The sequence below is a fragment of the Azospirillum brasilense genome (assembly GCF_003349955.1).
GTDB lineage: Bacteria > Pseudomonadota > Alphaproteobacteria > Azospirillales > Azospirillaceae > Azospirillum > Azospirillum brasilense_B.
Genome location: NZ_QLKQ01000009.1, coordinates 1 through 56,396, shown reverse-complemented (window position 1 = coordinate 56,396; position 56,396 = coordinate 1). Strand labels below are relative to the sequence as shown.

Genomic DNA, 56,396 nt, shown 5'->3' with positions numbered 1-56,396 from the left:
TCCTGGCCGGCGCTGGTCGCGGCGATGCGCAAGCGGCCGATGCGCCGCCCGCTGGACGGCGTCCTGCTGATGGTCGGCGCCGACGAGCTGCGCGCCGCCGCCGAACGCCCCGCCAAGCACCATGGCCCGCGCGACGCGCTGGCCAAGCGGGGCGCCGCCCTGAGGGAGCGCCTGCGGAGCCTGCGCGACGAGCTCGGCGTGGTCGGCCCGGTGCATGTGGTCGTGGTCCGCGCCGAGGCTCTGGACGGCTTCACCGACCTCTGCGCCGCCATGCCGTCGGCCCTGCTGGACGGCGTGCTGGGCTGGACCAACCCCCAGGACTGGGCCAAGCCCTTCGAGCCGCGCCGCATCGACGAGGCGTTCGAGGCCATCGCCGCCGACATCGCCGTTCTGGAGGCCGACGCCTTCGCCGCCGGCACCGCCGGGGTGCGCCTGCCGCTGCTGCCGGCGTCCCTGGACACGCTGCGCCATCCGCTGGCGCTGTTCCTCGACGGTGTTCTGGGCGGCGACGATCAGGCGGAGCCCTTCCCGCTGCGCGGCATCGCCCTGACCGGCGCCTACGCCCCGGCCACCGGCGGGCGCCGCCCGGTCTTCGCGCGCAACCTGCTGCCGGGCCGGGCCTTCGCCGAGGCCGGCTACGGGCGGCCGTCCGACGCCGCCTACCAGCAGGCCCACAAGCGCCGCCGGATGGCCCAGGCCGCGCTCGCCGCCTCGGTCGCCGGCCTGTCGGTCGCCGCGTGGCAGGGCGTGTCCAGCGTGTCCGCCGGCAGCCCGCCGGTCGCCGCCGCCACCGCCGACCTGCGCCGGGCGCTGCTGGCCCGCGACGCCGTCACCGACGGCCCCCTGGCCGGTCGGGTGATCGCCGCCACGGCGGTGATGGAGCGCAGTTCCCTCGCCACGCCGCTGCTGCCGACCTCGCTGGTCAGCGCCTTCGACGAGGACAAGAAGCGGCTCGCCTCCGTCACGCTGCGCCGCGCGGTGCTGCGGCCGATCCGCGACGCCCTGCTGCCCAGCGCCACCATGGCCGACCTGCCGCCGGTCGCCAACCCGCAACGGGTGGAGGACCTTCCGGCCTTCCGCCGGCTCGCCGAGCAGCTCGACCGCATCGGCGGGCGGCGCGACGCGCTGGAGCGCTACGACCGCTTCCGCCGCAACAGCGGTTTCGATGAGCTGAACGCGCTGGCCGAAAGCGTCTACGGCGCCGTCCCCCGGTCGCCGATGACGGCGACGGACGGCTACATCACGCGCATCGCCGCCGGCGCCGACCTGCCCAACCTCGACGCCCGGACCATCGCCGCGGCGGTGCGCGCGGAATCGGTGCAGCTCGCCGCCCCGCTGGCCGAGGAGCTGTACGGCCGCAACCCGCTCCGCCAGCGCGCCGAGGCCCTGGCCGAGCGGCTGCGCGGCCTGCCGGAGACGCCGACCGCCGAGGATGTCGAGGACGTCCGCCGCCTGACCGGCGCCGTCGCCGAGGCGGTTTCCTGGCCCATCGCCGGCGCCCTGCAGGAGCCCGCCCGCGGTCTGCCCGACGCGATCCGGGTGGCGCTCCAGAAGGCCGCCATCGCCGATCTGCCGGGGCGCGACACCACCGACCGCATCACCGAGGCCCTGTCCACCGCCGCGACCGGCGCCCGCGCCGCCGTCCTGGCGCTGGACGCGCCGCGGACCGGCGCCCTGTTCGCGGTGGGTGACGGCGGAGCGCTGGTTCTCAACCCGGCGGTGACCGCGCTGCCGGACGCCCTGGCCGCCGCCCTGCCCGAACCGGCCCCCGACGCTCCCCCCGCCGAAGCCGCCAAGCCGGCCGAGCCGAAGCGCGAGCAAACCAAGACCGCCGAGGCCAAGCCGGCCGAAACCAAGCCGATTGCGCCTGAAGCGGAGCCGGCCAAGCCGGTCGCGGCAGCCCTTCCGCCTCCCCCGCGCCCGGCGCCGGAACCCGCGCCGCCCGCCGTCGTGGAGGCGCCGCCCGTCGTCGCGCATCTGCCACTCCCGCCCAGGATGCCGGTGGAAACGCCGGTTCCGGACGGCGACGTCGCCCTGTCGAAGCTGTCCACCGCCTTCGCGCAGACCCTCGCCGGGCGCTTCCCCTTCGTCGGCGCCGAACAGGCGCGCGGCGCGCCGGACGCCGACCCGCAGGACGTCCGGCGCTTCTACCGGCAGCTCGACGAGCATCGGGCGGCGGTGATGCGGACCGCGACCCCCGAGGTCGCCGCCTTCCTGGAACGGATGGAGGCCGCCCGCCCGGTGTTGGAGGCCATCGCCCGCCCGTCACCGGTCAGCGTCCGCCTCGCCTACGGCGCCAACCGCGCGCAGGAGGTCGGGGCGGAGCACATCATCGACTGGTCGGTGCGCTCCGGCGCCGGCGCGGTGGGGGCGGCGACCAACGGCGGGACGCTCGCCTGGACACCGGGCCAGCCGGTGCTGCTGAGCGCCCGCTGGGCCGCCGGGTCGCCCTTCCGCCCGAAGGGTGCGTCGGCGGGCGGAACCGCCGCGGCGGCCGGCGACACCATCACCCTGGCGGAGCGCGGGCCGTGGGCGCTGCTGCGCCTGCTGAAGAGCCACGCTCCGTCCTCGTCGCGGGACGGGCTGCTCCTGCGCGTCGCCCTGCCCACGCAGACCATCGAGGGGCAGCCGGTGCGCGACACCGTCCTGGTCCTGGCGGCGGTGGTCAGCGCCGGGGCGCGCACCGAGCTTCCGGCGCGCGCCCTCGACCTGCCGAATCGCTTCCCGCAAAGGTAGCAAGCGTCAGCACACAAAGAAAAGCTCATGAAGAACTTTGTTACAATTCGTGGAAAGATGACGCAGCTCCCGACAAAAACACCGACAGTGGTCATAGGCATTTAATGCGTTGTTAAGCACTGAAAATGTATCAAGTCGTTGGGACATATTGGATCGTTGGGCAGCCATTCTCTTCTCAACGACAGTCCCGAGAACCACTGTCTAATTTACCAGCGACAATAGGGGCATTCTTTTACCAATCGCTTAAGTGGCGGTTGATTGGCGATGCTTTGTTTCTTTCGGAATGCCAAATTTGTGACGCATAACGTCTCAAGACGTGTGTCCGAGCTTACCGTTTCCACCTGAAATCAACCTCACCTGTCCCTCGAAAGGTTTCGGATCATGGTAGACCGCAAGAAGCGCGCCCAGGAACTGATCAAGTATCACAGCTATGCCTCGGGTGCCTTCGGACTCATCCCCGTTCCCGGCGCCGACGTCGCCGCGGTCAGCGTGGCCCAGCTCAACCTGATCCATAAGCTCGCCAAGCTCTATGAGATCGAGTTCGCGCAGGAGCGCACCCGCGCGATCATCGGGGCGCTGATGGGCGGCGTCATGCCCGGCGCGCTCAGCTCCAGCGTGCTCGGCTCCGCCGTGAAGGCCGTTCCGTTCATCGGCACCGCCCTGGGCGTCGCCGTCATGCCGGCCCTGTCGCTGGCCGCCACCCAGGCGCTCGGCCGCGTGTTCGCGCAGCACTTCGAGACCGGCGGCACGCTGCTGGACTTCGACGTCGAGGCGATGCGCGAGCATTTCCGCAAGGAGTTCGAGGCCGCCCGCAACGACGCGGCCAAGAGCGAGGCCGGCGAGGCCCCGGCCGCCGCGCCGCAGATGGAAGAGCAGCCGGTCCAGAAGGCCGGCTAAGGGCACGACGCCGGGGCGCCGGGCAAAGAAGGAAGCATCGCCGTGTTCGAGCTGATCTACATCGGTCTCTGCCTGCTGGTCGGGTTTCTGGGGATCGGCCGCCGCGGCGGCTTCCTGCTTTACGCCTTCCTGGCGGTGGTTCTGACACCGCCCGGCGCCCTTCTCGTGATGATCCTGCTGACCACCCGAGCCAAGAAGCGGGCGAAGGCATGACGGCGGCGACGGCGTCCATCCTCCGCCCGGCCCTGCGGCTCCTGCTCCCGGTTCTGCTGGCGCTGCTCGCCGTGACCCTTCCGGCGCGCGCCGAATACTGGACCATCGCGTCGGAAGACCATTTCCCTCCCTACAACTACTCCTTCAACGGCACGCGCACCGGGATCGACACCGAGATCGTCGTCGCCCTGCTGAAGGAGCTGACCATCACCCCGGTCCACCGGCCCTTGTCCTGGACCGAGGTCGTCCGGTCGATGGACGAGAACACCGCCGACGTCGGGTTCCAGTTCATCGCCTCGCCCGCCCGTTTCGCGCAGTACAACATGATCGGCCCGTTCCGCACCGGGACGACCGTCTTCATGGTGCGCAAGGACTCCCCCATCGCCTTCAAGCGGCTGGAGGACCTGACCCCCTACCGCATCGGCGTGGTCGACGGCTTCGCCTACGCGCCGGACTTCGACGCCGCGACCTATCTGGAAAAGGTCCCGTCGAGCAGCAACGTGGTCAACTTCCGCCGCCTGATCCTGGGCCGGGTGGACGTGATCGTCGGCGACCTGCATGTGCTGAACCACATGGCCAAGCAGGACGGGCGCCTGAAGGACGTGCGCGTCCTGCCCAAGCCGCTCGGCCTGATCCCCCGCTACATCGCCATGCCCAAGGCGCGCAAGGAGAAGGCCGAGCGGCTGCAGGCCGCCTTCGTCAAGCTGCGCGACAACGGCACGATCACCCGCATCCTCGACTCCTGGCTGGCGGAGTGAGGCGGAGCGATGAGCAAGAACAAGACAACCAAGCGTGTCGCCCCCAGCCGGCCCGTCTCGGCCCTGCTGCCGCTGATCGGGCTGGCCGACCGTGAGATCCTGACCCGGCTGGTGGTGACCGGCTGCGTCGCCGCCGCCGCCAACCTCATCAGTCTGATGAGCCTCAGCGCCGAACTGAACGGCTGGATGCGCGGCGAGGTGCTGGACACGCCCTTCCTGATCTTCTGTCTGGCGCTGCTGGTCTCCTACAGCTTCAGCAAGCGCTTCGTCGGGCTGGTGCTGACCACCGGCTTCAGCGCGCTGGCCGGGGTGCGGCGGCGCTTCCTGCAGACCGTCACGCTGGGCAACCACGCCGACATCCTCGACATGCAGGCCCGGCGCTCCTTCGATCTGGGCAACCATCATCTGGAGCGCATCGCGGCGCTGCTGCCCAACCTGTCGATCGCCGCCAATATGATGCTGGTGGCGGTCGTGGCCTACCTCTACCTGTGGACGCTGACCACGGTGGGCGCCACGCTGCTGCTGGTGGCCGGCGCGATGATCGGCGGCTGGTACGTGCGCGAGGCGCAGCGCACCCGCGCCCTGCTCGGCCAGGCCAAGGAGTCCGAGGTGCGGATGCTCCAGGGCTTCTCCGAGATCGTCGGCGGCAACGCCGAGATCAAGCTGGGCAAGGCGCGGCGCGACGAGCTGGCCCAGGCGGTCGAGGCCGACGTCGCCCAATGGGAGGACCTGAAGCGGCGCCACGGGCGCAATCTGGGCGAGCTGTTCTCCTGGATCGCCACCATCGTCATCGGCTTCTCCGCGGTCTTCGTCTTCATCTTCCCGCGCATGGGCGCGCTGTCGGCGGCGGAGCTGCCGCTGGTGACCTCGGTCATCCTGTTCCTCGCCCGGCCGCTGTCGAAGTTCCTCAACGCCGTGCCCGACTACATCGCGGCGGAGGATGCGGCGAACCAGCTCACCACCCTGCTCGCCGCCATGCCGGCGGCGGAATACGCGCCGTCGAAGCTGGCCCGCGCGCCGCGCCGCTTCTCCGCCATCGAGCTGCGCGGCGTGCGCTTCGCCTACCGCGCCGGGCTGCGGCCCGAGCCCTTCGTGATCGGTCCCATCGACATGACCATCCCGGCGGGCAGCGTCGTCGGCATCGTCGGCGCCAACGGGTCGGGCAAGTCCACCCTGCTGCGCGTCATCCCGCTTCTGTTCCGCCCGGACGAGGGGCAGGTGCTTCTCGACGGGCAGGCGGTGGAGGGCGACCGGCTGGAATCCTACCGCGATCTGTTCTGCGCGGTGTTCCAGGACCACCACCTGTTCACCCGCCTGCCGCAGGGGCCGACCTTCGACGCGGAGCTGTTCCGCGAGATGCTGGCCTACCTGAAGATCGACCATCTGGTTCCGGAGACCGGCGACGGCCTGCTGAACCGCGACCTGTCCAAGGGCCAGCGCCGCCGCGTCGCCCTGGCCGTCGCGGTCGCGGAGGGGCGTCCGATCATCATCCTCGACGAATGGACGTCCGACCAGGACGCCGAGTTCCGCACCCGCTTCACCAACGAGATCATCGGCAAGCTGCGGGCGCTCGGCCGCACCGTGATCTTCGTGTCGCACGACGGCAACGCCGCGTCGGTCTGCGACGTCACCATTCACATGACCAATGGGCGGATGGACATGCCGGCCGACAAGGCCGCGTCCCGCCCCGCCACGGCTTTGCTCCAGGAGACCGCGTGACATGGCTGACCAGGCCTTCACCTACGACGACGCCGACGCGACGCCGCAGCCGAAGTCGCGCCTGCGCGCGCTGCTCGGCCACTGGTACGAGGAGCACCGCCGGTCGCTGCTGTGCACGCTGCTGGTCGGCATCCTGATCTTCCTCTACTTCGCGCCGTCGATCGTTGTCTTCATCCCCGCCGGCCACGGCGGCGTGCTGTGGAAGCGCTTCCATCAGGGCACCCAGATGGCTCCGGCCCTGGCCGAGGGCGTGCACGTCATCTTCCCCTGGGACAAGATCGAGGTCTACGACCTGCGCCTGCAGGAAGACACCCGCTCCTACTCGGCGATCGCCAACGACGGCCTGAACGTCAGCATCGAGATCACGGTGCGCTACCGCCCCTACGCGGAGATGCTGGCCGCCTTGCACAAGAACGTCGGGCCGAACTACCTAGAAGTGCTGCTGGTGCCGGAGGTCGGGTCGGTCTCGCGCGAGATCGTGTCGCGCTTCAAGGCCGACGAGCTCTACGCCCACCGCCGCCTGCGCGTTCAGACCGAGACCTTCGAGCAGGTCGCCGACCGCGTGATGTACGCCCAGATCATCGGGGCCGAGGACACGCCGAAGCCCGACGGGCGGACCAAGACCGGCTACCTGCTGATCCAGGACATCCTGATCCGCAACGTCTCGCTGCCCGAAGCGATCATGGTGTCGATCGAGCGCAAGATCCAGCAGGACCAGGCCGCCCAGGAATACCAGTTCCGCCTGCAGCGCGAGCTGTTCGAGAGCCAGCGCAAGCAGCTCGAAGGACAGGGCATCCGCGCCTTCCAGGAGACGGTGCAGGCCAACCTGACCGAGAACTACCTGCGCTGGCGCGGCATCGAGGCGACGCTGGAGCTGGCCCATTCGCCCAACGCCAAGATCGTCGTCATCGGCAACGCCGCCAGCGGCGGCCTGCCGTTGATCCTCGACGCCGCCTCGGGCCAGGGCGCCACCCTCCCGATGCCGGGCGCCCCCGCCCCCGGCGCGCCGCAGGCGGGGGCCGCGACGGTCACCCTGCCGAGCGGCCTGCCGGTGCCGCCCGCCGCCCAGCTCCCCTCGCTGAGCGGCGAGGGCACCCCCGGACAGGTGCCGGTCGCCCAGATGCCCAGCCTGAACCAAGCGGGCGCCGAACCCGCCGGCCACCGCCCGCCGACCGCGCCGGTTCCCGGCGTCAAGCCCGAGCCGGCGGGGGCCTCCGCCGGGCCGACCAAGGACGGGAAGGCCGCGGCGGCCCCCATCCTGTCGACCATGTCGCCGTCCCGCCTGCTCGACCTCATCCAGCCCAAGTGACCCGGCGATGGATCTCTGGCGCATCCTGAGACGCGACGCCCTGCGCAACATGCAGCCGCTGATGCTGCTGGCGGTGCTGGCGGCGGCCCTCAACCTCGCCCTGCTGACCTCGCTGAACAGCGCGCTGGTCATCATGGACGATCCGGAGGGGTTGCAGCGTCTGCTGTTCATCTTCCTGCTGTCCGCCTTCTCCTGGCGGTTCGCCCAGGGCTGGATGATGAGCGCGGCGTCCAAGCGGATGCAGGCGGCGCTGGCGGTTCTGCGCGTCGACCTGCTGCGCCGCGCGGTGGCCGCCGACCTGCCCGACGCCATGGCGGTCGGGTCCAGCCGTCTTGCCCAGGTGGCGGGGCCGGAGCTTCAGCTTCTCGCCCAGGCGGTGCCGACGCTGGTCATCAGCTTCCAGTCGGTCGCGGCGATCGTGCTGTGCCTGCTCTACCTCGCCACCCTGTCGAACGCCGCGGTGCTGATCGTTCTGGGCTTCCTGACGGTCGGCGGCATCCTGATCACCCGCTCCGTCCTGCGGCTGGAGCGGCTGTCGGAAACGATCCACGAGGCCGAGGGCGCGCTGTCGGAGCGGTCGGACCACATCCTGCAGACCCTGCGCGAGTGCAAGCTGAACCGCCGCCGCGCCGCCAATGCGCTGTCCGACGCCACCGCCTGCGCCGAGGCGCTACGCAAGGAGCGCCACCGCTTCGGCGCCGAGTACAGCCACTACTTCACGCTGAGCGAGCTGACCTACTACGCGGCGCTGGCCGGGATCATCTTCCTGCTGCCGGCGGTGACGAGCACCGACATCGCGACCGTCGTTCTGGCCGGCCACGCCGCCGCCTTCATCGCCTACCCGGTCATCACCATCGTCGCCTCCTACCCCTCCTACATCAGCGCCGAGACCGCCGCCCGCTCCTATCTGGCGGTGGAGGCGGAGCTGAAGGCGCCGCCCCGCCCCGCCACATCCCGTCCTGCGCAGCGCCGGGCCAAGGACACGCCGCCGACCGGTTTCGCCGACTTCTCCACCCTCGCGCTCGACGGCGCGTCGTACCGCCACCCCGGACGCGACGGCACCGGCTCCTTCACGGTCGGCCCCATCGACCTGACGGTGGAGCGCGGCAGCGTCGTCTTCGTCACCGGCCACAACGGAGCCGGCAAGAGCACGCTGATCCACCTGCTGCTCGGCCTCTACCCGGCGCAGCGCGGCAGCCTGACGGTGGACGGCACGGTGGTGACGGCGGACACGCTGGGGTCCTACCGCGACCTGTTCTCGGTCGTCTTCTCCGACAACCACGTCACCCGCCAGCTCTACGGCGCGGTGTCGCTGGAGGACGGCTTCGCCGACGAGCTGCTCGACCTGCTGGAGATGTCCGACAAGGTGGCGGTCGAGGACCGCGCCTTCACGACGGTGGACCTGTCGCAGGGGCAGAAGAAGCGCCTCGCGCTGGCCGCCGCCCTGCTGGAGCGCAAGCCCGTGCTGGTGCTCGACGAATGGGCCGCCGACCAGTCCCCCTATTTCCGGCGGAAATTCTACCGCGAGATCATTCCCTGGATGAAGGCGCGCGGCATCACCGTGATCGCCGTGACCCACGACGACGCCTATTTCGACGCCGCCGACGTGCAGATCCAGGTCGAGCAGGGCGGTATTCGCCGGCTCGACACCACACCCACCCTTCCGGCCCCCGACCTGCTGCCCGCCTGATCCAAACCGACGGATCGGGGCCCGCCGGTCGCGGCCACCAACCGAACCCTCCCCTCCCCCAGACGCGAGACCGAGGCACACCATGATCCTTCTCACCGGCGGCACCGGCTTTCTCGGTGGCTCCTTCTACCTCGACGCCGTCAAGAACGGGACCGCGGCGGACTGCCTGCTGCTGATCCGCGGCGCCGACGAGGCCGCCTGCCGCGCCCGTCTCGCCACCAACCTGATGCGCTGCGTCGACCGCGCCACGGCCCAGGCTTACGCCGATCTCTGCCAGATCATCCCGGGCGACCTGCAGTCGCTGGCGACCAGCGCCGACCCGCGGCTGGACGCGGTGACCCACATCGTCCACGTCGCCGCCGACACCTCCTTCGACAGCCGGCATTCGGTCTGGCAGATCAACGTCGACGGCACGCTGGCGCTGGCCGCCCGCGCCCGCCGCATGAAGCATCTCCAGCGCTTCCTGCACATCGGCACCGCCTTCTGCTGCGGCGAGACGCCGTGGCTGGAGATGGTCGAGGAGGCTCCGGCCCCCGGCCACGACACGCCGCACATCGTCGAGTACACCCGCAGCAAGGCCGCGGCGGAGCGTGCGCTGGCCGCCGGCTTCCCCGACCTGCCGATCGTCGTCTGCCGCCCGTCCATCGTCGTCGGCCACACCGCCATGGGCGTGCGCCCGAGCGCCAGCATCTTCTGGTTCTTCCGGCTGGTCGACCGCACCGGCGTCCTGCCCTGCTCGCCGGACGGCTTCATCGACATCGTCCCGGTGGACTGGGCCTCGGCCCGGCTGCACGACCTCCTGCGCAAGCCCGAGCTGAAGCACAACCTCTACCACATCTCCGCCGGCCACGGCAGCCGCACCATGTGGAGCGACTTCCAGGCCGCCTTCGCCGCGCACGGCCATGAGGGCACCCGCCCCTACAGCTTCTTCGACCCGAAGGGCCCGGAAGGCTGGAAGCCCTTCGACCGCGCCTTCCGCCTGGCCTTCCCGCAGCGCGACATCCTGCACCGGACGATGATGGCCGGCGGGCGCAAGTACCACCGCTTCACCGCGCAGGACATCGCCTTCGACAACAGCCGCCTGCTGGCCGAGGGCTTCACCCCGCCGCCGCGCTTCGCCGACTACATCGGCGTCTGCCTGACCAACCCCGGCACGACCATCGCCGAGCAGTTCGTCGACGACGCCGCCAGCTTCGAGTTCGACGAGTCGCTGGCCCCGGCCGGAGCGCCGGCCACCGCCGCCGCCTGAGCCCCAACGCCGGAGAAGGACGCCATGCCGCTCCTCATCGCCACCCGCCTCGCCTCCAGCCCGATCCACGGGCTGGGGCTCTTCGCCGAGGAGGCGGTCGCCGCCGGCACGCCGGTGTGGGCGTTCGACGCCCGCATCGACCGCCTGCTGGCGCCCGACGACGCCGTGCTGGCGGAGTTTCCGCAGGTCGCCCGGCTGATCGACTTCCACGGCTGCGTGATCGAGGGGGTCGGCGTCCTTCTGCCCGGCGACGACGCCCGGTTCCTCAACCACGCCGATGGCCCGTCCATCGGGCGGGCCGACCCCGGCGACTGGCGGCGCTTCGTCGCCCGCCGCGACATCGCCGCCGGGGAGGAGATCACCTGCAACTATGAGGACATCTGCGCCGACGTGCGCGAGGCCGGGGCGGCGCTCTACCTGACCGGGGCCGGGGCTGAGGCCGGAGCAGAGGGATGACCACGCCCGCGGCGCGTCCTCCCCTGCGGACCAGCTTCGTCGCGCCGACAGCCCTGACGCCGGAGCGGCGGGCGGCGATGTTCGCCCTGCTCAGCGTCTGGTTCGAAGGCTACGGCGAGGACTATTTCAACGAGGAGCTGGAAGACCTCGACCACTGCGTGGTGCAGGAGGACGCCGGGACCGGGGAGCTGGTCGGCTTCGCCACCGTCTACCGGCAGGAGATCGAGATCGGCGGTGCCGCCGTCGGCGCCTTCCACACCGCCCATTGCATCCTGGAGCGCCGCTTCTGGGGATCGAACGAGCTGGTGCGCTCGATGGTCGCCGAGATGGTCGCCCGCACCCGCGCCGACCGGTCGGGACGGCTGTGGTACTGGAGCTACAGCGCGGTCGGCTACCGCTCCTACCGCTACATGCCGATGCTGTTCGTCCGCCACACGCCGCAGTTGGACACGGAGCCCGACGCCCTCGACCGGGCGTTCCGCGACCACATCGGGCGGGAGTGCTTCGCCCAGTACTACGACGCCGGCACCGGCACCGTGGACTGGCAGTGGCAGGGCTACGGCCTGACCGAGGAAGCCCGCGCCATCAGCGAGGCCAAGCTGGACAGCCCGGCGGTCGCCCAGTTCCGCCGCATCAACCCGCGCTGGGCCGACAGCGTGGAAGTCCTCTGCCTCGCCCGGTTGCAGGACGACAACCTCACCGCCTTCGGCCGCCGCTGGTTCTGTACGAATCCTCTCCCCCCTGGGGAGAGGGTGGCGCCAAAGGCGCCGGGTGAGGGGGGTGCGCTTGTGCCGAACGGTCCGACACGCGCAACCCCCTCACCCTGACCCTCTCCCCGGAGGGGAGAGGGGATTTCAAAACACCGCCCCCGCAAGCCTCGACCCTGGAATGACGACGCCCATGAACGCCTTCTCCCTTCGCGCCGCCGCTCTCGCCGGCACCGCCTTCGCCGCCCTGACGTCGGCCCCGGCCCTGGCAGAGCCGAGCTTCGACCTGATCCTCGGCGGCGACGCCTATTTCCAGGGCGCCTACATCCGCCAGGACCAGGATGAGGGTCTGCGCCCGCGCGAGTTCGCCAACCGCTACCGTCTGGTCGTCACCCCGACGGCCACCGCCGACAACGGCCTGACCTACGGCGCGCGGCTGCGCATCGTGGCGGGCAACGGCGATCCGAGCGTCTCGACCCGCAACATCGAGAACGACCGCGCCTTCCTCTTCGCCAACGGCGCCTTCGGCACGATCCAGGCCGGCGTCATCAACGGCCTGTCGGACGAATACGGGATGATCGGCCCGAACGTCGAGGGCGTGGCCGGCAGCCCGGACAGCAACGGCATCCTGTTCCTGAACGGCTCCTCGACCTTCGGCGCCCTGCCGCTGGCCGCCACCAGCCTGCGCACGCTGATCGCCTACGACACCGGCACCAAGCTGGTCTACATCACGCCGAGCTTCGGCGGTCTGTCGGTGGCGGTGTCCTACATGCCGCGCAGCGGCGACTCCAACACGTCGGTCAACCGCCGCACCACCGACGCGCTGGGCGACCTGCTGTCCTTCCGCGACGTGGTCGAGGTCGGTGGCGCCTTCCAGACCGCGGTCGGCGACCTCAGCATCGAGGGCAGCGCCTTCTACGCGACCGGCAAGGCGGTGCGCCAGACCGACGGCGTCGTCAGCCAGTCCTTCGAGGACCTGAACTCCGTTCATGTCGGTGCCAACGTCGGCTATGGACCGGTGAAGGTCGGCGCCAGCTACGCCTACAGCGGCGACAGCGCCTACGCCGAGGGACTCGCCCAGACGCGGGCGCAGCAGAACTGGATCTTCGGCGCGCAGTACGGCGCCGGGCCGCTGCTGTTCGCCGCCAACTACCTGCGGGCGCTGGGCAACGACAGCGCGACCATGTCCACGCCGAGCAAGGCGGACATCTGGCAGGGCGGCGTCACCTGGACCGTCGCCCCCGGCTTCACCGCCGGGCTGGAGTACGACTATGTGCGGTCCACCCTGCAGGCGGGCCGTCCCGACGGCGGCGATCTGAAGGACCGCGCGCACATCGTGATGCTCGACACCCGTCTGGCCTTCTGATCGCGCTGACCGTTGCGGCCCGTGGAAAGCTCCAGGGGCCGCAACGTTTTCGCGCCATCCCCCCCCCCCGCTGAATTCGTTTGTTGGCGCCACGGAGCGCGGTCTACCCTGGCCACCCGAACCAACGTCAAAAGGGTGCGCCGGTGTTCGCGTTCCATCTCGCCTTTCCCATCCGGGACATCGAGGAAACACGCCGTTTCTACGTCGATGTCCTGGGCTGCCGCGAAGGGCGCTCCACCGAGCGGTGGATCGATTTCGACTTCTTCGGCAACCAGATCTCCGCCCACCGCTCGTCCGAGCCACGCTCGACCGAGACCAGCATGGTCGACGGCAAGGCGGTGCCGCTGCATCATTTCGGGGCGGTGCTGCCGCGCCCGGAGTGGGACGCGCTGAGGGAGCGGCTGGAGGCCGCCGGGGCGACCTTCCTGCTGGAGCCGCAGATCCGCTACCCCGGCAAGCCGTCGGAACAGGGGACCTTCTTCATCCTCGATCCCTCGGGCAACGGGCTGGAGTTCAAGAGCTTCACCGACGACTCCGGCATGTTCGCCCAGGTCGAGGCGACCTGAATAAGAAAGGTCGAGGCGACCTGACGCGCCGAGGCCGGGCCTACACCGGCGGAGCGGCGTCCGGGGCCGGCGGCGCGGCGGTCTGAACCGGTGGGACCGGCGGCGCCGCCGGCACGTCGTCGCTGCCCTCGCTGCGGTCGCGGTAGAGGGCGGCGCGGGCGAGCAGCATCAGCGTGATCGGCGTGGTCACCACCATGAAGATCGCGATCAGAATCTCGTGCAGCACCAGCCGCGACTGCAGCACGGTGAAGCACAGCATCGAGGCCAGCAGCACGGAGCCGATGCCCATGGTGGTGCCCAGCGTCGGGGCGTGGACGCGCTCGTAGAAGCTGCGCAGCCGCACGAACCCGATGGACCCGATCAGCGCCAGCGAGGCGCCGAGCAGGAGGAGAAGCGCCACCGGGATCGCCGCCCAGACCGGCAGGTCGGCCAGATGCGTCATTCGATCACCTCTCCGCGCATGAGGAACTTCGCCAGCGCCGCCGTCGCGACGAAGCCGAGCAGCGCGATGATCAGCGCCGCCTCGAAATAGAGCGTGCTGCCGGTGCGGATGCCGAAGGTCAGCAGCAGCATCGTGGCGTTGACGTACAGCGTGTCGAGCCCCAGCACCCGGTCCTGCGCCCGCGGCCCACGCAACACGCGGATGGTCGCGCAGGCCATGGCGGCGACCAGCAGGATCTGCGCCAGGAAGATCGACCAGAGCAGCAGCGTGGCGGTCATTCGAAGATCTCCATCAGGCGCTTCTCGTACCGTCCCTTGATGGTGTCGATCCAGGTCTTCTCGTCGACCAGATCGAGGATGTGGAGAAGGATGCTGTTGTTCGCGGAGTTGTATTCCACCCAGATCGTTCCCGGCGTCCCCGTGATGATGCAGGCCAGAGTCGCCAGACCGTAGGGCGCCCGCATGTCGAGGGGGATGCGCAGGAAGCCGGACACCCGCTCCGTCTTGCGCGGGTTCAGGATGATCTTGGCGACCGCGAGATTGGAGCGGGCGACGTCGGCCATCACCAGCCCGGCGAGCGCGAACGCGGCGCGCGGCCGCTTCAGCCGTCCGCCCGGCGGGTCGAGGGCCCGGAAGCCCCAGAGCGCGACGGTCGCCAGGATGGTCCCCATCAGGATCGAGCCGAGCGCCACGCTCTCGGTCAGCAGCAGCCACATCGCCACGAGCGCGGCGGTCAGCAGCGGGTACGGCCACCAGCGCTTCATGGCGCGGCCCCCTTGCCGGTTCCCGGCGCCGCGGTGGTCATCACCCCCTGGACGTAGCGCTCCGGTCCGTGCAGGGAGCGGGCGGTGTCCTCCATGTAGCGCATCACCGGACCGGCCTGGACGGTCAGCGCCACGCAGAGCGCCAGCAACAGCATCACCGGCCCGAGTTCCACGAGGCGCACGCGCGGCAGGTCGCCGGCGGGCGACGCCCAGAAGACGTCGATGCCGGTGCGGCTCATCGCGACCACCGTCGCCAGACCGGACAGGATCAGCGCCGCCATCAGCGCCCAGGTGGTGATGGGAAGCCCCTCCGCCCCCTGCGCCAGCATCGGCGCCAGGATGGCGAACTTGGCGAGGAAGCCGGACAGCGGCGGCAATCCCGCCAACAGCAGCGCGCAGGCCATGAAGGCGATGCCGAGGATTGCCATGATCGCCGGGATCGACACGCCGATGGCGTCGTCGTCGTCCGACTCCTCGTCCTCGCCCTCGCCGAAGGCCTCGCGCGTCACCGCCAGCACGTCGGCGCCGACCATGCGGCCGCGCTCCACCAGCTCGATCAGCAGGAACAGCCCGGCGATCGCCAGGACGGAGCTGGTCATGTAGAACAGCGCGCCGCCGGTCACCGCCACCTGCCCGGCGCCGACCGCGGCCAGCAGCGTGCCGGAGGAGACCAGCACGCTGGCCCCGGCCAGCCGCGCCAGATTCTGCGTCGCCAGCACCGCGATGGAGCCGAAGGCGATGGTCAGGACCCCGCCGATCAGCAGCCAGTGCCCGCCGAACCCGGCCGAGGTCCCGGCGCTGTCGCCGAAGACCAGCAGCCAGATCCGGATGATGGCGTAGATGCCGACCTTGCTGAGGATCGAGATGATCGCGGCGGACGGAGCGCCGACCGTGGTGTAGGTGTTCGGCAGCCAGAAGCCGAGCGGCCACATGCCCGCCTTGATCAGGAAGGCGACGCCGAGGATCGCCGCCCCGGCCTCCAGCAGCCCGCGGTCCTCCGGCGCCACCGCGGCGATGCGCACGGCCAGCTCGGCCATGTTCAGCGTGCCGGACACGCCGTAGATCATGCTCACCCCGATCAGGAAGAGCAGGGACGCCGCCAGGTTGATGGCGATGTAGTGCAGCCCGGCGCGGACGCGGGCGAGGCCGGAGCCGTGCAGCGCCAGCCCGTAGGAGGCGGCCAGCATGATCTCGAAGAAAACGAACAGGTTGAACAGGTCGCCGGTCAGGAAGGCGCCGTTCAGCCCCATCAGCTGGAACTGGAACAGCGAATGGAAATGCGCCCCCGCCTTCTGCCAGCGCGCCAGCGCGAAGACCAGGGCGGACAGCCCCAGGATGCCGGTCAGCACCAGCATCATCGCCGACAGCCGGTCGAGCACCAGGACGATGCCGAACAGCGACGGCCAGTCGCCCAGCCGGTAGACGCGCACGGTGGCGTCCGCCCCGGTGGCGGTGTGGTCCGTCAGATAGAGCAGCAGCACCGCCAGCGCCAGCAGCGCCGACGCCGACGCCACGCCGAGCGTGGCCTTCAGCGCCCGCCGCCGCTCGTCGATCAGCATCAACAGCGCGCCGACCAGCAGCGGGATGATGATCGGCGCGATCACCAGATGATTCATCCAAGCGCTCATTGGCCACCCGTTCACCGGGACTTCTCCTTGCCGTCCACATGGTCGGTTCCCGTCAGGCCCCGCGCGGCGAGGAGCAGGACGAGAAACAGCGCCGTCGTCGCGAAGCTGATGACGATGGCCGTGAGGACCAGGGCCTGCGGCACCGGGTCGGCGTGGGTGGCGAGGCTGCCGGCCATGCCGCGCTCCAGCACCGGGGCCGCCCCCGTGCGCAGGCCGCCGGTCGAGAAGATGAAGAGGTTGACGGCGTAGGAGAGCAGCGACAGGCCGATGATGACCTGGAAGGTGCGGGGACGCAGCAGCAGCCAGACGCCGGAGCCCGTCAGCACCCCGATCCCGAGGGCGAGGATAAGTTCCATCAATCGTCTCCGGTTGCGGCGGTCGGGGCGCCGGTCGGGGCAGCGGTCGCGACCGGAGCGGGCGCCGCGGGGACGCTCGCCGCCGGGGCGCGGGGTGCCGCGGCGCGATGGCCGCGGACCGACTGGCGGGCCAGCGCGATCAGGGTCAGCATGGTGGCGCCGATGACCAGCGCGAACACGCCGATGTCGAACAGCAGCGCGCTGGCCGTCGGAATCTCGCCGATGAGCGGAAGGTTCGCGTAGGCGAAGTAGGTGGTCAGGAAGGGCCGCCCGAACAGCAGGGCGCCCAGGCCCGTGCCGGCGGCCAGCAGCAACCCGAGGCCCATCCAGCGCAGCGGCAGCACGCGCAGCCGCGCCTCCACCCACTGTGTGCCGCCCAGCATGTATTGCAGGATCATGGCGATCGACCCCATCAGCCCCGCGGCGAAGCCGCCGCCGGGCAGGTCGTGGCCGCGCAGCAGAAGGAACAGCGCGACCATGCCGACCACCGGGAAGAGCAGGCGCGCGATCACCGAGGGGATCAGCAGCCAGTCGGCCACCGTGTCGCCCTCCCGCCGCTCGGGCCGGGCGATGTCGTAGGCGCTCTGGTCGCGCTGCTGCTCCGGCACGTCCACGCTGTCGGGGGCGGGGCGGAAGCGGCGCAGCAGCGCGTAGGCGGTCAGCGCCACCACGCCCAGCACGGCGATCTCGCCCAGCGTGTCGAAGCCGCGGAAATCGACCAGGATCACGTTGACGACGTTGGTGCCGCCGCCCTCGGTGTAGGCGCGCTCCAGGAAATGCTGCGCCAGGATTTCCGGCGGGAAGCGGGTCATCACGCCGAAGGCCAGCCCGGCCATCCCGAGCCCGGCGGTGATGGCGATGGCGAGGTCGCGCAGGCGGCGGCCCGTCCGCATCACCTCCGACGTGCCGGTGCCGGGAAGCCGCTTGGGCAGCCAGCGCAGGCCGAGCAGCAGCAGGATCGTGGTGACGATCTCGACCAGCAGCTGGGTCAGCGCGAGGTCGGGGGCGGAGAACCAGACGAAGGTGACGCAGGTGACCAGACCGGTGCCGCCGAGCAGGATCAGCGCGGCGAGGCGGTGGAACTTGGCCTGCCACGCGGCCCCGAGCGCGCAGGCCGCACCGATCGCCCAGATCAGGGCGAGCACGGGGTCGATGCCCTGCGGCACCAGATTGCCCGGACCGAGCCCGCGCCGGTAGACCGCCCAGCCCGCGGCCAGGATGGCGACGCAGACGACCAGACGAAGCTGGGGCTGCAGGCGCCGGGTGCCCAGCAGGCCCTCCAGCGTCCGGGCGAGCCGCCAGGACAGGAAGACCATGCTCCGCTCGAACATGCGACGGCCTTCCAGGCGGCTGATGAAGGGCGGGCCTTCGATGTTCCGCCGGAACAGCGGCTGCAGCAGGAAGTAGAGCGTCACGCCGGCCGCCAGGGCGAGCAGACTCATCACCAGCGGCGTGTTGAAGCCGTGCCAGACCGCCAGGCTGTATTCCGGCGTCGCGGCGCCGAGCGCGGCGTGGGCCGCCATGTTCAGGTACGGCCCCACGGTGGCCGCGGGCAGCAGGCCGATGATGATGCAGGCCAGCGCCAGGATCTCGACGGGAAGACGCATCCAGGCCGGCGGCTCGTGCGGCAGGTGCGGCAGGTCGACCGGGTCGGGGCCGAAGAAGGCGCCGTGGATGAAGCGCAGCGAATAGGCCACGGCAAAGGCGCTCGCCACCATCGCGGCGAAGGGCAGGATGTGGAGCAGCAGCGGCAGCGACGCCTGGGCCGTCAGCGTCTCGGCGAAGAACATCTCCTTGGAGATGAAGCCGTTCATCAGCGGCACGCCGGCCATGGCGGCGGCGGCCACCATCGCCAGCCGCGTCGTGAAGGGCATGAAGCGGTTCAGGCCGGACAGACGCCGGAGGTCGCGGGTCCCCGTCTCATGGTCGATGATGCCGGCGGCCATGAACAGCGACGCCTTGAAGGCGGCGTGGTTGAGGATGTGGAAGATCGCCGCGACCATGGCGAGTTCGCTGTTGAGCCCGAGCAGCAGCGTGATCAGCCCGAGATGGCTGATGGTCGAATAGGCCAGAAGTCCTTTCAGGTCGTTCTGGAAGATCGCCACATAGGCGCCGATCAGCAGGGTGGCCAGACCGGCGCTGCCGACGATCCAGAACCACGCCTCCGTCCCCGCCAGCACCGGCCACAGCCGGGCCATCAGGAAGACGCCGGCCTTCACCAGGGTCGCCGAATGCAGATAGGCCGAGACGGGGGTGGGCGCCGCCATGGCGTGCGGCAGCCAGAAATGGAACGGGAACTGCGCGCTCTTGGTCAGGGCGCCCATCAGGATGAGGACCAGCGCCGGCAGGTAGAGCGCGTGCGCGCGGATCTTGTCGCCCGAGGCCAGAACGACGTCGAGGTTGTAGCTGCCGACGATGTGGCCGAGCAGCAGGACACCGGCGAACAGGCACAATCCGCCCGTCGCGGTGATGGTCAGCGCCATGCGCGCGCCGTCGCGGGCCGCCGCCGTGTGGTGCCAGTAGCCGATCAGCAGGAAGGAGAAGAGGCTGGTCAGCTCCCAGAAGAAGGCGAGCTGGATCAGGTTGCCGGAGAGCACCACCCCCGTCATCGACCCCATGAAGGCCAGCAGGAACGCGAAGAAGCGCGGGACCGGATCGTCCGCCGACATGTAATAGCGCGCGTACAGCACGACGAGCGCGCCGACCCCGAACACCAGCCCGGCGAACAGCCACGCGAAGCCGTCCATCCGCAGCGTGAGGTCGAGGCCGAGCGACGGCATCCAGGCCATCGAATGACGGATCACCCCGCCCGCCGCCACCGTCGGGTAGGCGGCCCACACCAGACCCAGCCCGACGGTCGCGATCGCACCGGCCAGCCACGCCGCGGTGTTGCGCGCGTGCGTCGGCAGCATCCCGGCGACGATCGCGCCGGCGAACGGAAGGCCGGTGGCGGCCAGGAGCAGCAGGGCGTCGGACATGGTCTGTGACAAGTGGATCTCGGGCAATCGGAGGGGCCAAAATGCTGAGAACGGACGGCTTTACGAATATAGGAAGGATGGGGGTCCCTCGCCGCGCCGGCCAGAAATCGCTTGGTCAAAAAGCATCAGGTCAGAAATCGTCGTCGTCAGGCTCCCGTTCGGCGTTGGGGGGAAGCGCCTGCCGGACGAGCTGCACCACCGTGTCGGGCGTCTCCGCCTGACGCAGCTTGCGCAGGGATTGCGGATCGCGCAGGGCCTTGCAGATCTCGCCCATGACGGGGAGCAGGCCCTTGCGGGTCGCGGTCGGCCAGAGCACGAGGAAGAACAGGTCCACCGGCTCGTCGTCGCGGGCCTCGAAATCGATGGGTTTACGGAGCCGGGCGAACAGCACCAGCGGATCCTCGGTGCCGCGCAATTCCGTGTGGGGAAGCGCCACGCCTTTACCCAGCGCCGTGGAGCCGATGTGCTCCCGCGCCTGCAGGGCCTTGAGAATCTCCTCCTTGGGGGCTCCGATGCGGCTGGACGCCTCGGTGGCGAGAAGGTCGAGCAGGGTTTCCTTGTTGGCCGGCCCGGCATCGAGAATGACGTTGTGTGCGGACAAGAGGTCCGAGATGTTCATTCCTGTCTCCATGGGTGGCAAACCTTCCGTCTCCTGTCCCGACCGTCCGCGGTCCGAGCCGGGATGGCCGTGAACCAACAGACTTCCAATCAAATTCGGCACGCCTTGTCCACAGCGCCAATCGTCGCCGGGACCGAAGGTCGCTCCACCCAACGGATACGCGACCCCGGCAGGGCCCGCGCCTCGCAACGAAACTCGTTCATCTCCGCCCTTGCCCCAGGCTTCACACCCATTTTGGGAATGGAATCGCGCCCCCGCAAGTGGCGGGGTTGCCTTCCATCTACGTCTTGGCCGCGGCTGTAATCCCACAATCCGTGTTGCGGGGGCGAAAAAGCGGACGGGCGGGGCGTGACGGCGCCTCTTGGAGGCCGATCCGGGAAAGACACGGAAGCCTGAAAATTATCAAGGGCTTGCGCCCATGCGGGACGCCCCGCCCTTCCCCGCGCCATGGGGAAAGGGCGGGGCGGCATCGTCCCGTCCTTAGGCGAGCATCCGCACCGGCTCGCCGGCGTGCCAGGCGAGGATGTCGTCCAGCGCGTCGCGGTAGAAGACCTCGTAGTTCTCGCGGGTGACATAGCCCAGATGCGGCGTCAGCACCGTGTTCGGCGCCTCCAGCCAGGGGCTGTCCACCGGCAGCGGCTCCACGGGGAAGACGTCCAGACCGGCGCCCGCGATGCGATGCTCGTGCAGGGCCGCCAGCAGGGCGTCCCCGTCCACCAGACCGGCGCGCGACGTGTTCACGAAGAAGGCCGAGGGCTTCATCGCGTCGATGTCGTCCGCCCCGACCACGCCGCGCGTCCGCTCGCCCAGCACCAGATGGACGCTGACGATGTCGGAGGTGGCGAACAGGTCGCGCTTGTCCAGCCGGGAAACGCCGGCCGCCGCGGCCCGCTCGTCGGTCAGGTTGGGGCTCCAGGCCGCGACCTCCATCCCGAAGGCTTGGCCGACCCGCGCCACCTGCGTGCCGAGCTTGCCCAGCCCGACGAGGCCGAGGCGCTTGCCGGCCAGCCCCTGCGTCAGGCCGGCCTGCCAGCGCCCGGCGCGCAGGCCGCGCTCCTCCTGCGGGATGCGCTTGACCAGCGCCAGGATCAGGCCCCAGGTCAGCTCCGCCGTCGGGGTGCCGACCATGCCGGTCCCGCAGACGGTGATGCCGCGGGCCTTGCAGGCCTCCAGGTCGATGGCGTTGTTGCGCCCGCCCGTGGTGACGAGAAGCCGCAGGTTCGGCAGCGCGTCGATCAGCGACGCGGGGAACGGCGTGCGTTCCCGCATGATCACCAGGACGCTGTAGGGGGCGAGCGTGCCCGCCACCTCCTCCGCCGGGATCGGCCGCTCGAAGACCGTCAGCGCGCTGCCGTTGGGCAGGCGATGCCACTCCGCCAGATCGCGCGCGACGTTCTGGTAATCGTCGAGGATGGCGATCTTCATCACGGCTTCGCGAAATAGGGCGCCAGGTTGGCCCGGATGCGCTCCACCGCCGGCGTGACTTCCGTGGGAACCTGGAAGGTCTGGCCGGTGATGGTCTCGAACGCCTCGATGTAGATGCGGGCGGCCTCGAGCACGACCTCCGCCGGGATTTCCGGGATGGCGTCCTTGTAGGGGTCGCAGCGCTGGGTCACCCAGCTCCGCACGAAGTCCTTGTCGAAGCTCTCCGGGCGCTGCCCGGCCTCGTACCGCTCCGGATAGCTGGCGGCGAACCAGTAGCGGCTGCTGTCCGGCGTGTGGATCTCGTCGGCGAGGATGATGTTGCCGGCCTCGTCGAAGCCGAACTCGTACTTGGTGTCGACCAGGATCAGGCCGCGCGCCGCCGCGATCTCGCGCCCGCGGGCGAACAGGGCCAGCGCCTTCGCCGTCACCTCGTCCCACTGGGCCTGGGTCAGCAGCCCGCGCTCGACGATCTGGGCGGCGGTCAGCTCCTCGTCATGGCCGGCGTCGAACGCCTTGGTGGTCGGGGTGATGATCGTTTCCGGCAGCTTCTGGTTCTCGCGCAGCCCGTCGGGGAACACGTGGCCGTACATCTCCCGCCGGCCCTTCTTGTACATCGTCCACAGCGAGGTGCCGGTGGTGCCGGCCAGATAGTCGCGGACCACGATCTCCACCGGCATGATGGTCAGCCGCTTGGCGACCACGACGTTGGGGTCCGGGTATTCCAGGACGTGGTTCGGGCAGAGGTCCTTGGTCGCCTCGAACCAGTAGCGGGCGATCTGGGTCAGCACCTGCCCCTTGAAGGGAATGGCGGTCAGGATGATGTCGAAGGCCGACAGCCGGTCGGTGGCGATGATGACGCGCCGCCCGTCGGGAAGGTCGTAATTCTCGCGCACCTTGCCCCGGTAGTGGTTGGGCAGCTCGGGAATGGCGGCGTCCTTGACGACGTTGGACAGATGCGGAGCAAGCTGAGCGGTATCGACCATGATTCCAGATCCGGCAAAAGGGAGGCGCATGATAGCGCAATCGCCGCGCGGGGCCAGCGCGGTTATAGTCCCGAATCCGGGGAATGGGGACATCCGATGCGGGAAACGGAAGAAATTCAACTCTGTTATGCCGACCTGCGCGGGCTGGCGCACCGGCTGGAGGCGTTCCGCGCCCTGCTCTCCCCCGACGAGGCGGCGCGGGCCGCCCGTTTCGCGACGGAGGAGCTGCGCACCCGCTGCGTCCTGCGGCGCGGGCTGCTGCGCCATCGGCTCGGGCGGGTGACGGGCCGCGACCCGGCGGCCTTGGCCTTCGCCTACGGGCCGATGGGCAAGCCCTCCCTGCCCGGCGGACCGGCTTTCAATCTCGCCGACTGCAAGGATCACGTGATGATCGCCATCGCTCCCCATGAGACGGTGGAGCTGGGCGTGGACGTCGAACGGCTGCGCCGCCTGCCGGACGCCGCCGGAATCGCCGAGCGCTTCTTCGCGCCGGAGGAGCGCGCCGCCTTCGCCGCCCTGCCCGACACGCTGCGCGACGAGGCGTTCCTGAACGGCTGGACCCGCAAGGAGGCCTTCATTAAGGCGACCGGCCAGGGGCTGTCGACGCCGCTCGACCGCTTCGCGGTGGAGCTGGTGCCGGGCCGCCCCGCCCGCCTGCTCAGCCTGGACGGCGCGCTGGAGGCCGGGCGTGCCACGGACTGGTCCCTGTTCGACCTGCGCCCAGCGCCGGGGCTGGTCGGCGCGCTGGCGGTGCGCGGCGACGGCTGGCGCCCCGTGTTCCACCCGCTGGAAGACGCCTTCAGCGCTTGACGATTTCCCAGGCGATGCGGGCCGGCTCCTCGCCCAGCTCCGTGGAGCCGATGACGATCTCGCCGCGCGGCGGCAGCGGCAGCGGTTCGCCGGCCTTCAGCCGCCGCGGCTCCGCCACGCCCGGCACGGCGATCTGGGTGCCGTTGCGGCTGAGATCCTCCACCACGAAGACGCCGTCCTGGCGCGACACCGCGACGTGCCGGCGCGAGGCCGAGGCGATGTCGAGGACGAACTGGCACTGCGACGACCGCCCGATGACGAGCTGGGCTCCGTCCTCCGGAATCGCCCGGGTCTGGCCGCGCCAGAACAGGACCAGCCGCTCCGTCGCTCGCGGGGCGTCGATCAGAATCGTCTCCTCGGTCGCCCGCGTCACGGCATCGGCCGCCGGAGCGGCCAGCAAGGGGATGCCGAGCGACCGTTCGGCGTCCGGAATCGCGGCGATCCTGGCGATCAGCCCCTCGGCCAGCGCGCGGGGAATGCCGGCGGCGCGCAGACGGCGGCCCAGCCCGCCGCGCACATCGTCGGTGCTGACGCCGGGCGCGACCAGCTCGCGGGCCGAGGTGATGCTCTCGAATTCGGTGGCGACCTGCCGGATCAGGACGCTGAGCTTGTTGCGCCCGAAGGGGCTGGTGGCGAGGTCCAGCAGATAGCCGATGCGCTGGGCCGGCGCCGGCAAACGGGTGGCCAGACGCTGCACCGCGATGTCGAAGGACGCGTCCTGCCCGCCGTGGCTCCACACCGTCTTGGCGCGCCGGGTCAGCGCCTCCGCCATGCCGGCGCCGCCCAGGAAGCCGTCGAAGTGGGTCAGCCGATCGACGATCATGCCGAAGGCCTTGCCCTCCGCGGCGGAGCCGGTGCGGGTCAGCGGGGTCAGGCCGGCCAGACCGCCCTGGATGCGGCGCAGCAGCGCCCGCCGCGTCTCATCGAACCCGCCGCCGCCCAGCGCGTTGGACAGGGCCAGCAGCTCATCGGTGTGGGGCAGCCGGTCGTCGAGGTCGCCATGCACCGCCGCGATCAGGCTGTGCAGCGCCGCCCCCAGGTCGGGCGCGTAGCCGATCAGCGCGCGCACCGGCTCCCGCCCGTCCACCGTCTCCGCCAGCATCTGGTCGAGCAGGCGGCGGTTCGCCTCCTCCTCGCCGTCCTCGCGGTGGAAGCGCAGCAGCGCCTTGACCTTGCCGGGCCAGTCGCGGCAGGGCTCCAGCACCGCGGCGAAGGCGTGGGTGACCAGCCGGTCGCGCTCCTCCGGCGGGCGCTCTCCCGCCGCCGCCAGCAGGCCGCCCACCCCGCCGCGGGCCAGCGCCGCGTCGAAGGGCGCCAGCGTGTCCGACGCCTGGGCCATCTCCTTCAGCCGGGTGAACATCCGCATGAGCTGGTCGTGGCGGTCGAACGGCTTCACCCCCAGCAAGGGCGCCTGAAGGGAGGCGAGCCGGCTGACCGCCGGGTTGAACAGCAGGGCCTCCCGCTCGAAATAGCGCAGCGGGTAGTAGCGGTGGAGCTGCTCGGCCGGGATCACCGCCTGATCGTCCCAATAGCCGCGCAGCAGGCGCAGCAGCAGCATCCGGCTCTCGTAGGAGAAGAGCTGGAGCGCGTCGGTGCAGAGATTGGCGGGGCCGACGTCGGTTTCGTCGATGGGGGAGATGGTGGTCGGCTTGCCGCCGCCGGAGCTGGACTTCTGGAAGATGACCTCTTCCTTGCCCGCCTGATTCACCTTGGAAATCCGGACAACCGGAAATTTCGCAAGTCGAAGCAAATACGCCGCGCGTTCCCGCGCCGCGGCCTCGTCGGCGAAGACGCCGTCGATGTTGGGTTTGCCGCCCTGCTCGACGACCACTTCGAACGTGACGCTTCGTCGCCGTGACATCATGGGTCTTGCAACTCGTTCCCAAAGGCGTGGCGTCTTTTCCTGACCGTCATCGTACGGGAAGCGGATTGTCGGCGCAGCAAGATTCCGGACCATCCCCGGATTGACGCAGGTGCGGACCGCCGCCTTGCGCTAGACTGCCCGCCATGCGGATTCCGACCTTCTCCATCCTGCTCCTGCTGGCCTGCGTCTCCGCGGTGTCGGCCTGCGCCTCGCCCATCGCCGCCACCGGCCCGGACGACCGCGAGGCGATCGCCCGCAACGGCTTTTCCACCGATGACGTCGGCTACGTGCTGTTCGATCCCGACAGCGGCGCCGTCCTGGCGGAGCGGCAGCCGGCCAAGCCCTTCGCCCCGGCCTCGGTCGCCAAGCTGCCGGCGATGGCCGCAGCCCTGGCGGTGCTGGGGCCGGACCACCGGTTCGAGACGACGCTTCACGCCACCGGGCGGCTGGGAAACGGCGTGCTCGACGGCGACCTGATCCTGAAGGGCGGCGGCGACCCGTCCCTGTCCAGCGAGGGGCTGGCGGAGCTGCTGCGCGACCTCGGCGCGATGGGCGTCACGCGGGTGACCGGGCGCTTCCTCTACGACACCTCCGCCCTGCCCGAGATGCCGGAGATCGACGCCGGCCAGCCCTGGACCGCCGGCTACAACACCGGGGTCGGGGCGCTGTCGCTCAACTTCAACCGCTTCCGCTTCGACTGGGCGCGCCCCGCCGCCGCCGGCCAGCCGGTGCGGGTCAGCGCCTGGTCGGTGTCCGACACCGGGCGCGTGCCGCTGGACAGCGTGACGGTGCAGTTGGGCGCCGGAGCGGGGGCAGCCTTCACCCCGCTCACCACGGCGGTCGGAGATCCGGCCGTCGGAGAGCCTGTGGGCGAGCGCTGGCGTTTCGCCCCGCAGCCGGGCATGGCGGCCAGCCTGTGGCTTCCGGTCACCCGCCCCGGTCTGGCGGCGGCCCACGTCTTCCGCCGGCTGGCCGCCGAGGCGGGGATCGTCCTGCCCGCCCCGGCCCCCGGCACCGTGCCGCCAACCGCCACGCTGGCCGCCCTGCACCGCAGCGAGCCGCTGGAGGTCCTGGCCCGGCAGGTCCTGCGCTACTCCAACAACCTGTCGGCGGAACTCATCGGACTGGCCGCCGCCCGGCGGCTGGACCCGGCGGTGCGGACGCTGCCGGAGTCGGCGGCGGTGCTGACCGCGCCGGCCATGATGGCGGCCCCGCGCACCGACTGGACGGGGCTGCGGCTGCTCAACCATTCGGGGCTCAGCGCCGCGTCGCGGATCACCCCGGCCCAGACCATGGCGCTGATCCAGGGCGCCGGCCCGGCGGTGCTGGCCCTCCTGCCCGGCGAGGACGAGGGCAAGGTCCTGCCCCCCGGCGTGCGCGCCAAGTCGGGCACGCTGGCCTACGCCAAGGCGCTGGCCGGAACGCTGACGACGGCGAACGGGCGCACGCTCGGCTTCGCCTTCTTCGTCACCGACGAGGCGCAGCGCGCCGCCATGGACCGCAGGATGGACCGCCGCATCGCCGAGATCCCCCCGGAGGCCCGCGCCTGGCTGGCCCGCTCCCGCAAGCTCCAGGCCGATCTTCTGGAGTTGTGGATGGCCGGCTTGTGAGGGTTTTGGGTTGCAAACGCCCGCAACCGTGACGCTTGGCGAAGGGCGACGGTCGGTTGTACACTGCGACCGAATGTCCCACCGAGGTTCTGGATGCCGATCACCCCGCGCGCACGCCGACTCCAGCAGGGTTCCGACACACCGGACATCGCGGCCAACCGCTACCACGACCGGCAATTGGGCGCGGAGGTGGTCAACATCGTGGTCGGCGGCTGCGTGGTCAGCGACGACCCGAACGTCGTCATCACCACCACGCTGGGCTCCTGCATCGCCGCCTGCCTGTTCGATCCGGTCGCGGCGATCGGCGGAATGAACCATTTCCTGCTGCCCGACCACAACGGCGACCGGCTGTCCATCTCCTCCCGCTACGGCAGCGCCGCCATGGAGCAGCTCATCAACCGGCTGCTGGCGGCGACCGGGCGGCGCGACCGGCTGCGCGCCAAGATCTTCGGCGGGGCCAGCGTGAACGGCGCGCCGCGCAGCTCCGGCATCGGCCAGCGCAACGTCGAGTTCGTCATGGAATATCTGGCCGCCGAAGGCATCCCGACGATGAGCTGGGACGTCGGCGGCACGGCGGCCCGCGCGGTGCGCTTCTACCCCACCTCCGGCCGCACCCAGCGCCGCCTGATCGCGGAGGAGACGGTGCGCGACATCGCGCGGTCCGAGACCTCCTTCATGGACCGGCTGCGCAAGACCGGGATCGATGGCGACGTGGAACTGTTCTGATCCCCATGCTCCATGGATTGTCCCGCCTGCTGCCCGCCATCGCGGACCAGAATCTCGACGAGGCCGCCGTCTACCGGCGGGAGTCGCTGTACGAGCGCCCGCGCTACGAGGGGGCCAGTGGCCTGATCCCCGCCACCGGGCCGCTGCTCTGCCCGCTCTGCGGGCGGGAGGCGGCGCGCTTCCTGCCCTTCGGGCTGGGTGGGCGGCGCAACGCCCGCTGCCCGGACTGCGGGTCGCTGGAGCGTCACCGTTTCCTGTGGAGCCTCCTGGCGGAGCGGACGGACGTGCTGCGCCGGTCGCTGCGCATCCTGCACACCGCCCCCGAGCCCTGCCTGGAGCCGCTGCTGCGGGCACGGCACGGCCGGCGCTACGTCACGCTGGACCGCTTCAACCCGGCCGCCGACGTGCAGGCCGACCTGACCGACCTGCCCTTTCCGGACGGCCGGTTCGACCTCGTTCTGTCCAGCCATGTGCTGGAGCATGTCCCCGACGACCGCGCCGCGCTGCGCGAGATCGCCCGCGTGCTGAAACCTTCGGGCCGCGCCGTCCTGCTGTTCCCCTACGACCCCAAGGGGCCGACGCGGGAGGACCCGGCGATGGACACCCCCGCCAAGCGGCTGGCCGCCTTCGGCCATCCCTATCACTACCGGATTTATGGTACGGATACCCCCCAGCGCATGGCCGAGGCCGGGCTGGACGCCACGCTCGTCGCCTCCACGGCGGTGCTGAGCGCGCACCGGCGGCGGCGGCGGCGCATCAACCGCAACCACCTGTTCCTGGCGCGCCCGCGCGCCGGAGCGGGCCGGGCGTCCGGGGAGGGGTCATGAGCCGCAGCACCCGCAGCAGCATCCGCATCGCCACCTTCAACCTGGAAAGCCTGGACGACACCGGCGACCTCTCCTTCGAGGAGCGCGCCGCCGTCCTGCGCCCGCAGTTAGAGCGGCTGGACGCCGACATCCTGTGCCTTCAGGAGGTCAACGGCCAGCGCGACGCGAAGGGGGAGCCGCGCACCCTGCGCGCGCTGAACCGGCTGCTGGAGGGTGGCCCCTACGCCGATTTCCACCGCACCTCCGGCGGCGAGGGGACGAAGCTGGCCGACCGCCACAACCTCGTGCTGGTCAGCCGCTGGCCGATCCTGGCGGCGCGGCAGTACCGGCACGATCTGGTGCCCTCCCCACAGGTCCGCATGGTCACCGCCGACCCGGCCCAGCCCGGCGGCGACGCCGTGACCTGGGACCGCCCGGTGTTGCACGGCGAGATCGAACTGCCCGGCGGGCGCCGGCTGCACGTCTTCAACCTGCATCTGCGCGCGCCGATCGCCGCGCCGGTGCCGGGGCAGAAGAAGAACGCCTCCACCTGGAAGAGCGTCGGCGGCTGGGCGGAAGGCTTCTATCTGGCCTCGATCAAGCGGGCCGGGCAGGCGCTGGAGGCCCGGCTGGCGGTGGAGCGGGTGTTCGACGCCGACCCGCAGGCGCTGATCCTGGTCGCCGGCGACCTCAACGCCGAAATCGAGCAGACCCCCGTCCGCATCATCCGCGCCGACCTGGACGAGACCGGCAACGGCCATCTCGCCGGGCGGTCGCTGGTGCCGCTGGAGCGCTCCGTCCCCGAGGAGCGGCGCTTCACCGTGCTGCACGGCGGCGACGCGGTGATGCTCGACCATCTGCTGGTGTCACGCGCCCTGCTGGGCTGGTTCCGCTCCGCCGAAATCCACAACGAGGCGCTGGGCGACGAACTGGTCGCCCACGCCACGGTCAGCCATTCCCCGGAAAGCTACCACGCGCCGCTGGTCGCCCGCTTCGAACTGCCGGATCAGACGGTGACGGAGACGATGGCCCCCGGCGAACCGGCGCCGTAGGACCCCGCAGCGCGGGGAACGGCGGCCGAGGCGGCTCCCGCCGGGCCGGCGCCTGTCGCGGGCGGCGGTCCGCTGGTCGGGGCGGCGCTCGATGCGGCGGCACCGTATCCCGATCCGACGCTCCGTCCGGCGCCGCCCGGCGTGGCGGTACCACCGGATGCCCTGCTCCCTTTGCCGGTGTCTTGGCCTTCCGCCGCTCCATCGCTCGCAACGCCCAGGCGGCTGGCGGTGCGGCGGTATTCCTCGACCACCTGCTGCGCCGGGATCTGGTTCTGCGTTTCGCCGGAGGACCGGTCGCGGAAATAGATGACGGCCAGACGAGCGTCCTGGTCGTAGCGCAGGACCGGGCTGATGTAGCCGCCGGCCACCACCACCGGATCGGACGGGGACGCCGCCGAGGTGGATTGGTCCGCAACGCCGGACGTGGTTTGGGACGTCGGTGCCGCGGCATCAGCCACGGATTGCGGTGTCGGAACCGCCGATGCCGGAGTCGGCCGGTTCGCCTGGATGCCGGAAACGCTTCGGATGTCCATGGCTGGCCGCCTTTCCCCTGCGGACCCGGAGCCGGACAAGCCGGGCGGGTCCCGATTGGACGACGCGCGATCAGACCGTGATGTTGAGGTTCTGTCCGCGGGTCGGGGTGGTGTTGCCGCCCGACGAGAGGGCCTGCTGGCTCTGCTGCGCCTGCTGGTCCTGGGCCTGGACCTGCTGGCGGCGATCCTCTTCGGCCTTCTGGGCCTGCTGGTTCGCGTCGGTTCCCCGGGTCTGCTGGAGGGCCGCCGGCCCGCTGCTTAACGGTGTCGTGAAGGCTTGCTGCTGATAGCCCCCTATGCCGCTGACGCCCATGACACGCACTCCTCGCTGTCCGCACTCCCACCCAAGTAGAGTAGGCAAAAATTGCCGCGCGTTCAAGTGGGACTCATGGCCTATCCCTCGCAAGACGCGCGCAAGTCGTCGAAGCGCTCGCTTTGCGCGTGGACTCGCCCGATGCCGCTTCTTTTATTTGCGGCGATTCGGAGGAGGCGGGTCAGGCGGGTTCCGGCTCCGGGAAAGCGCCCTCGCGAATCGCGAAGTCGAACCGCCCGCCGTCCAGCGCCGTCACGTCGTAGGTCAGCGACCGGTCGACGCTGTTGTCGGCGTTGAAGGTCAGCACGCGCGGCCGCAGCGTCGCCAGCTCCGTCGGCTGGCAGTACCAGGAGGCGGCGATGATGACCTCGTCCCCCGGCTGGCAGCTCCGCGCCGCCGAGCCGTTGAGCACGCAGCAGCGCGAGCCGCGCTCCCCATAGATGACGTAGGTGCTGATCCGCGCGCCGGAGTTCTTGTTCCAGATCTCCACGAATTCCAGCGGGTAGATCCCGACCGCCTCGCACTGCTCCGGATCGAGGGTGATCGACCCCTGATAGTTCAGGTTGGCGTCGGTGACGCGCAGGCAGTGCAGCTTCGCTCGGACAACCTTGATCATGATCCCCTCTGGTCGGTGCGGCTGGTCGGCCGTTGGGAGGATGTTTGTAACCGCAACTGCGAAAACAGCAAGCGTTCCGGCGCCCACGGTATGACCGGCGTCATACCGCTACCTTGGGCTGGGGCTTTTGCCTTTGGTGGTATTTCCATCCCAGGTGCGATGCGGCATGTTCTGCGCCGGTTTCAAGCCCCCCGGCGCCACCCAATAATAGGGTCCAGGGTCCGGCTGCGCCCCCCGAACCCGGCAACTGACAGAGGAAGGTGTGCGCCCGCGATGGCTGCGACGGCATCCGCGACACGGTGTGTGATCTTTTCCGTCTCCGGCAGGACCCTGGCCCTGCCGGCGGACTCCGTGCGCCGGTTCCTGCCGCTGCCCCGGCTCGACCGCCCGCCCGCGGCGCCCGCCGTGGTCGCCGGCCTGTTCCGCTACCAGGGCCGCGCCGTCCCGGTCCTGCGGCTCGACCTGCTGTTCGGCTTCGCGGCCGCGCCGCCGGAGCTGTACGCGCCGCTGTTCCTGACCGATTGGACCGGCCGTCCGCTGGCCCTGCTGGCCGACCGGGTGTTCAACATCCTGCCGATCCCCGACGCGGAGCGGACGGCCGCCGACCCCGGCCTGACCTTCAACGGCTGCGCCGTGGCGACCATCCCGCACGGTGCCGGCACGGCCACGCTGATCGACCCCACCCGTCTGCTGACCGAGGCGGAGGGCCGGCTGCTCGCCGCCTTCCAGGCCATGGCCGACGAGCGTCTGGCCCGGCTCGGCGCCTCCGGCTCCGGGGTAGGCGAGGAGGCCCGATGAACCGCATCGACGCCATCCTGCGCGATCCCGTCTTTCCCCGGATCAAGGCCGCCGTCATCGGGGCGACCGGGCTCGCCTACTACGCCGACAAGGACGCCGCCCTGGCGGAGCGCATCAACCGCCGCCTGTCGGACAAGCCGACCCTGGGCCTCGGCGCCTATCTGGCGCAGCTCGCCGGGGAAGGGCCGACCGGGCCGGAGTATCAGGCGCTCATCAACGAGCTGACGGTCGGCGAGACCTTCTTCTTCCGCTACGCCGAGCAGTTCGAGGCGCTGTGCGCCGTCGCCATCCCGGAATGCCTGCGCCGCAACCGGGAGAGCCGCCTGCTGCGCATCTGGAGCGCCGGCTGCTCGATCGGGCCGGAGGCCTACACGCTGGAAATCCTGCTGAAGCGGCATTTCGCCGAGCAGCTCCGCGACTGGCAGGTCAGCATCGTCGGCACCGACCTGAACGCCAGCTTCATCGAGACGGCGCGGCGCGGCGTCTACGGAAACTGGGCGGTGCGCGGGCTCGACCCGGCGGTCCTGGCGGAATGCTTCGACCGGCAGGGCGACCTGTGGGCGGTCAAGCCGCGCTTCCGCGAATGGACGAGCTTCTCCGTCTTCAACCTCGTCGAGGGGCCGCTGCCCAACTACCCGCGGGGCCTGGGCGCTCTGGACCTCGTGCTGTGCCGCAACGTCATGATCTATTTCGACGAGCCGACGCGCACCCGCCTGTTGGAGAACCTGCACGAGGTGCTGGTGCCCAACGGCTGGCTGGTGGTCGGCCATGCGGAGACGGGGCAGCAGGTCAACAGCCTGTTCACCCCCGTGCCGGTGCCGGGCGCCACCATCTACCGCAAGCCGCGCCCCGGCAGCGTCCCCACGGCGGCTTTCCCGGCGGCTTTCCCGGCGGCCCTTCCGGTGACGATTCCCGTCCCCGCGCCCCCCACGCTCGCCGAGCCGAAGCCCGCGGAGACAAAGCCTGCCGAGCCGAAGCCGGCGAAGAAGCGCAACACGGCGACGGACCCCGCGGCACGGCTGCGCGCCACCGCGGCGAAACCGACACCCGCGCCCCTTCCCGCCCCGCAGCCACCGCCGGCGGGCGGCCCCGCCGTGGCCGACGGCGACCGGGCGGCGGCGCTGGACGCCTGCATCGCCCTGGCCGAGCGCAACCGCCTCGACCCCGTGGTGCATTTCCGGCTGGGGTTGCTGGAGGAGGAGTTGGGCGTCGGCGACCCGATCGCCGCCTTCAAGCGGGCGCTGTATCTGGACTCCGACTTCGCGCTGGCCGACTACCATCTGGCGCTGGCCTACTGGCGGCGTGGCAAGCTGGCCCCGGCGCAGCGCCATTTCCGCAACGCCCGCGCCACCGTCGCCGCCCACGACGCGACGGAGCTGGTGGCCGAGGGCGGCGGCCTGACCGTGGCCGAGCTGCGCAGCATGATCGACCTTTGGTTCTCGGGTGAGGAGCCGTGATGGACGACCGGACCGGAACCGGACAGGCGGCCGATGCGAAGGACGGCATCGACTGGGCCGCCGTCCGCGCGCGCCTGGCCCGTCAGGGCCGGGAGGCGGCGGAGGCTGCGGCGCCGGGCGGCGCCTGGGCCGACGCGCTGCTGCGCCGCCGCGCCGAGGATCTGGCCCTCGTCCCCTCCGCCGACGAGGCCGACGCCGCGGCGGAAGCCGAGGCGCCGGTCGCCCTGCTGGTCGGGCGCGGAGCGGACGGGTCGTACGGGCTGGACCTGCGCCACCTGTCCCGCATCGTGCCGCTGCCGCGGGTGGCCCGCGTCCCCCACGCGCCGCCGGAGCTGCTGGGGCTGATCGCCATCGACGGGCGCGTGATGCGCCTGTTCGACGTGGACCGGCTGTGCGGACGCAACGCCGTTCCCGCCGGCGGCGGCTTCGCCGTCGTGCTGCGCGGCGGGGAGCGGCCGGTGGCGCTGCGCCTGCGCACCGTGGACACGGTGATGGAGTTGGACGGCTCTGACGGGAAGGCGCCGCCGGAAGCCGGGTCCTTCGTCACCGCCATCACCCGGGGCCGCGTCGCCGTGCTGGACGTGCCGGCGATCCTGGAGACGCTGAGGAGCATGAAAGAAGAATGAAACTGAAGGTCAAGCACAAGCTGATGCTCAGCTTCGGGGTCGTCTGCCTGCTGACCGGGCTGCTGGCGGCGTTCCAGATGATGCGGTTCGCGGACGGCATGAAGGTCATGATGGGCATCGCCACCTACGACATCCAGGTGTCGGAGGCGGTGCGCGAGATCGAGGTGACCGAAAGCAACCTGCGCAGCCTGCGCGAGGCGGCGACCCACGCCGCGGCGCTGGCCCAGATCCAGGGCGGCGTCCCGGACATCACGCAGCTCCGCCAGCGCTACCGCGACGGCTCGATGGCCATGTTCGACCAGGTCGCCAAGCTGAAGCGCATCGCCGCCGAACGGGCCGAGGAGGGGACCACCGAGGACCGCCGCCGCATCTGGGGCGAGCTGGTCGCCCAGATCAACAGCTTCGACCAGTATTCGCACCGCATGCTCGAAGAGGCCAACACGCTGATGGAGCGGGTGGCCGCCGGGACCGAACCGGAGGCGCTGGCGCGGCTGACGCGGGTGGAGGAGATGCGGGTGGCCATGGCCGGCCAGCTGTCCGACCTGCACAGCGACATCAGCCGCCTGTCGGAGGCCGGGCGCGAGAACATCCGGGCCCTTTACGACGACGCGGTGCGCTCCTCGATCCTGGCGCTGGTCATCGTGGTGGCGCTCGCCGTCGCCATCGCCATCCTGATCGGCAGCTCGGTCACCAAGCGGCTCGGCACCGCCATCGGCTACGTCACCCAGGTGGGCAAGGGCGACCTGACCAAGACGGTGGTCGTGCCCGGCGACGACGAGCTGGCCGAGCTGGGGACCCACCTCAACGAGATGACCGGCAACCTGCGCAGCATGGCCAGGACCACCCGCGCCACGGCCGAGAGCATGCACGCCGCCACCGCGCAGATCCGCGCCTCGACCCAGCAGCAGGCGGCCAGCGTCGCCCAGCAGCTCGCCGCCGTGGAGGAGACGACGGCGACGCTCAGCGAGATCACCGAATCCGGCGCGCAGATCAACCGCCGCGCCCAGGACGTGGCGCAGAACGCCCAGGTCGCCGCCTCCAACTCCGAGACCGGCCTGAAGGCGGTGGAGGACACCAACCAGGCGATGGACGCCATCCGCGAGCAGGCGGAGGCGGTCGCCGAGAACATCGTCATCCTGTCGGAGCGCACCCAGGCGATCGGCGAGATCATCCTGACCGTCAACGACATCGCCGAGCGCTGCCACCTGCTGGCCCTGAACGCCGCCATCGAGGCCGCCGCCGCCGGGGAGCACGGCCGGACCTTCGCCGTGGTGGCGAGCGAGATCAAGAGCCTCGCCGACCAGTCGAAGGAGGCCACCGCCCAGGTCCGTTCCAACCTCAGCGAGATCCAGCACGGCATCAACGCCTCGGTCATGCTGACGGAGGAGGCGGTCAAGCGCGTCGGCGCCGGCAAGCGCCAGACCGACGCCACCCAGTCGACCATCCGCGACCTCGCCGAAAGCGTGCAGGAGAGCGTGCTCGCCTTCCAGCAGATCGTCGCCGGGACCAACCAGCAGCAGATCGGCCTGGAGCAGGTGATCCAGGCGCTCCAGAACATCCGCGAGGCGAGCAGCCAGACCGCCGCCGGCACCCGCCAGCTCGAAGGGGCCGCCACCAACCTCAACGATCTCGGCCAGGGTCTGGTCGAGGCCGTGCGGAACTACCGCGTGTGACCATGGCGACGGCAGGAGCGGGCCAGGGTAGGAACCAGGACGGACGGAAGGCGCGGGCGGCATGAACGACATCCGCACGCGCCTGCTCGCCGCCTTCGACCTGGAGCACAAGGAGCACCTCGCGGCCATCCGCGAGTCCCTGCGCGCGGTGGAGAAGGACCCGGCGCACCACCCCGATCTGGTGGAGATCCACCGCCGCGCCCACAGCCTGAAGGGTGCCGCCCGCGCCGTCGATCTGCCGGAGGTCGAGCGGCTGTCCCACTGGCTGGAGGCCGCCTTCATCGCCATCCAGCGCGGGGACGTGCCCTTCGACGCCGCGGCCCGCGACGTGGTGCGCCGCGCGCTGGACGCCATCGAGGATGTGGTGGCCTGGGCGACCCGCGGCGGCGGCGAGGTGGACATCGCCGAGGTGCTGGCCGCACTGACCCGCATGGGCGGCGAGGGCGGCGGGCCGGAACCGGTCCAGCGCCGCCCCGCCGCGGCGGAGGCGGGAGCCGCTTCCCCCGCCGCCGCGCCGCGCCCGGCCCGCTCCGTCGATGCCGGTGACGGCGCGGCCCTGGTGCGCATCCGCAGCGCCGGGCTGGAGCGGCTGTTCACCGCCGCCGCCGGCCTCCTGCCGGAGATCGAGAACCAGTCCGCCCTGGTCGCCGAGCTGCGCGAGCTGCGCGGCGAATGGCGCGCCCTGGAGCGGAGCTGGCACGCCATGCGGCCCCGCCTGCTCCGCGGCGGCTCCCACGACACCACGGGGGCCGCCGGCATCAGCTTCGCGGGCGACGAGACGGCCCTGCGCCTGTCCTCCTTCGAGCGGCGCTTCCGCGCGCTCGGCGCCTCGCTGGACGCGGCGCACCGCGCCCATGACCGCCATCTCTGGTCGCTGCGCCGCTGGGGCAGCGGGTTCCAGGACGAGGTGCGGCACCTCCGCATGCTGCCGGCGGAGTCGCAGTTCAGCAACCTCGGCCGGATGATCCGCGACATCAGCCGCGCCCAGGGCAAGGAGGTCGAGGCGGACATCCGCGGGCTGGAAACCCAGGCCGACCGGGTGGTCCTGCAACGGCTGAAGGACCCGGTGCTGCACATCGCGCGCAACGCCGTCAGCCACGGCGTCGAGACCCCGCAGGAGCGGGTGGCGGCGGGCAAGCGCGCCGCGGCCACCGTCCGCTTCGAAGCCTCGGTGGTCGGGCGCCGCCTCGTCCTGCGCGTCGAGGACGACGGGCGCGGCCCGAACCGCGAGGCCATCGCCCGCCACGCCGTGGAGCGCGGCCTGCTGGGCGCCGAGGAGGCGGAGTCGGCGCCGGAGGAACGGCTGCTCGACCTGATCTTCGAGCCGGGCTTCTCCACCGCCCCCACCGCGAACGAATACGCCGGGCGCGGCATGGGCCTCGCCATCGTGCGGCGGGAGGTGACCCGGCTCCAGGGCTCGGTGACGCTGGCCGCGCGCGAGGGCGGCGGGACCACCGTCACGGTGGAGGTGCCGCTCAGCCTGCTCAGCCAGCGGCTGGTCTTCGTGGCGGTCCAGGACGACATCCTGGCGATTCCCAGCAACGACGTGGCGCGCGTGCTGCGCGTCCCGGCGGACACGCTGTTCACCGACCTCGCCGCCCCGACCATCCGGCTGGAGGAGGAGGACGTTCCGGTGACGCCGCTGGCCGCCTTGCTCGGCTACGACGGCGCCATGCCGCAGGGCAACGGGGCGCCGCTGGCGCTGGTCGTCCTGCGCACCGGCGGGCGGCGGGTCGCGCTGGTCGTGGACGCGCTGATGGCCACCCGCGACTCCGTCGTCACCCCGGCGGAGGAGGTGGGGATCGACGCCGCCCGCTTCCTCGGCACGGTGCTGATGGACGACGGATCGCCGGCCCTGGTGCTGAACCCGGCGGCCCTGTCGCCGCGTCCGGGCATGGCCCTGCCGCCGCTGGTCCGTCCGGTGGACGAGTCGGCGCGGCGACGGCCACACATTTTGGTTGTGGACGACTCCATCACCACGCGAACCCTGGAAAAGAGCATCCTGGAGGCCCATGGTTACCGGGTCACGCTGTGCGTGGACGGGCGCGAGGCGGTCGAGACGCTCGGCGAGCTGGAGGATGTGAACCTGATCATCAGCGACGTGGAGATGCCGAGGATGGACGGGTTCGCCCTGCTCCAGGCCGTCAAGGGCAACCCCATGACCTCCGATCTGCCGGTGATCCTGGTCACCTCGCGCGCCAGCGACGAGGACCGCGAGCGCGGGCTGGACCTCGGCGCCGACGCCTACATCGTCAAGACACGTTTCGACCAGAACGAGCTTCTGGCCGGCATCCGGCGGCTGCTGTGAGCGGCGCCCGCAAGATCCGCGTGCTGGTGGTCGAGGACTCGCCGGTCGTCCAGCAGCTCCTCGCCCACGTCATCGGCGAGGACCCGCGCCTGGAGCTGGCCGGCATCGCCGCGTCCGGCGAACAGGCGCTGCGCATGGTCGACTCGCTGAGGCCGGACGTGGTGTCGCTGGACATCCGCCTGCCGGGCATCGACGGCTTCGCCGTGACGCAGCGGCTGATGCGCGACCATCCCGTGCCCATCGTCGTCGTCGCGTCCGACGTGCGCGACCTGGACATCCCGATGCGGGCGCTCCAGGCCGGGGCCTTGGCCGTGGTGGAAAAGCCGGGCAGCATGGCCCGCGCCGACTACCAGACCGTCGCCCGGCATCTCTGCACCCAGCTCACCATCATGAGCCAGGTGAAGGTGATCCGGCAGCGCGGACGTCCGCGCAACGGCGACGAGGAGTCCCCCGGCAACGGCGGCCGCGGCAAGGGCGCCGCTGTCCCGCCGCCGCCACCCCTGCCGCCGTCCGTGGTGAAACGGCAGTTCCGCGCCCTGGGGATAACCGCCTCGACGGGCGGACCGGCGGCGCTGGTGAAGCTGCTGCGCGGGCTGCCGACCAACTTTCCCCTGCCCGTCTTCGTCGTGCAGCATATCGGCGCGCCCTTCGTGGCCGGCTTCGCCTCCTGGCTGGGGTCGGTCACGCCGCTGCCGGTGGCGCTGGCCTCCGACGCGCCGCACCGGCCCGGCCATGTCTACGTCGCTCCCGGCGAGCTTCATCTGACCGCCGAGCCCGGCGGGATGCGGCTGGTCCACGGCGATCCGGTCTGCGGCCAGAGGCCGTCCGGGGACGTGCTGTTCTCCTCCCTGGCCTCGGCCTTCGGCGCCGCCGCCATCGGCGTGCTGCTGACCGGCATGGGGGAGGACGGGGCGCGCGGCCTGACCGACATGCGCCGGGCGGGCGCCTACACCATCGCGGAGCACGCCTCCACCGCGGTCATCCACAGCATGCCGGGGACCGCGGTCCGGCTGGGAGGCGTTACCGAGGAGCTGCCCATCGACAAGGTGGCGGCCCGTTTGCTGGAACTGGTTTCGACGGGAGTGGAGCCCTCATGAGTGGACCCCGGGCGCTGATCGTCATCGCCTCGCAGACGCAGGGACTTCTCCTGAAGCTGATGCTGGAGGAGCAGGGCATCGAGGCGAGCTGCGTCGAAACGCTGGAACCCGCGGTCGCCGAGCTGGCGCGCCGCCCCTTCGACCTGCTGATGGTGGAGGCCGACGGCGAGGCCGCCCGCACGCTCGCGGAGCTGCGGCGGCGCTGCCCGGCCCCGGCCCTGCTGCTGGGTTCGGCGGAACGGGCGGCGGAGGTTGGCGTTCCCGCCGACGTGCAATGGGTGGATTCGGCCGATTCCCAGGGCGTGGTGCAGCAGGCCATGGCGCTGCTCGACCGGCGCAACGCGCCGCCGACGGTGTCCGACATCCTGCGGCGGGCGCGCATCCTGGTGGTGGACGATAGCGCGACCTACCGCGAATTCCTGCGCGCCGAGCTGGAGGAGGACGGTTGCCACGTCGTCGCCGCGCGCAACGCCGACGAGGCGGTGGCGGCGCTGGAGGACGGCGGGTTGGACTGCGTGATCCTCGACCTCGTGATGCCCGGCACCAGCGGCACCCAGCTGTGCGAGCGGTTCGACCGCTTCCGCCGGCGGCGCGGCCTGTTCTTCCAGATCGTCATCCTGACCAGCCAGGAGGGCGACGACCGCCTGACCGCCAGCCTGACCGCCGGCGCCGACGACTTCGTCGGCAAGTCGCAGCCGATGGACATCCTGAAGATCCGCCTGATGGCCCTGCTCCGCCGGAAATACATGGTGGAGGACCATCTCGCCCGCCTTTCCCCACCAATGCCTTCCGCATAGGCGCGTATAGGGCTTTCAGGCGCTTTCATCCCCAGCGCACCAAAGGTTAAGGTGCTTCACCTTCAGCTCCAGCGGTTAGAGAGACCGACGTGACGCCTCGGCATGGGAACAGGACCAGCATCGACACCGCGCCAGCGGAGACGGAGTGCGTGGAGAACGCGCTGCGCGTCTGCCGCGCCGCGGCGCTGCCGGCCTTCGTGCTGACCGGGCCGCCGCACGCCGCCACGCTCTTCGCCAACGACGCGCTCTGCGCCCTCCTCGGCAAGGAGCCGGCGACGGGCGGGCAACCGGCCCCGGCCTGGTTCGGACCGGTCTGGGCGGCGGTTCTGGGCGCCGTCGATCCGCTGTTTTCCGGCGACACCGACGAACCGGTCGGCATCGAGCTTCTGCCCGTGGGCGATACCGACCCGGCGGCGTTCGAGGGCGTGCCGCTGACCGAGGAGGGGCGGACGGTCGCCGTGCTGGCCCTGGCCACCCAGGCGGCCCCCGACGACCGGGTCGTCGCCCGCATGGAGCGGGAGATGCGCGCGGAGATCGAACGGACCACCGCCGCGCGGTCCCGCTTCCTGGCCTCGGCCAGCCACGACCTGCGCCAGCCTTTCCAGGCGATGCGCCTGTTCCTCGACGCGCTGTGCAGCCAGATCAGCGATGAGAAGGCGCTGAGCACGGCTGAGATGCTGGGCAACGCCATGACGGCGGGCGAGCGGCTGCTGAACGCGCTGCTCGACATCTCCACGCTGGACGCCGGCACGGTGACCCCGGACCCGCAGCCGGTTGCCCTGGACGAGCTTCTGGGCCAGCTCGTGGAGGAGTTCCGCCCGCAGAGCGAGGAGAAGGGCCTGCGCCTGCGCGCCCGCCTGTGCCCCGGCACGGTGGAGACCGATCCCGTCCTGTTCGGGCGGGTGATGCGCAACCTGCTGACCAACGCCATCCGCTACACCCGGCACGGCGGCCTGCTGCTCGCCATGCGGCGGCGCGGCAACCGCTGGCGCATCGACGTCTGGGACACCGGCTTCGGCATTCCCGAGGAGCAGCTGAGCGCCATCTTCGACGAGTTCCACCAGCTCCAGAACCCCAACCGCGACCCCACCCGCGGGCTGGGCCTCGGCCTCGCCATCGTGCGCCGGCTGGCGGAGCTTCTCGGACTCCAGGTCGAGGTGCGGTCGCGCATCGGCCGTGGCACCGTCTTCTCCGTCTCGCTGGAGGCCGCGAGCCCGCTGGCCGAGCCGCCGCCCAGCCACACCGCCGTTCCGTCCTCCGCCGCCGCGGCCCCGCCGCTGACCGGGATGACCGTGCTGGCCGTGGACGACGAGGCCATGGTCCTGACCGGCCTCCAGATGATCCTGGAAAGCTGGGGCTGCACCGTCGCCGCGGCAAGCGACATGCGGGAGGTCTTCGCGGTGCTGGACGGCCTGCCCGACGCGCCGTCGGTCATCCTGACCGACCTGCGTCTGCCCGGAAAGGTGTCCGGCTTCGACGTGATCGACCGGGTGCGCCGCCTCTACGGCCGTGAAATTCCCGCCGTGGTCCTCAGCGGCGAGACGGCCCAGAGCGCCCTTCTGGAAGGCCAGCGCCGCGGCTGCTCCTTCCTGCACAAGCCCCTGCACCCCGGCGACCTGCGGCAGGTCCTGGAACGGCTGCGCGGCGACGACGGGGAGTAGCCGGAGGCCCGGCTCAGCGGGTCGGCGCCGTCAGGGCGCCTGGTGATGCTCCAGCCAGCGGTCGTGGCATTTGTCCTGACCGTTGAAGCAGGACTGGTTGATGTCCTCGCGCATGGCCTTGTAGGCGATGCGTTGATCATCGCCAGCGCTGTTCCGGACCGTCGGCTCCCAGATGGCCAGCTTGGACGCGATCAGATTGAGCATCTCATGCCGGGGATGGATCCAGGCGCCGAAGCCCGGCAGGGAGTCGAAGTTCCTGCGGCAATATTCCGTGTCCGCCTTCGTCAGGCGGATGTAGATGCGATAGGTGGGATGGGTCGCCCAGGCGTCGGCCCATTTCAGGATGGATCTCTGGGCCTTGAGCATCGCCGGGCCTTGCGGGTCCACATGGTTGGCAATCTCCTGCCAGTTCACATGCGACGGCGTCGTGATGACCTGGACGAGCAGATCCTTGAGCTGGTTGGCGTAGGCCAGAGCCTTGGACAGCGCGCCCTCCGCCTCCCATCCGCCGAGGTCCATGGGATCGTCCACCCGCATCACGTTTTCCGCGCCGGGGACGACGTTGCCGAAGGCCCAGAGGATGCGCTCCATCAGCGCCTCGATCCGCGCCTGCGGGTCCGGGGTCTGCGCGATCACGCCGTTGTTCACCGCATAGGTGCCGACGCTGATCAGGAACCCGTCGCTGCTGGCGTCGACGGCCCGGTTGCGGAGATTGAGCAGAATGTTCTGCGGACAGATGTGGTGATCGGTGACCACACTGAGATTGGCCAGCCCGTTGAGCTGGGCGGCGTCCTGGACGCTGTTCCGCCACTCCGCGAAATCGAGCGGCTTGGACTTGGTGTTCTTGATCGCGGCCCTGTCGAGTGGCATCGGGGTCTCCGTCATCCGGCTGGTATTCCCCAGACGACGGAGCCGCGATGTCCGTGAAGCCTCCCGCGCCTACGCCCAGCGGTCGCCGTGGCTGTAGACGACCAGCCGGTTGCCGCGGGCGAAGCCGGCCAGCGACACGCCGCAGCTCTCCGCCATGCGCACCGCCATGCCGGTGGGGGCCGAGATGGCGACCAGCCCGCTGATGCCCAGCCGGGCGGCCTTCTGCACCAGCTCGTAGCTGGCGCGGCTGGAGGTCAGGACGAAGCCGCCCCGCCGGTCCACGCCCGTGCGCACCAGCCAGCCGATCAGCTTGTCCAGCGCGTTGTGGCGGCCGACATCCTCGCGCACCGCCAGGATCTCCCCCGCCGCGTCCACCCAGGCGACGCCGTGGGCCGCCCCGGTGGCGCGGTGCAGGGTCTGCCGCTCGGCGAAGCGGGGCAGCGCCCGCTCCACCGCGGCGACCGACAGCCGCCCGCCCGAGGGGACGGGGCGGCCGGACCGGGCGATGGCCTGGAGGCTCTCCACCCCGCAGACGCCGCAGCCCGACCGCCCGGCGATGCTCCGCCGCTTGCCCTTCAGCGCCATGAAGCGCTCCATGGGGATCTCCATGCGCACCTCGATGCCGTCGCAGCCCTCGACCACCCGCAGGCTTTCCAGTTCCTCCGCGTCGGCGATGATCCCCTCCGTCAGGGAGAAGCCGAGACCGAACTCCTCCAGGTCGTCGGGGGTCGCCAGCATGACCGCATGGACGATGCCGTTGTAGGCGATGGCGACGGGCACCTCCTCCACCACCGCGTCGTCGCAGAGCTGTGCGTCGCCGGGCCCCAGCCGCAGGACGGTCATGCGGTGGGTGGTGGACGGCGCGGCGACGTCGGTGGCGAGGCTCATGGCGGTGTCCTTCTTAGGAATTCCCCTCTCCCCTCCGGGGAGAGGGTCAGGGTGAGGGGGTTGCGCGTGTGTCGGACGCATCGCCATGCGCAACCCCCTCACCGGCTCTCAGCGGATGCCGCAGGCATCCGCCTGCCGCCGTCAGCGCTGGCCTTTGGCCAGTGCGAGAGGCCCTGCGGGCCACCCTCTCCCCGGAGGGGAGAGGGCTATAAGCACCCTCAAGCGATCAATGCCCGGTTTCCTTGCCGGTCACTTGGCGGAACCAGCGCGGATGGTGCTTGCGCGCCCAGGCGTGGGTGACCACGCCCTCGACCATCGCGCGGATCGTGCCCTGCACCCACAGCGCGGCGTAGACATGGACGATGATGCTGGCGATCAGCACCAGCGCGCTGGCGGCGTGGACCAGAAGCGCCACGCGGATGACCGGGATCGGGAAATAGCCCGCGAAGTAGGGCCGCCACGCGATCACCCCCGACACCAGCAGCAGGATCATGCACAGCACCATGACCCAGAACATGCCCTTCTGGCCGCCGTTGTAGCGGCCGATGTCGCCGACCTCGTTGCCCTTCATCACCTCCTTCACCGACATCATCCATTTCACATCCTCCTTGTTGATGAGGTTGTGGTGGGCGTAGCGGAAGAACTGGCGGGCGAAGGCCAGGAACATCACCACCCCGACGAAGGGATGGACAATGCGGGCGAGCTGCGGCGTGCCGAACACGCCGGTCAGCCAGAAGAAGGCCGGGTAGAAGAAGGCCAGCCCGGAGATGGCGAGCAGAACGAAGCAGACCGCCACGATCCAGTGGTTGATGCGCTCGGCGGCGCAGTAGCGTTGGATCAGCTTTTCCGACGTCTTCACAGCGCGTTCTCCCGTTCCTTGTTCTTGGTCCCCTTGGCGGGCGGCAGCGGCGGCGTGCCGTGATCCGCCTCGTCCTCGTCATCGGCGCGGTTCGGGCCGACCGTGATGTAATGGAAGAAGCCGAACAGGCCGGCGGCGGCGACGCCCAGGGTCGCCAGCGGCTTCAGCATGCCCTTCCACACCCCGACGACGGCGCTGATCGACGGGTTGTCCGGCAGGCCGGAGTAGAGCGTCGGCTTGTCGGCGTGGTGCAGCACATACATGACGTGGGTGCCGCCCACCCCGGCGGGGTCGTAGAGGCCCGCCTGGTCGTAGCCGCGCGACTGGAGGTCGGTGATCCGGGTCTGGGCGACCTCGATCATGTCCTCCTTGCTGCCGAACTGGATGGCCCCGGTCGGGCAGGTCTTGACGCAGGCCGGCTCCTGCCCGACCGCCACGCGGTCGGAGCACAGGTTGCACTTGTAGGCCTTGCTGTCGGCCGGGCTGAGGCGCGGCACGTTGAACGGGCAGCCGGAGATGCAATAGCCGCAGCCGATGCAGTTCTCCTGATGGAAGTCCACGATGCCGTTCTTGAACTGCACGATGGCGCCCGGCGACGGGCAGGCCTTCAGGCAGCCGGGGTCGGCGCAGTGCATGCAGCCGTCCTTGCGGATCAGCCACTCCAGCTTGCCCTTCTCCTCCACCTCGTTGAAGCGCATGACCGTCCAGGCCTGCGACGACAGGTCGGTCGGGTTGTCGTAGACGCCGACGCAGGTGCCAACCTCGGCGCGCAGCTCGTTCCATTCCGAGCAGGCGACCTGGCAGGCCTTGCAGCCGATGCAGACCGTGGTGTCGATCAGCTTGGCCACCTCCTGCGGGTTGCGGGCCTGCGGGGTCGGCGTCGGGGTGGCGGACCGGCGCAGGATATCGAGGGATTGCAGTGCCATGACTTACGCCACTCCGATCTTCTCGACGTTCACGAGGAACGCCTTGTATTCCGGGGTCTGGGTGTTGCAGTCGCCGACGGCGGGCGGCAGCGTGTTGGACAGGAAGCCCTTTTTGGCCACCGTCTCCCAGCCCCAGTGCAGGGGGATGCCGATCTGGTGGACGGTGCGGCCCGCCACCTTCAGGGCCTTGATGCGCTTGGTCACCACCGCCTTGGCCTTGATGTGGCCGCGCTTCGAGGAGACCTGGACCCAGTCGCCGGCCTGGATGCCCTTCTCCGCCGCCAGCGTCTCGCCGATCTCCACGAACTGCTCCGGCTGGGCGATGGCGTTCAGCCGCACGCTCTTGGTCCAGAACTGGAAATGCTCGGTCAGGCGGTAGGTGGTGCCGACATAGGGGAACTGGTCATGGGTGCCCAGCCGCTCGCGGTCGGCCTTGAAGATGCGGACCGCCGGGCTGCTGACCACCTTCGGGTGCAGCGGGTTGGTGCCGAGCGGGCTTTCCATCGGCTCGTAATGCTCGGGGAAGGGGCCGTCCACCAGCTTGTCGGTGCAGAACAGCCGCCCGACGCCTTCCGGGTTCATGATGAAGGGGTTCATCCCGTCGGCCGGCGGCGAGTCCGCCTTGAAATCCGGCACGTCGGCGCCCGCCCAGGCGGTGCCGTTCCAGGAAATCAGGGTGCGCTTGGGGTCCCAGGGCTTGCCCGACGGGTCGCAGGAGGCGCGGTTGTAGATGATGCGGCGGTTGGCCGGCCACGCCCAGGCCCAGCCCGGCGTGTTGCCGAGGCCGGCGTCGGTGTTGTCGCGCCGGGCCATCTGGTTGCCCGCCTGCGTCCAGCAGCCGGCGAAGATCCAGCAGGCGCTCATCGTCGTGCCGTCGTCGCGCAGCAGGGCGAAGTTCGGGATCTGCTCCCCCTTGCGGGCCAGGAACTTGGTCGGGTCCTTGGGGTCGGGGATGTCGGCCAGCGCCCGGCCGTTCATCTCCTTCGCCAGCTCCTCCGGCGTCGGCTCCAGCGGGTTCTTGTAGGGCCAGGAGAGGTTGAGGATCGGCTCCGGCGCGGTGCCGCCCTCCTTGGCGTAGAGGGCGCGGACGGCCATGAACAGCTCGGCCAGGATCTCCTGGTCGGTCTTCGCCTCGCCCGGCGGGTTGGCGCCCTTCCAGTGCCACTGCAGCCAGCGCGAGGAGTTGACGATGGCGCCGTCCTCCTCGGCGAAGCAGCTGGAGGGCAGGCGGAACACCTCGGTCTTGATCGACGCGGTGTCGACCTCGTTGACCTCGCCGTGGTTCTGCCAGAAGGAGGCGGTCTCCGTGGCGATCGGGTCGATCACCACCATGTATTTCAGCTTGGCGAAGTCCGCCGCCGTCTTGCGCGCGTCGGGGAAGGAGGTCAGCGGGTTGAAGCCCTGGACGATGAAGCCGTTGACCTTGCCATTGTGCATCAGGTCCATGACCTGCAGCACGTCGTACATCTTGTCCCACTTGGGCAGCCAGTCGTAGCCCCAGTCGTTCTCCGCCGTCGCCTTGTCGCCCCAGAACCATTTCAGCAGGCTGACGAAGAATTTCGGCGTGTTGGCCCAGAAGTTGAGCTGGCCCGGCGCCTGCGCCTTCGGCGCGGTCTTGGCGATGTAGTCGGCGAAGGTCGGGTGCGCCTTCTCCGACGGCAGGGTCAGATAGCCCGGCAGGCTGGTGGACAGCAGGCCGAGGTCGGACAGGCCCTGGATGTTGGAGTGGCCGCGGAGCGCGTTCACGCCGCCGCCCGGCATGCCGATGTTGCCCAGCAGGAGCTGGATCATCGCCATGGTGCGGATGTTCTGGGCGCCCACCGTGTGCTGCGTCCAGCCCAGCGCGTAGAGGATCGTGCCGACCCGGTCGCGCACCGCCGTGGAGCCGAGATGCTGGCAGACGCGCAGGAAGCCGTCCTTCGGCGTGCCGGTCAGGTCCTCGACCAACTCCGGCGTGTAGCGCGCGTAGTGGGCCTTCATCAGGTTCCACACGCAGCGCGGATGCTGCAGCGTCGGGTCGGTCTTCGCCGTCGTGCCGTCCGCCTCGAACTCGTAGTTCCAGGACGAGCGGTCGTACTGGCCCTTGGCCGCGTCGTAGCCGCTGAACAACCCGTCCTCGAACCCGAAGCCTTCCTTCACGATGAAGGCGGCGTTGGTGTAGGCGCGGACATACTCCCACTGGATCTTGTCGTTGGCGACCAGCCAGTTGATGACGCCGCCCAGGAACACGATGTCGGAGCCGGCGCGGATCGGCAGATACTCGTCGGCCACCGCGGCGGAGCGGTTGTAGCGCGGGTCGACGACGACGATGCGCGCGCCGCGCTTCTTCGCCTCGACCGCCCACTTGAAGCCGACCGGGTGCGCCTCCGCCGGGTTGCCGCCCATGATCAGGATGAAGTCGGCGTTGGAGATGTCCACCCAGCTGTTGGTCATCGCCCCGCGCCCGAAGGTCGAGGCCAGCGCCGACACGGTCGGGCCGTGGCAGACGCGGGCCTGCGCGTCGGTGCCGACGATGCCCAGCGAGCGCATGACCTTCTGGGTCAGGATGCCCGTCTCGTTGGACGAGGCCGAGGCGGTCAGCATGGCGGTGGACAGCCAGCGGTTCACCGTCACGCCGTCGGCGGTCTTGGTGACGAAGTTGGCGTCGCGGTCGTCCTTGATGTGGCGGGCGATGCGCTCGATCGCCTCATGCCAGGAGATGCGCTTCCAGCTGTTGGAGCCGGCCTCGCGGACCTCCGGGTGCTTCAGGCGGTTCGGGCTGTGGATGAAGTCCAGCAGGCCGGCGCCCTTCGGGCAGAGCGAGCCGCGGCTGACCGGATGGTCGGGGTCGCCCTCGATGTGGATGATCTCGGCCTTGGCGTTCTTGGCGCCGTCGCCCAGGCTGTACATCAGCAGGCCGCAGCCGACCGAGCAGTAGGGGCAGGTGTTGCGGATCTCCTTGGCGCGGGCGAGGCGGAACTGGCGCACCTCGGCCAGCGCCTCGGACGGCAGGAAGCCCAGAACCCCCATGCTGGAGGCGGCGAGACCGCCCGCCGTGACCTTCAAGAACTGCCGCCGTGATACCTGCATGGGTGTGATGGGCATGAAACCTCCCTGATGTCGGCCCTGGTGTCAGGATGTGCCGGCCCGGCGCTTAAGCGCCTGGAGCCGGTGGCGCCGCAGCGTCCGGGGTGACCCGGCCGGAACGGCGCATCCCCCAAATGGCAGATTCCGTGCCAGCCGGGGTCATGGGCGGAATGCGGGGAATTTGCTGGGGCGGACGGACGGAACCGCCATGCCCGCACCGCGCCGAGGGACATTTTGTCCAGCCGGCGATGGACAAAATGTCCCTAACGTTTGTGTGGAGGACAATCTGTCGGAGGGTGGGAGCAGCTAAAATCCCCTCTCCCCTCCGGGGAGAGGGTCAGGGTGAGGGGGTTGCGCTTGTGCCGAACCTACCGCCACGCGCATCCCCCTCACCGCCCGCTTCGCGGGCACCCTCTCCCCGGAGGGGAGAGGGCTATTCGTCCCCCTGGCACCGTTCTTGCGCTGTGCTATCCCTTCTCACCCCTTCGTGATCCGTGACCGGGAAAGCCACCATGACCGCCTCCTCCTCCGACGCCCCGATTTCCGAAGCGGCGATGTCCGAAGCGACGATGTCCGAAGCGACGGCCGCCGCCATGGCCGCCGCCGGTCTGGTGCCGGGCCAGTCGCCGGCCCCGCTGCGCCTGCCCGACGCGGCGATCTTCGCCCGGCGGGCGGCGCGTCTGCGCGCGCTGGCGGAGGGGCACGCCATGGGCGACTGGCTGCGCTTCGTCGCCGCGCTGGCCGACGCCCAGGCGGCGGTGGCCGCCACCCCCGCCACGCTGCCGCCGGAGGAGCAGTGGCCCGCCGACCTGCGCGCCCTGGCTGCCAAGCTCGACACCCTGCCCGGCGGCGCGCGCGAGGCCCTGACCGCTCTCGCCGCGTCCGACGCCGACACTCTGGAGGCGCTGGCCGGACGCTGGGCCGGCGACGCGCTGGAGGACGGCGACCTCGCCGCCGCCCCCTTCCTGGCCGCGGCCTTCCAGACCGCCTGGACGCGCCACGCCGCCGCGCTCGACCCGGCGTCGGTCACCGCCCACGCCACCGCCGCCGCCTGCCCGGTCTGCGGCGGCGCGCCGGTCGCCGGCGTGTTGCAGGTCGGCATGGAGAGCGGCGGCCTGCGCTATCTCCATTGCGGGCTCTGCCACACCGCGTGGCACCATGTGCGCTCGTCCTGCGTGGCCTGCGGCAACGGCAAGGACGTCTCCCAGCGCTTCGTCGAGGGGGCGGACGGGGCGGAGGCCAACGGCGCGGTGCGGGCGGAGACCTGCGACGCCTGCCACAGCTATCTGAAGCTGCTGTTCCTGGAAAAGGCGCCGGACCTCGACCCGGTGGCCGACGACCTCGCCACCCTGGCGCTCGACCTGCTGCTGGGCGAGGAGGAGTACCGCCGCATCGGCGTCAACCCGTTCCTGGCGGTTGCGGGGTAGGGGTAATCAGCCCCCAGCGGTGATCCGCTGAGCGGCGAAGAAGGGCGCGGTCGGCTGGTCGGAATAGACGGCCTGCCGCCGCAGCCACAGGGTGAAGCGGGTGCCGCGCCCCGGAACGCTCTCCACCGTGATCCGCCCGCCGTAGCGCTGGACGATGGCGTAGCTGATCGACAGGCCGAGCCCCGTCCCGGTCTGCTTCTTTGTGGTGAAGAAAGGGTCGAAGATGCGGGCCAAGTCGCCCGCCGCGATGCCGTGGCCGGTGTCCTCGACCCCCACCAGCACCCCCTCGAAGGGCTCCGCCCCCGGCAACCGGTCGTCCGGGCCGATGTCGCGGCTGTCCAGCGTCAGGCGGCCGCCCTCCGGCATCGCTTGCATGGCGTTGACGATCAGATTGATCAACACCTGCTGAAGCTCGCCGCGGTTCATCTCCACCGGGCCGCCCGCCTGGGCCTTCAGCGTCACCACGACCCGCGCCCGGTTCAGGTTGTGGCGGGTCAGCACCAGACAGTCGGACAGCACGCCGTTCACGTCGGTCGGCTCGGCGTAGCCGGCGAAGTCGCCGGGCCGGGCGAATTGCAGCAGCTTGGTCACGATGGCGTGGATGCGCCGGGTCTGCTCGTCGATCAGCCGGACCTCCTGGCGCACCGGCTCGATCCCGTCGCCCAGCACCTCGCGCAGCAGGTCGAGGTTGCCCTGGATCACCGCGACCGGGTTGTTGATCTCGTGCGCCACCCCGGCGGTCAGCTCGCCGATGGCGGTCAGCTTCTCGTTCATCACCAGCTGCTGCTGGGCGCGGCGCAGGGTGGCGTTGGCCTCCTCCAGCGCGGCCGTGCGCAGCGCCACCTTGCGGTCCAGTTCCTCGGCGGAGCGCTGAAGCTCCCACCGCCGCGCCGCCACCGAATCCAGCAGATGGTCGAAGGCGCGGGCCAGCCGTCCCAGCTCGTCCCGGCTGGCGGTCGGGCCGATGCGCGCGGAATCCTCGCCCCTCTCGATGCGGACGATGACGCCGGCCATGCGCTCCAGCGGGCGGAAGATGGCCCGCGCGCCGCGCAGACCCACCAGCGTCCCCAGCCCCGACACCAGCAGGAACAGCAGGAACAGCCCGGCCAGCGCCTTGTACAGCGTGTCGCGCAGCGGCGATTCCAGGAACCCGACATAGAGCATGCCGATCCGCCGCCCGGCGGTGTCGCTCAGCGGCTGATAGCCTGACACATAGGTGTCGTTGACCACGAAGGCCGAACCCAGCCACGGCTCGCCGCGGTCCAGCACCTTGTCCGCCACCGCCTGCGACGCCCGGGTGCCCAGCGCCCGCTGCCCTTCGAACAGCCGGACGTTGGTGGCGATGCGGGTGTCGCCGAGGAACAGCGTGGCGGTGCCCTGGCTGCCCAGCGGCAGCGAGGCGTCCTGATAGACGATGGTGTTCAGCCGGTCGACGATGCCCTGGTTGCCGTTCAGCAGCACCCCGCCCTCCAGCACCCCGAGCAGACGGCCGTCCGGCCCGTCGAAGGGAATGGCGACCTGGATCACCAGCCCGCGATCCTCGGCGCCCTCACTGTCGACATTGCGCGGATCGGGCCGGGCGGCACGGGTCGGCACCAGCGGCGTGTGGGCGGCCCGGCGCAGCGCCGGGTTCAGCGCCTCCAGCTCCGCCGGAGCGAAGACCTCCAGCCCGTGCTGGGCGTAGCCGTGCAGCGCCTCGCGCACCACCGACCAGCCGCTGCGGTCCGCCGGGACGGCGAAGGACCCGCCCGCCCGCACCATGCCCCCGGCGTCGAGCAGCAGCAGATAGTCCAGCCCGTGCTCCTCCGCCTCCTCGTCGAGCAGCCGGCGCAGATCGGCGGGCGTCCCGCGCTCAAGCACCCCACGCTCCAACAAAAGGGCCAGACGGTGCGAGGTCGCCACCCCCTCCAGCCCGTTGCGCAGCGACATCTGCACCCGGTCGAAGAACTGCCGCGCCGTCCCCAGGTCGGAGCTGACCTTGTTGACCAGAAGCTGGTCGTAGCCCTGCGTCCCCCAGGCCCAGACGATCATCAGCAGGACCGGCGCGCCGACCAGCAGCGGCGCCAGCACCAGCGCCAGCAGCTTGAGCCGCACCGACTCCGCGTAGGCCGTCGCCAGCCGCTTCAGCATGTTGGGCCGGGTCGGGTTGGGACGGGCCCCCTGGGATGGGGGCGTCACACCCCCCATTCCACGCATTTCCGGTCCAGCGTCTTGCGCGACACGCCCAGCAGGTCGGCGGCGCGCGCCTTGCTGCCGTCGCAGCGCGCCAGCACGGTCAGGATGTGGCGCTTCTCCACCTCGGCCAGCGGCAGCACGTCGCTGTCGCCGTCCATGCGGACGTGGCGGACCGGACAGGGCGCGCAGGGCGGGTTGCCGGCCACCGCGGCGGCGCACAGGCTGGGATCCGCGGCCAGGCCCGCCTCGACCGCCGCGGCGTTGGCGGTGTCGAGATCGTCGAGCGGAAATTCGCCGAGCAGCAGTGACCGCTCCACGAAATTGCGCAGCTCGCGCACGTTGCCGGGCCAGGAATGGCACATCAGCGCCCGCGTCACCTCCGGCGTCAGCGTCAGCGGCGGCACGGCCAGCCGCGCCGGCAGGAAGCGCATGAACAGCGCGGCCAGCTCCGGCACGTCCACCGCGCGCTGGCGCAGCGGCGGGATGGTCAGCGTCATCACTTCCAGCCGGTAGAACAGGTCCGGGCGGAAGCGCCCCGCCGCGGCCTCCGCCTTCAGGTCGCGGTTGGTGGCCGTCACCACGCGGACGTCCACCGGCACCTCCTGCTCGCTGCCGACCGGGCGGATGCGCCGCTCCTCCAGAACCCGCAGCAGCTTGGATTGCAGGGTCAGCGACAGCTCGCCGATCTCGTCCAGGAACAGCGTCCCGCCGTGGGCGTAGTAGAACAGCCCCTTGCGCGCGTCCTTGGCCCCGGTGAAGGCACCGCGGGCATGGCCGAACAGCTCCGCCTCGATCAGGTCGGCGGAGATCGCCGCGCAGTTCACCGCCACGAAGGGCCGGTCGGCGCGCGGCGACAGGTCGTGCAGCGCGCGGGCGACCAGCTCCTTGCCGACGCCGGACTCGCCCTGGATCAGCACCGTGGACGGGGTCGGCGCCACCCGCTGCACCAACGAGCGCAGCCGCGTCATGGCGTCGGACCGCCCGACGATCTCGTCGCGCCCATTGTCCTTCTTCGACAGCTGCCGACGCAGCACGTAGTTCTCGCGGGTCAGCCGGGTGCGCTCGACGCAGCGGTCGATGGAGTTGAGGATCTGCTCGACCCGGAAGGGCTTCAGCACGAAATCCGCGGCGCCGGAGCGCAGGGCGTCGATGGCCGTGTCCATGTCGGCGAAGGCGGTGACCAGGATCACCTCGCCGGCGTAGCCGCCGGCCATCAGCTCCTTCAGCCAGTCCAGCCCCGAGCGGCCCGGCAGGGCGACGTCGAGGATGATCACCTCGGCGTGGATGCGCTCCAGCTTCTGGGCGCCCTCCTCGGCGCTGCCCGCCACCTCGACCCGCCAGCCACGCCGCTCCAGCGCGCGCGACAGGAAGCTGCAGATGCCCTCCTCGTCGTCCACCACGAGGATGGAGGGCTTCGCCTGATCCTCCATTCGACCCCCTTCCGGCGCGCTGCGGTCGGACGGGGTGGAGACTGGCGCGGTCATGGTCATCACGGTGCACTCGGCGACGGAAAGCCCCACAGTCTAAGGGAGCATAGCCAAGCCGGGCCAGTGATTTCCGAAATCCGGAATAGTCCCGGCGTCCCGCTTGGACAACCGCCCCGCGCCGTGCGACGTTCTTCCGCTCATCGCACAGACCGGGAGCCGAACGTGACGGACACCAGCGGATCATTCGTCCATGCCGGACCGCGCCTCGCCGGCGCCGGCATCAGCGAGGCGGAATGGCAAGCGCGGATCGATCTCGCCGCCGCCTACCGTCTGGTCGCCGAACGCGGCTGGGACGACCTGATCTACACCCACATTTCGCTGGCCGTGCCGGGGGAGCCGGGACGCTTCCTCATCAATCCCTTCGGCCTGACCTTCGACGAGGTGACCGCCTCCAACCTCGTCAAGATCGACATCCACGGCGCCATCATCGGCGACAGTCCCCACCCGGTGAACGCCACCGGCTTCGTCATCCATGGCGCCGTCCATGCGGCGCGCGAGGACGCGCGCTGCGTCATGCACCTTCACAACGAAGCGGCGGTGGCGGTGTCGATGCTGAAGGACGGACTCCTCCCGCTGTCCCAGCACGCCCTGCGCTTTTACCGCGACCTCGCCTACCACCGGTACGAGGGGCTGGCCCTGACCGACAGCGAGAAGGTCCGCCTCGTCGCCAATCTCGGCTCCCGCCGGGCGATGCTGCTCCACAACCACGGCAGTCTGGTGACCGGGCGCACGGTGGCGGAGGCCTTCTGCCTGATGGACATGCTGGACAAGGCCTGCCGGATGCAGCTCGCCGCGCAGGCCACCGGCGCGGAACTGGTGTCGCCAGCACCGGAGCTGTGCGACAAGACCTACCGGCAGCTCACCGCCGATCCGGAGCCCGAAGGCGAACTGGAATGGCCGGCGCTGCTGCGACGCCTGGACCGGCGCTGCCCGGACTACAGGAACTGAGCTTCCCGGACCTCGGTCCGCAACAGAGGGATGAAACGACGATGCCGCTGATCAACGTTCAGCTTTTCGAAGGCCGCACGCTGGAGCAGAAGCGCGCCTACGCCAAGGCGCTCACCGACGCCTCGGTCCAGGCCCTCGGCTGCAGCCCGGAGGCGGTCGATGTCATCTTTCACGACGTGAAGAAGAGCGATTGGGCCAGCGGCGGCAAGCTGTGGTCCGACCCCGAGTGACATCGCTTTCCCGGATGCCCACGGGAGGCACTGCCTACCCCGCGGGCATCCGGACAAAAAAACAGGCACCCCGCCCTTCAGCCCACGCTCACACCGCCCCCACCGTCTTTCCGGTCAGGCGATAGACCGCGGTGGCGACCGCCCGATCCTCGCTGTCGCCGACCTCTAGGCGCCGGTCGATGTAGTTGCCGAGAAACTCGACCAGAGCGTCGCGGGCGACCGACTGCACCCATTGGCCAAGCCTGCCGAATGCCTGCAGCGTCCAGAACTCCGCAGCCATCAGCGCCGAGCGGACCGTCTTCGACGAACCGTCCCAATGGGACCACAAGACATCGATGGCACTCTGGGCGACCGTAATCACCAAACCGGCATTGATTCCGCGTGACGCCATCGTAGTCTCCCTCTCAGCTTGCCGAGCGGACGCTCGTGAACGGACCTTGTTCAGCAAAAGCAGTGCCAGGGAGATCGGAGCCGGAAGCCGTACCTCGTTCGGATGCGATTCGCCGGAAATCCAGACCAGACACGGGAGGAGAGGCCATGAACGCGCAGGAAGAGCAACGGGCGCGCGACGCGCTGAAATGCATCGACCGCGATCTCGACGCGCTCGACATCCAGATTGCCGCCTTGCAGGCGCGGCACCGATCCGGAACCTCCCTCGACCAATACATCCGCGTCCGCGACGCCCTGCTGACCGAGGCCCAGACGATCCTGACCCAACTCGATCACCGCCCCGGCAAACAGTCCCCATCGCCATAATCCCCTCCCCTGCGTAGCGGGGGAGGGTTAGGGAGGGGGCTCGCGGCGACACCCCGGACACAACCAAAAGCCGGCACTTCCCATGGAGAGAAGCGCCGGCTTTGTCGTTCATGAAGCCGATTGTCAAGTGTGTCTGAAACCGTGTCCGTCCACGTCCTTGGATGGCGTGGCGTGTGCCGTGGTGACCTGGCGGCGACCTACTCTCCCACGTCTTAAGACGCAGTACCATCGGCGCTGAGGCGTTTCACGGCCGAGTTCGGAATGGGATCGGGTGTTGGGAGCCTCGCCATGACCACCAGGTCACCAAGGCACACGCGAACCATCCGGACAGGGACGGCGGGTTTCGTTAAGTGAGGACGTTTGCGTTCTTGTTCTTGCGGTGTTGGCTCGTGCGTCCAGGGCTTGCCGCTGCGCGCGGGCCGCCTGCTGGGAAGGATCAAGCCATTCGAGCGATTAGTAAGGCTCAGCTTCAGGCGTTGCCGCCCGTCCACATGCCTCCTATCGACGTGATGGTCTGTCACGGCTCTCAAGGGAGTTCTGGTTTTGAGGTGGGTTTCCCGCTTAGATGCTTTCAGCGGTTATCCCGTCCATACTTAGCTACCCGGCCATGCCACTGGCGTGACAACCGGTGCACCAGAGGTATGTCCATCCCGGTCCTCTCGTACTAGGGACAGATCCTCGCAAAACTCCGACACCCACGGCAGATAGGGACCGAACTGTCTCACGACGTTCTAAACCCAGCTCACGTACCACTTTAATCGGCGAACAGCCGAACCCTTGGGACCTGCTCCAGCCCCAGGATGTGATGAGCCGACATCGAGGTGCCAAACGACTCCGTCGATATGGACTCTTGGGAGTCATCAGCCTGTTATCCCCGGCGTACCTTTTATCCGTTGAGCGATGGCCCGTCCACATGGAACCACCGGATCACTATGGCCGACTTTCGTCTCTGCTCGACTTGTCTGTCTTGCAGTCAGGCGGGCTTATGCCATTGCACTCGACGAGCGATTTCCGACCGCTCTGAGCCCACCATCGCGCGCCTCCGTTACACTTTGGGAGGCGACCGCCCCAGTCAAACTACCCGCCATGCAGGGTCCCGGCTCCGGATGAACGGAGCGCGGTTAGATGCCAGAGACCTCAAGGGTGGTATTTCAAGG

Annotated in this window: 49 protein-coding genes, 2 rRNA genes and 1 pseudogene (1 of these 52 running past the window's edge); 29 read left to right on the top strand and 23 right to left on the bottom strand. The window is 70.4% G+C overall.

Annotation, left to right across the window (positions count from 1 at the left end; translation table 11 throughout):
* From DXK32_RS06250 to DXK32_RS06200, 12 genes are all read left to right on the top strand, one after another.
* Window positions 1–2,736 carry the 3' portion of a type VI secretion system protein gene (locus tag DXK32_RS06250; RefSeq protein ID WP_247877003.1) on the top strand. The gene continues 540 nt to the left of window position 1, outside the view, so the window shows 2,736 of its 3,276 coding nt (coding positions 541–3,276); its start codon lies beyond the left edge, outside the window; its stop codon occupies window positions 2,734–2,736.
* Between the two features lie 381 nt (window positions 2,737–3,117).
* The gene (locus DXK32_RS06245; RefSeq protein ID WP_051658312.1) at window positions 3,118–3,633 is read left to right on the top strand and encodes a YcjF family protein; all 516 of its coding nucleotides are present in this window, start codon (window positions 3,118–3,120) and stop codon (window positions 3,631–3,633) included.
* Window positions 3,634–3,675: 42 nt separating this feature from the next.
* Window positions 3,676–3,846: a hypothetical protein gene (locus DXK32_RS32560; RefSeq protein WP_167555913.1), complete on the top strand. Its 171-nt coding sequence runs from the start codon at window positions 3,676–3,678 to the stop codon at window positions 3,844–3,846.
* The gene (locus DXK32_RS06240; RefSeq protein WP_114857722.1) at window positions 3,843–4,604 is read left to right on the top strand and encodes a substrate-binding periplasmic protein; all 762 of its coding nucleotides are present in this window, start codon (window positions 3,843–3,845) and stop codon (window positions 4,602–4,604) included. The genes DXK32_RS32560 and DXK32_RS06240 overlap by 4 nt, the downstream gene beginning before the upstream one ends.
* Before the next feature lie 9 nt (window positions 4,605–4,613).
* The gene (locus DXK32_RS06235) at window positions 4,614–6,323 is read left to right on the top strand and encodes an ATP-binding cassette domain-containing protein (RefSeq protein ID WP_114857721.1); all 1,710 of its coding nucleotides are present in this window, start codon (window positions 4,614–4,616) and stop codon (window positions 6,321–6,323) included.
* A 1-nt stretch (window position 6,324) separates the two neighbouring features.
* Complete coding sequence (locus DXK32_RS06230) at window positions 6,325–7,632, top strand: SPFH domain-containing protein (protein ID WP_114857720.1); 1,308 nt, start codon at window positions 6,325–6,327, stop codon at window positions 7,630–7,632.
* Between the two features lie 7 nt (window positions 7,633–7,639).
* Window positions 7,640–9,322, top strand: a complete 1,683-nt coding sequence (locus DXK32_RS06225; RefSeq protein WP_114857719.1) for an ATP-binding cassette domain-containing protein — start codon at window positions 7,640–7,642, stop codon at window positions 9,320–9,322.
* Between the two features lie 82 nt (window positions 9,323–9,404).
* Window positions 9,405–10,571, top strand: coding sequence for an SDR family oxidoreductase (locus DXK32_RS06220; RefSeq protein WP_114857718.1), 1,167 nt, complete (start codon window positions 9,405–9,407; stop codon window positions 10,569–10,571).
* A gap of 24 nt (window positions 10,572–10,595) precedes the next feature.
* A complete protein-coding gene (locus DXK32_RS06215) occupies window positions 10,596–11,027 on the top strand; it encodes an SET domain-containing protein (RefSeq protein ID WP_114857717.1) in 432 nt (143 codons plus the stop codon).
* Window positions 11,024–11,854 (top strand): hypothetical protein, encoded by an 831-nt coding sequence (locus DXK32_RS06210; RefSeq protein ID WP_114857716.1) that lies wholly within the window; start codon window positions 11,024–11,026, stop codon window positions 11,852–11,854. Before DXK32_RS06215 ends, DXK32_RS06210 begins: the two co-directional genes overlap by 4 nt.
* A gap of 61 nt (window positions 11,855–11,915) precedes the next feature.
* Window positions 11,916–13,100 (top strand): porin, encoded by a 1,185-nt coding sequence (locus tag DXK32_RS06205; RefSeq protein ID WP_247877002.1) that lies wholly within the window; start codon window positions 11,916–11,918, stop codon window positions 13,098–13,100.
* Between the two features lie 143 nt (window positions 13,101–13,243).
* On the top strand, window positions 13,244–13,666 hold the full coding sequence (locus DXK32_RS06200; RefSeq protein ID WP_114857714.1) for a VOC family protein: 423 nt from the start codon (window positions 13,244–13,246) through the stop codon (window positions 13,664–13,666).
* A gap of 40 nt (window positions 13,667–13,706) precedes the next feature.
* Here the strand turns inward: DXK32_RS06200 and mnhG are convergent, their stop codons facing one another.
* The 9 genes from mnhG to DXK32_RS06155 form a co-directional block, all read right to left on the bottom strand.
* Window positions 13,707–14,108 (bottom strand): monovalent cation/H(+) antiporter subunit G, encoded by a 402-nt coding sequence (mnhG, locus tag DXK32_RS06195; RefSeq protein WP_114857713.1) that lies wholly within the window; start codon window positions 14,106–14,108, stop codon window positions 13,707–13,709.
* Entirely contained in the window at window positions 14,105–14,386 is a 282-nt protein-coding gene (locus DXK32_RS06190) for a K+/H+ antiporter subunit F (protein WP_014197930.1), read from the bottom strand. The genes mnhG and DXK32_RS06190 overlap by 4 nt, the downstream gene beginning before the upstream one ends.
* Window positions 14,383–14,871 (bottom strand): Na+/H+ antiporter subunit E, encoded by a 489-nt coding sequence (locus DXK32_RS06185; protein ID WP_114857712.1) that lies wholly within the window; start codon window positions 14,869–14,871, stop codon window positions 14,383–14,385. The genes DXK32_RS06190 and DXK32_RS06185 overlap by 4 nt, the downstream gene beginning before the upstream one ends.
* Window positions 14,868–16,487 carry a monovalent cation/H+ antiporter subunit D gene (locus DXK32_RS06180; protein WP_114857711.1) on the bottom strand — a complete coding sequence of 540 codons (1,620 nt, stop codon included), beginning with the start codon at window positions 16,485–16,487 and terminating at the stop codon, window positions 14,868–14,870. The genes DXK32_RS06185 and DXK32_RS06180 overlap by 4 nt, the downstream gene beginning before the upstream one ends.
* A 23-nt stretch (window positions 16,488–16,510) precedes the next feature.
* Entirely contained in the window at window positions 16,511–16,855 is a 345-nt protein-coding gene (locus DXK32_RS06175; RefSeq protein WP_014197933.1) for a Na+/H+ antiporter subunit C, read from the bottom strand.
* Entirely contained in the window at window positions 16,855–19,845 is a 2,991-nt protein-coding gene (locus DXK32_RS06170; RefSeq protein ID WP_247877001.1) for a monovalent cation/H+ antiporter subunit A, read from the bottom strand. The genes DXK32_RS06175 and DXK32_RS06170 overlap by 1 nt, the downstream gene beginning before the upstream one ends.
* Window positions 19,846–19,963: 118 nt before the next feature.
* Entirely contained in the window at window positions 19,964–20,452 is a 489-nt protein-coding gene (locus DXK32_RS06165) for a PTS sugar transporter subunit IIA (RefSeq protein ID WP_114857709.1), read from the bottom strand.
* A 480-nt stretch (window positions 20,453–20,932) separates the two neighbouring features.
* Window positions 20,933–21,877 carry a D-2-hydroxyacid dehydrogenase family protein gene (locus DXK32_RS06160; RefSeq protein ID WP_114857708.1) on the bottom strand — a complete coding sequence of 315 codons (945 nt, stop codon included), beginning with the start codon at window positions 21,875–21,877 and terminating at the stop codon, window positions 20,933–20,935.
* Window positions 21,877–22,860, bottom strand: a complete 984-nt coding sequence (locus DXK32_RS06155) for a phosphoribosylaminoimidazolesuccinocarboxamide synthase (RefSeq protein ID WP_114857707.1) — start codon at window positions 22,858–22,860, stop codon at window positions 21,877–21,879. Before DXK32_RS06155 ends, DXK32_RS06160 begins: the two co-directional genes overlap by 1 nt.
* A gap of 96 nt (window positions 22,861–22,956) precedes the next feature.
* On the opposite strand from DXK32_RS06155, the gene DXK32_RS06150 reads away from it, so the two are divergent.
* On the top strand, window positions 22,957–23,670 hold the full coding sequence (locus DXK32_RS06150) for a 4'-phosphopantetheinyl transferase family protein (protein ID WP_114857706.1): 714 nt from the start codon (window positions 22,957–22,959) through the stop codon (window positions 23,668–23,670).
* On the opposite strand, the gene DXK32_RS06145 is transcribed toward DXK32_RS06150, so the two are convergent.
* Window positions 23,660–25,534, bottom strand: a complete 1,875-nt coding sequence (locus tag DXK32_RS06145; protein ID WP_114857705.1) for an FHA domain-containing protein — start codon at window positions 25,532–25,534, stop codon at window positions 23,660–23,662. The genes DXK32_RS06150 and DXK32_RS06145 overlap by 11 nt on opposite strands.
* Before the next feature lie 143 nt (window positions 25,535–25,677).
* Here DXK32_RS06145 and dacB point away from each other — a divergent pair, with 143 nt between their 5' ends.
* The 4 genes from dacB to DXK32_RS06125 all read left to right on the top strand — a co-directional run bounded on the left by dacB (window position 25,678) and on the right by DXK32_RS06125 (window position 29,728).
* A complete protein-coding gene (dacB, locus tag DXK32_RS06140) occupies window positions 25,678–27,144 on the top strand; it encodes a D-alanyl-D-alanine carboxypeptidase/D-alanyl-D-alanine endopeptidase (protein WP_114857704.1) in 1,467 nt (488 codons plus the stop codon).
* 93 nt (window positions 27,145–27,237) lie between these two features.
* Window positions 27,238–27,870 (top strand): chemotaxis protein, encoded by a 633-nt coding sequence (locus DXK32_RS06135; RefSeq protein WP_114857703.1) that lies wholly within the window; start codon window positions 27,238–27,240, stop codon window positions 27,868–27,870.
* A gap of 5 nt (window positions 27,871–27,875) precedes the next feature.
* Entirely contained in the window at window positions 27,876–28,697 is an 822-nt protein-coding gene (locus DXK32_RS06130; RefSeq protein WP_114857702.1) for a class I SAM-dependent methyltransferase, read from the top strand.
* Window positions 28,694–29,728 (top strand): endonuclease/exonuclease/phosphatase family protein, encoded by a 1,035-nt coding sequence (locus DXK32_RS06125; protein ID WP_114857701.1) that lies wholly within the window; start codon window positions 28,694–28,696, stop codon window positions 29,726–29,728. The genes DXK32_RS06130 and DXK32_RS06125 overlap by 4 nt, the downstream gene beginning before the upstream one ends.
* Here DXK32_RS06125 and DXK32_RS06120 read toward each other — a convergent pair.
* The 3 genes and pseudogenes from DXK32_RS06120 to panD all read right to left on the bottom strand — a co-directional run.
* Window positions 29,683–30,261: a hypothetical protein gene (locus DXK32_RS06120; RefSeq protein ID WP_162801095.1), complete on the bottom strand. Its 579-nt coding sequence runs from the start codon at window positions 30,259–30,261 to the stop codon at window positions 29,683–29,685. The two genes, DXK32_RS06125 and DXK32_RS06120, sit on opposite strands and share 46 nt — an antisense overlap.
* 70 nt (window positions 30,262–30,331) lie before the next feature.
* The gene (locus DXK32_RS32025; RefSeq protein WP_162801094.1) at window positions 30,332–30,574 is read right to left on the bottom strand and encodes a hypothetical protein; all 243 of its coding nucleotides are present in this window, start codon (window positions 30,572–30,574) and stop codon (window positions 30,332–30,334) included.
* A 217-nt stretch (window positions 30,575–30,791) separates the two neighbouring features.
* A pseudogene (gene panD, locus DXK32_RS06110) lies at window positions 30,792–31,190 on the bottom strand (aspartate 1-decarboxylase); the annotation flags it as partial.
* Between the two features lie 303 nt (window positions 31,191–31,493).
* Here panD and DXK32_RS06105 point away from each other — a divergent pair.
* The 8 genes from DXK32_RS06105 (at window position 31,494) to DXK32_RS06070 (ending at window position 41,607) form a co-directional block, all read left to right on the top strand.
* A complete protein-coding gene (locus tag DXK32_RS06105; protein WP_247877000.1) occupies window positions 31,494–31,988 on the top strand; it encodes a chemotaxis protein CheW in 495 nt (164 codons plus the stop codon).
* Window positions 31,985–33,445 (top strand): CheR family methyltransferase, encoded by a 1,461-nt coding sequence (locus DXK32_RS06100; RefSeq protein WP_114857696.1) that lies wholly within the window; start codon window positions 31,985–31,987, stop codon window positions 33,443–33,445. The genes DXK32_RS06105 and DXK32_RS06100 overlap by 4 nt, the downstream gene beginning before the upstream one ends.
* Entirely contained in the window at window positions 33,445–34,071 is a 627-nt protein-coding gene (locus DXK32_RS06095) for a chemotaxis protein CheW (protein WP_114857695.1), read from the top strand. The genes DXK32_RS06100 and DXK32_RS06095 overlap by 1 nt, the downstream gene beginning before the upstream one ends.
* Window positions 34,068–35,744 (top strand): methyl-accepting chemotaxis protein, encoded by a 1,677-nt coding sequence (locus tag DXK32_RS06090; protein WP_114857694.1) that lies wholly within the window; start codon window positions 34,068–34,070, stop codon window positions 35,742–35,744. Before DXK32_RS06095 ends, DXK32_RS06090 begins: the two co-directional genes overlap by 4 nt.
* Window positions 35,745–35,805: 61 nt before the next feature.
* On the top strand, window positions 35,806–38,052 hold the full coding sequence (locus tag DXK32_RS06085) for a hybrid sensor histidine kinase/response regulator (RefSeq protein WP_114857693.1): 2,247 nt from the start codon (window positions 35,806–35,808) through the stop codon (window positions 38,050–38,052).
* Window positions 38,049–39,149: a chemotaxis protein CheB gene (locus DXK32_RS06080; protein WP_114857692.1), complete on the top strand. Its 1,101-nt coding sequence runs from the start codon at window positions 38,049–38,051 to the stop codon at window positions 39,147–39,149. Before DXK32_RS06085 ends, DXK32_RS06080 begins: the two co-directional genes overlap by 4 nt.
* Entirely contained in the window at window positions 39,146–39,946 is an 801-nt protein-coding gene (locus tag DXK32_RS06075; protein ID WP_114857691.1) for a response regulator, read from the top strand. The genes DXK32_RS06080 and DXK32_RS06075 overlap by 4 nt, the downstream gene beginning before the upstream one ends.
* A gap of 89 nt (window positions 39,947–40,035) precedes the next feature.
* On the top strand, window positions 40,036–41,607 hold the full coding sequence (locus DXK32_RS06070; RefSeq protein WP_114857690.1) for a hybrid sensor histidine kinase/response regulator: 1,572 nt from the start codon (window positions 40,036–40,038) through the stop codon (window positions 41,605–41,607).
* 30 nt (window positions 41,608–41,637) lie between these two features.
* Here DXK32_RS06070 and DXK32_RS06065 read toward each other — a convergent pair whose 3' ends face one another.
* From DXK32_RS06065 to fdnG, 5 genes are all read right to left on the bottom strand, one after another.
* On the bottom strand, window positions 41,638–42,477 hold the full coding sequence (locus DXK32_RS06065; protein WP_162801093.1) for a hypothetical protein: 840 nt from the start codon (window positions 42,475–42,477) through the stop codon (window positions 41,638–41,640).
* A 69-nt stretch (window positions 42,478–42,546) separates the two neighbouring features.
* Window positions 42,547–43,365: a formate dehydrogenase accessory sulfurtransferase FdhD gene (gene fdhD, locus DXK32_RS06060; RefSeq protein ID WP_114857688.1), complete on the bottom strand. Its 819-nt coding sequence runs from the start codon at window positions 43,363–43,365 to the stop codon at window positions 42,547–42,549.
* Between the two features lie 226 nt (window positions 43,366–43,591).
* Entirely contained in the window at window positions 43,592–44,224 is a 633-nt protein-coding gene (locus tag DXK32_RS06055; protein WP_114857687.1) for a formate dehydrogenase subunit gamma, read from the bottom strand.
* Window positions 44,221–45,150, bottom strand: a complete 930-nt coding sequence (fdxH, locus tag DXK32_RS06050) for a formate dehydrogenase subunit beta (RefSeq protein ID WP_114857686.1) — start codon at window positions 45,148–45,150, stop codon at window positions 44,221–44,223. Before fdxH ends, DXK32_RS06055 begins: the two co-directional genes overlap by 4 nt.
* Before the next feature lie 3 nt (window positions 45,151–45,153).
* Window positions 45,154–48,219 carry a formate dehydrogenase-N subunit alpha gene (gene fdnG / locus DXK32_RS06045; protein ID WP_114857685.1) on the bottom strand — a complete coding sequence of 1,022 codons (3,066 nt, stop codon included), beginning with the start codon at window positions 48,217–48,219 and terminating at the stop codon, window positions 45,154–45,156.
* Window positions 48,220–48,728: 509 nt separating this feature from the next.
* Here fdnG and fdhE point away from each other — a divergent pair.
* The gene (gene fdhE / locus DXK32_RS06040; RefSeq protein ID WP_114857684.1) at window positions 48,729–49,643 is read left to right on the top strand and encodes a formate dehydrogenase accessory protein FdhE; all 915 of its coding nucleotides are present in this window, start codon (window positions 48,729–48,731) and stop codon (window positions 49,641–49,643) included.
* 6 nt (window positions 49,644–49,649) lie between these two features.
* Here fdhE and DXK32_RS06035 read toward each other — a convergent pair whose 3' ends face one another.
* Window positions 49,650–51,821: a cache domain-containing protein gene (locus DXK32_RS06035; RefSeq protein ID WP_247876999.1), complete on the bottom strand. Its 2,172-nt coding sequence runs from the start codon at window positions 51,819–51,821 to the stop codon at window positions 49,650–49,652.
* Entirely contained in the window at window positions 51,818–53,308 is a 1,491-nt protein-coding gene (locus DXK32_RS06030; RefSeq protein WP_114857763.1) for a sigma-54-dependent transcriptional regulator, read from the bottom strand. Before DXK32_RS06030 ends, DXK32_RS06035 begins: the two co-directional genes overlap by 4 nt.
* A gap of 159 nt (window positions 53,309–53,467) precedes the next feature.
* On the opposite strand from DXK32_RS06030, the gene DXK32_RS06025 reads away from it, so the two are divergent.
* Both DXK32_RS06025 and DXK32_RS06020 read left to right on the top strand, forming a co-directional pair.
* Entirely contained in the window at window positions 53,468–54,253 is a 786-nt protein-coding gene (locus tag DXK32_RS06025; protein ID WP_114857682.1) for a class II aldolase/adducin family protein, read from the top strand.
* A gap of 41 nt (window positions 54,254–54,294) precedes the next feature.
* Complete coding sequence (locus DXK32_RS06020) at window positions 54,295–54,483, top strand: 4-oxalocrotonate tautomerase (RefSeq protein WP_114857681.1); 189 nt, start codon at window positions 54,295–54,297, stop codon at window positions 54,481–54,483.
* 88 nt (window positions 54,484–54,571) lie between these two features.
* On the opposite strand, the gene DXK32_RS06015 is transcribed toward DXK32_RS06020, so the two are convergent.
* Complete coding sequence (locus tag DXK32_RS06015) at window positions 54,572–54,874, bottom strand: hypothetical protein (RefSeq protein ID WP_114857680.1); 303 nt, start codon at window positions 54,872–54,874, stop codon at window positions 54,572–54,574.
* A 146-nt stretch (window positions 54,875–55,020) separates the two neighbouring features.
* On the opposite strand from DXK32_RS06015, the gene DXK32_RS06010 reads away from it, so the two are divergent.
* Complete coding sequence (locus tag DXK32_RS06010) at window positions 55,021–55,239, top strand: hypothetical protein (RefSeq protein ID WP_114857679.1); 219 nt, start codon at window positions 55,021–55,023, stop codon at window positions 55,237–55,239.
* A gap of 184 nt (window positions 55,240–55,423) precedes the next feature.
* Here the strand turns inward: DXK32_RS06010 and rrf are convergent.
* Both rrf and DXK32_RS06000 read right to left on the bottom strand, forming a co-directional pair.
* Window positions 55,424–55,539 (bottom strand): 5S ribosomal RNA (rrf, locus tag DXK32_RS06005).
* 132 nt (window positions 55,540–55,671) lie between these two features.
* Window positions 55,672–56,396: ribosomal RNA gene (locus tag DXK32_RS06000) — 23S ribosomal RNA — on the bottom strand; the annotation flags it as partial.

Excerpts from the sequence above, each read along its gene's own strand:
- DXK32_RS06095 (WP_114857695.1), top strand. The coding sequence starts at position 33,445 with ATGGACGACCGGACCGGAACCGGACAGGCGGCCGATGCGAAGGACGGC.
- DXK32_RS06220 (WP_114857718.1), top strand. The coding sequence starts at position 9,405 with ATGATCCTTCTCACCGGCGGCACCGGCTTTCTCGGTGGCTCCTTCTAC.
- DXK32_RS06240 (WP_114857722.1), top strand. The coding sequence starts at position 3,843 with ATGACGGCGGCGACGGCGTCCATCCTCCGCCCGGCCCTGCGGCTCCTG.
- DXK32_RS06135 (WP_114857703.1), top strand. The coding sequence starts at position 27,238 with ATGCCGATCACCCCGCGCGCACGCCGACTCCAGCAGGGTTCCGACACA.
- DXK32_RS06215 (WP_114857717.1), top strand. The coding sequence starts at position 10,596 with ATGCCGCTCCTCATCGCCACCCGCCTCGCCTCCAGCCCGATCCACGGG.
- fdnG (WP_114857685.1), bottom strand. The coding sequence starts at position 48,219 with ATGCAGGTATCACGGCGGCAGTTCTTGAAGGTCACGGCGGGCGGTCTC.
- DXK32_RS06130 (WP_114857702.1), top strand. The coding sequence starts at position 27,876 with ATGCTCCATGGATTGTCCCGCCTGCTGCCCGCCATCGCGGACCAGAAT.
- fdhD (WP_114857688.1), bottom strand. The coding sequence starts at position 43,365 with ATGAGCCTCGCCACCGACGTCGCCGCGCCGTCCACCACCCACCGCATG.
- fdxH (WP_114857686.1), bottom strand. The coding sequence starts at position 45,150 with ATGGCACTGCAATCCCTCGATATCCTGCGCCGGTCCGCCACCCCGACG.
- DXK32_RS06120 (WP_162801095.1), bottom strand. The coding sequence starts at position 30,261 with ATGGACATCCGAAGCGTTTCCGGCATCCAGGCGAACCGGCCGACTCCG.
- DXK32_RS06090 (WP_114857694.1), top strand. The coding sequence starts at position 34,068 with ATGAAACTGAAGGTCAAGCACAAGCTGATGCTCAGCTTCGGGGTCGTC.
- DXK32_RS06160 (WP_114857708.1), bottom strand. The coding sequence starts at position 21,877 with ATGAAGATCGCCATCCTCGACGATTACCAGAACGTCGCGCGCGATCTG.
- DXK32_RS06165 (WP_114857709.1), bottom strand. The coding sequence starts at position 20,452 with ATGAACATCTCGGACCTCTTGTCCGCACACAACGTCATTCTCGATGCC.
- DXK32_RS06245 (WP_051658312.1), top strand. The coding sequence starts at position 3,118 with ATGGTAGACCGCAAGAAGCGCGCCCAGGAACTGATCAAGTATCACAGC.
- DXK32_RS06175 (WP_014197933.1), bottom strand. The coding sequence starts at position 16,855 with ATGGAACTTATCCTCGCCCTCGGGATCGGGGTGCTGACGGGCTCCGGC.
- DXK32_RS32025 (WP_162801094.1), bottom strand. The coding sequence starts at position 30,574 with ATGGGCGTCAGCGGCATAGGGGGCTATCAGCAGCAAGCCTTCACGACA.
- DXK32_RS06020 (WP_114857681.1), top strand. The coding sequence starts at position 54,295 with ATGCCGCTGATCAACGTTCAGCTTTTCGAAGGCCGCACGCTGGAGCAG.
- DXK32_RS06155 (WP_114857707.1), bottom strand. The coding sequence starts at position 22,860 with ATGGTCGATACCGCTCAGCTTGCTCCGCATCTGTCCAACGTCGTCAAG.
- DXK32_RS06230 (WP_114857720.1), top strand. The coding sequence starts at position 6,325 with ATGGCTGACCAGGCCTTCACCTACGACGACGCCGACGCGACGCCGCAG.
- DXK32_RS06015 (WP_114857680.1), bottom strand. The coding sequence starts at position 54,874 with ATGGCGTCACGCGGAATCAATGCCGGTTTGGTGATTACGGTCGCCCAG.
- DXK32_RS06010 (WP_114857679.1), top strand. The coding sequence starts at position 55,021 with ATGAACGCGCAGGAAGAGCAACGGGCGCGCGACGCGCTGAAATGCATC.
- DXK32_RS06185 (WP_114857712.1), bottom strand. The coding sequence starts at position 14,871 with ATGAAGCGCTGGTGGCCGTACCCGCTGCTGACCGCCGCGCTCGTGGCG.
- DXK32_RS06180 (WP_114857711.1), bottom strand. The coding sequence starts at position 16,487 with ATGAATCATCTGGTGATCGCGCCGATCATCATCCCGCTGCTGGTCGGC.
- DXK32_RS06235 (WP_114857721.1), top strand. The coding sequence starts at position 4,614 with ATGAGCAAGAACAAGACAACCAAGCGTGTCGCCCCCAGCCGGCCCGTC.
- DXK32_RS06065 (WP_162801093.1), bottom strand. The coding sequence starts at position 42,477 with ATGCCACTCGACAGGGCCGCGATCAAGAACACCAAGTCCAAGCCGCTC.
- mnhG (WP_114857713.1), bottom strand. The coding sequence starts at position 14,108 with ATGACGCATCTGGCCGACCTGCCGGTCTGGGCGGCGATCCCGGTGGCG.
- DXK32_RS06125 (WP_114857701.1), top strand. The coding sequence starts at position 28,694 with ATGAGCCGCAGCACCCGCAGCAGCATCCGCATCGCCACCTTCAACCTG.
- DXK32_RS06030 (WP_114857763.1), bottom strand. The coding sequence starts at position 53,308 with ATGACCATGACCGCGCCAGTCTCCACCCCGTCCGACCGCAGCGCGCCG.
- DXK32_RS06075 (WP_114857691.1), top strand. The coding sequence starts at position 39,146 with ATGAGTGGACCCCGGGCGCTGATCGTCATCGCCTCGCAGACGCAGGGA.
- DXK32_RS06145 (WP_114857705.1), bottom strand. The coding sequence starts at position 25,534 with ATGATGTCACGGCGACGAAGCGTCACGTTCGAAGTGGTCGTCGAGCAG.
- DXK32_RS06085 (WP_114857693.1), top strand. The coding sequence starts at position 35,806 with ATGAACGACATCCGCACGCGCCTGCTCGCCGCCTTCGACCTGGAGCAC.
- DXK32_RS06190 (WP_014197930.1), bottom strand. The coding sequence starts at position 14,386 with ATGACCGCCACGCTGCTGCTCTGGTCGATCTTCCTGGCGCAGATCCTG.
- DXK32_RS06100 (WP_114857696.1), top strand. The coding sequence starts at position 31,985 with ATGAACCGCATCGACGCCATCCTGCGCGATCCCGTCTTTCCCCGGATC.
- DXK32_RS06150 (WP_114857706.1), top strand. The coding sequence starts at position 22,957 with ATGCGGGAAACGGAAGAAATTCAACTCTGTTATGCCGACCTGCGCGGG.
- DXK32_RS06210 (WP_114857716.1), top strand. The coding sequence starts at position 11,024 with ATGACCACGCCCGCGGCGCGTCCTCCCCTGCGGACCAGCTTCGTCGCG.
- dacB (WP_114857704.1), top strand. The coding sequence starts at position 25,678 with ATGCGGATTCCGACCTTCTCCATCCTGCTCCTGCTGGCCTGCGTCTCC.
- DXK32_RS06205 (WP_247877002.1), top strand. The coding sequence starts at position 11,916 with ATGACGACGCCCATGAACGCCTTCTCCCTTCGCGCCGCCGCTCTCGCC.
- DXK32_RS06225 (WP_114857719.1), top strand. The coding sequence starts at position 7,640 with ATGGATCTCTGGCGCATCCTGAGACGCGACGCCCTGCGCAACATGCAG.
- fdhE (WP_114857684.1), top strand. The coding sequence starts at position 48,729 with ATGACCGCCTCCTCCTCCGACGCCCCGATTTCCGAAGCGGCGATGTCC.